Raw genomic sequence first — 56072 nt, 5'->3', positions numbered from 1 at the left:
ACCGGGCTGTTCGAGCTGCTACGGGTCGACAGCGCGCTACGCCAGCGCATCACCCCAGGCGCCGACCTGGAAGTGCTGCGCCAGCAGGCGATCGCTGATGGCCTGCACGACCTGCGCCGCAGCGGAAGCCGCCTGGCCGAGCAACGGCTGACCTCCATCGAGGAGGTGCTACGGGTCTGTGGATAAGTAAGAAATCTCCCGTGTGGTCGGGAACTTGGCCGCGGTAAAACGGATCAAACCGGCATTCCGACAGCCCTCATCGACCGAGGTGATTCATCATGCGTTTCAAAACAGCCATCGCAGCCACCGTCCTCTGTTCGCTGCCCCTCGGCTCGGCCATGGCCGACACGTTCTGGCGCAACATCATCTCCTCCGGTGCCACCACTGCCTCGACCTACCTGACCTTCAAGGACCACAAACTGATCGTCGCCGCCCAGGACGACGCCGGCAGCTTCGTCGCCAGTGAGGGCGCCATCCGCGGTCCGTTCCTGGAAGCCGCGATTCGCCAGGTACGCGCGGACAACCCGGGCGTCCAGGCCAGCGACATGGAACTGGCCAACGCGATCCTGGCCAAGAACGCCGTGGCCGAGTAAGTCCCGGGCTGCTTTGCAGCCCATCGCAGGCAAGCCGGCGATGGGCCGCACAGCGGCCCCAATGCAAGACAGTTTCCCCTCCCACGCCAGACGCTAGCGATACGCCTCCACCGGCACGCACGCACAGAACAGGTTCCTGTCTCCATACACGTTGTCGACCCGGTTCACCGCCGGCCAGTACTTGTGCTGGCGCGCGTGAGCGCTGGGGGCGATGCCCTGCTCGATGCTGTACGGCCGGTCCCAGGGCGCGAGCACGTCGGCCAGGGTGTGCGGCGCATGCTTGAGCGGATTGTCCTCGGCCGGCCAGTTGCCCTCCTGCACTTGGGCAATTTCGGCCCTGATCGCCAGCATCGCCTCGACGAAACGGTCCAGTTCGGCTTTCGACTCGCTCTCGGTGGGCTCGACCATCAGCGTGCCCGGCACCGGGAAGGACATGGTCGGCGCATGGAAGCCGTAGTCCATCAGGCGCTTGGCCACATCTTCCTCGGTGATGCCGGTCAGCGCCTTGAGTGGCCGCAGGTCGAAGATGCATTCATGGGCAACCCGCTGGTTGCGCCCACGGTAGAGCACCGGGAAGGCATCACGCAGTTGGCTGGCCAGGTAGTTGGCGGACAGGATCGCCACCTCGCTGGCATCGGCCAGTTGCGGCCCCATCATGGCGATGTACATCCAACTGATCGGCAGGATGCTGGCACTGCCCCAGGGCGCCGCGCTCACCGCGCTGTTGGTCGGCTCCAACCCCGGCACCGGCACCACCGGATGGCTGGCGACGAACGGCTTGAGGTGGGCGCGAATGCCGATCGGCCCCATGCCCGGGCCACCACCGCCATGGGGGATGCAGAAGGTCTTGTGCAGGTTCATGTGCGAGACGTCGGCACCGATGTCCGCCGGTCGCGCCAGCCCGACCTGGGCATTGAGGTTGGCGCCGTCCATGTACACCTGCCCGCCATGCTGGTGCACCACCTCGCAGATCTCGCGGATCCCCTCCTCGTACACGCCGTGGGTGGAGGGGTAGGTCACCATCAGGCATGACAGCCGCTCGCCGGCGGCCCGGGCCTTGGCCTTGAGGTCGTCGAGATCGACGTTGCCGTCTTCGTCGCACTCCACGATCACCACCTCCATGCCGGCCATCTGCGCCGATGCCGGGTTGGTGCCATGGGCCGAGGACGGAATCAGGCACAAGGTGCGCCCGGGCTGGTGGCGGCTGCGGTGGTAACGGGTGATGGCCATGAGCCCGGCATATTCGCCCTGGGCACCGGAGTTGGGCTGCATGCAGATGGCGTCAAAGCCGGTGATCGCGCACAACCAGCTTTCCAGCTCGTCGATCATCGCCTTGTAGCCTTGCACCTGGGCGGCCGGGGCGAAGGGATGCGGCAGGGCGAACTCCGGCCAGGTGATGGGGATCATCTCGCTGCTGGCATTGAGCTTCATGGTGCACGAGCCCAGCGGAATCATCGACTGGTTCAGCGCCAGGTCCTTGTTCTCCAGCTGCTTGAGGTAGCGCAGCATCTCGGTTTCGCTGTGGTGCAGGTTGAACACCGGATGCCCGAGGATTGGCGTACGGCGCATCAGCGCCCCAGGGATGCCCTCGGGCAGCGCCTGCTGGTCGAGCGTGGCGATGTCCAGGCCATGGTCGACGCCGAGGAAGATATCCAGCAGCTTGAGCACCGTGGCTTCGTTACAGGTTTCGTCCAGGCTCACGCCCAGGTGCCCGCGTCCGAGGATGCGCAGGTTGATGCGGGCGGCCTCGGCGCTCTCGATGATCGCCGCCTGGGCACCGCCGACATCCAGGGTCAGGGTGTCGAAAAAGTGCTGGTTGAGGCGCTTGATGCCCTTGGCCTCGAGACCGGCGGCAAGGATGAAGGTCAGCCGGTGTACCCGCTGGGCGATGCGCTGCAGGCCCTCGGGGCCGTGGTAGACGGCGTAGAAGCCGGCGATGTTGGCCAGCAGCACCTGGGCTGTGCAGATATTGGAATTGGCCTTCTCCCGGCGAATGTGCTGCTCGCGAGTCTGCAGGGCCATGCGCAGCGCGGTATTGCCGCGGGCATCGCGGGACACCCCGATGATGCGCCCGGGCATGGCCCGCTTGTAGTCGTCGCGGCAGGCAAAATAGGCCGCGTGCGGCCCGCCGTAGCCCATCGGCACGCCAAAGCGCTGGGTCGAGCCGAGCACCACGTCGGCCCCCAGTTCGCCCGGCGGCGTGAGCACCACCAGGCTGAGGATATCGGCGGCGACGCAGGCCAGGGCCTGCTGGGCGTGCAGCTGGTCGATCAGCGGGCGCAGGTCGCGCACCTCGCCATGGGTGTCCGGGTACTGCAGCAACGCCCCGAACACCTTGTGCTTGGCCAGGTTATCCACAGAATCGATGATCAGATCGAAACCGAAGCCCTCGGCCCGGGTCTTGAGCACCGACAGGGTCTGCGGGTGGCAGTGCTCGTCGGCGAAGAAGGCGTTGCTCTTGCTGCGCGCCACGCGCCTGGCCATGGCCATGGCCTCGGCGGCGGCGGTGGCCTCGTCGAGCAACGAGGCATTGGCCAGGGCCAGGCCGGTGAGGTCGATGACCATCTGCTGGTAGTTCAGCAGCGCCTCCAGGCGCCCCTGGGCGATCTCCGGCTGATAGGGCGTGTAGGCGGTGTACCAGCCGGGATTCTCCAGCACGTTGCGCAGGATGACGGTGGGGGTGATGGTCGCGTGGTAGCCCATGCCGATCAGGCTTGTCCACAGCTGGTTCTGCGCGGCATGGCCCGCCAGCCTGGCCAGCGCGGCCTGCTCATCGAGAGCCGGCGGCAGGTCCAGCGGGCGGTTGAAGCGGATGCCGGGCGGCACCGTCTGCTCGATCAGCTCGCTGCGGCTGGCGACGCCGAGGGCATCGAGCATGGCCTGCTGCTCCTGGGCATCGGGCCCCAGGTGGCGGCGCAGGAAGGGGTTGGGCTCTTGCAGTTGATGCAGGGATGGCGACTGGGACATGGCGACGATCTCTTCCTGGACCAGTTCTCATGGGAGACTTACAAGTCTAGGAAGGATTGCCGGATGTGCGGGGATTATTGCATTGGCCGTGCAGGCCTCATCGCGGGGCAAGCCCTCCCCCACGATGAGGCCAGTCCTGTCACTCGCCGATCAGGGCTGCGTAACCAGCGGCATCCAGCAGCTTGCCCAGCTCAGCCGGGTTGCTTGGCTTGAGCTTGAAGATCCACGACTCGTAGGGTTCTTCGTTGAGTAGCTCCGGGCTATCGGCCAGTTCTTCGTTGACCGCGATCACCTCGCCGCTTACCGGTGCGTAGATGTCCGACGCAGCCTTGACCGACTCGACCACGCCAGCGGCGTCGCCAGCAGCGAACACCTTGCCGACTTCGGCCAGCTCGACGAACACCACGTCACCCAGGGCTTCCTGGGCGTGGTCGCTGATACCCACGGTCACTGTGCCATCGGCTTCCAGGCGGGCCCATTCATGGCTTTCGGCAAAACGCAGGTCGGCGGGGATATTGCTCATGTCTTGTCTTCCTCGATTGGGTCAGCGGTCGGCCCGCCATTTGAGTGTTCAGATCAGGATCTTGCCATGGCGCACGAAGGTCGGCTTGACCACCCGCACCGGGTACCACTTGCCGCGGATCTCCACTTCGGCACGGTCGCCGGTGGCCATGGGCACGCGGGCCAAGGCAATGGATTTGCTCAGCGTAGGCGAGAAACTACCACTGGTGATCTCTCCTTCGCCAATCCCGGATACACGGACCACCTGGTGGGCACGCAGTACTCCGCGCTCCTCGAGCACCAGGCCGACCAGTTTTTCCTTCACGCCCTGCTCGATTTCCGCCAGCAGGCCGGCACGGCCGATGAACTCGCGGCTTGCCGGCTCCCAGGCGACGCTCCAGCCCAGGTTGGAGGTCAGCGGGGTATGGGCTTCGTCGATGTCCTGGCCATATAGGTTCATGCCGGCTTCCAGGCGCAGGGTGTCACGCGCGCCCAGGCCGCTCGGGGCAATACCGGCGCCGACCAGGTCGTTGAAGAATGCCGGGGCCTGCTCGCCGGGAAGGATGATCTCCAGGCCGTCCTCGCCGGTGTAACCGGTGCGGGCGATGAACCAGTCACCGTCGGCGAGGCCTTCGAAGGGGCGCAGTTCGCGGATCAGCGCGGCACGCGAGGCGCTGAGCAGGGCGGCGACCTTTTCCCGGGCATGGGGGCCCTGGATGGCGAGGATGGCCAGTTCGGGGCGGACTTTGAAGCCAACCTTGAATCCTTCGCTCTGCGCTTGCAGCCAAGCCAGTACCTTGTCGCGGGTAGCGGCGTTGGCCACCAGGCGATAGCCGTCCTCGGTGCGGTAGGCGATCAGGTCGTCGATCACCCCGCCATCGGCGTTGAGCAAAGGGCTGTAGAGGGCCTTGCCGGGGCTTTCCAGACGCGTCACGTCATTGGCCAGCAGGTGTTGCAGCCAGGGCGTGGCGGCGCAACCTTCGATATCGATGACGGTCATATGGGAGACATCGAAGACCCCGCAGTCGCTGCGCACCTGGTGGTGCTCCTCGACTTGCGAGCCGTAATGCAGGGGCATGTCCCATCCGCCGAAATCGACCGTCTTGGCGCCGAGCGCCAGGTGCAGGTCATACAGAGGCGTACGCTGTCCCATGGGTTTCTCCTTCCGGGCGTGGCGAGGCGGCGGCGGTCGGCGATGTTCAGGCATCACCTGTTCTTGTAGGACCCGTCGCTGCGAATGCCGCGCATTGTAGCCGCAAGGAAGCGGCGTGACACCCTCAGCGCGGGTGTCCCGGACGATGGGCCGAGCGACGGATCAGGCCGATCACCGGCAGCAGACCGACCAGCACCAGAGTCAGGGCCGGCAGCGAGGCCCGTGCCCATTCGCCCTCGCTGGTCATCTCGAACACCCGCACGGCCAGGGTGTCCCAGCCGAACGGGCGCATCAGCAAGGTCGCCGGCATCTCCTTCAACACGTCGACGAACACCAGCAGGGCGGCGCTGAGCGCACCGGGCACCAGCAGCGGCAGATACACCTTGAAAAACAATCCCGGCCCGGCGACCCCGAGGCTGCGTGACGCCTCCGGCAACGACGGGCGGATCCGCTCCAGGCTGCTCTCCAGCGGGCCATAGGCCACGGCGATAAACCGCACCAGGTAGGCCAGCAGCAGGGCCGACAGGCTGCCCAGCAACAATGGCTTGCCCGCCCCGCCCAACCATTGCGACAGCGGCACCACCAGCTGGTTGTCCAGGTAGCTGAACGCCAGCATGATCGAAACCGCCAGCACCGAACCCGGCAAGGCATAGCCGAGATTGGCCAGGCCGACCCCGGCGCGGATGGCCGTGGTCGGTGCCTGGCGCCGGGCGAAGGCCATCAGCATGGCCACGCTGACCGTGATCAGCGCCGCCATGGCGCCGAGATACAGGGTGTGCATGACCAGGCCGAGGTAGCGCTCGTCCAGATCATGCCGGCCCCGCTGCCAGAACCACGCCAGCAACTGCAGCATCGGGATGACGAAGGCGCAGGCGAACACCAACAGGCACCAGCCGCTGGCGGCCAGGGCCTTGATGCCCCGCAAGTGATACAGCGCCTGACCCCGTGGTCGCTCGTTGCCACTGCGGCTGGCGCCCCGGGCACGGCGCTCGCCATACAGCACCAGCATCACCGCCAGCAGCAGCAGGCTGGCCAGCTGCGCCGCGCTGGACAGGCTGAAGAAGCCGTACCAGGTCTTGTAGATGGCGGTGGTGAAGGTGTCGAAGTTGAACACCGCCACCGCGCCGAAGTCGGCCAGGGTCTCCATCAGTGCCAGGGCGATGCCGGCGCCGATGGCCGGGCGCGCCATGGGCAGGGCCACCCGCCAGAACGCCTGCAACGGCGACAGCCCGAGCACCCGCGCGGCCTCCATCAGGCCCTTGCCCTGGGCCAGGAACGCGGTGCGCGCCAGCAGGTAAACGTAGGGATAGAACACCAGCACCAATACTGTGATCACCCCGCCGGTGGAACGTACCCGCGGCAGGCGCATGGGCCCGAACACCTCGCGCAGCGCCGTCTGCACGGGGCCTGCGAAGTCCAGCAGGCCGACGAAGACAAACGCCAGGACATAGGCCGGAATCGCGAACGGCAGCATCAACGCCCAGTCCAGCCAGCGCCGACCGGGGAATTCACAGAGGCTGGTCAGCCAGGCCAGGCTCACCCCCAGCACGGTCACGCCAGCGCCAACGCCGACCACCAGCGTGAAGGTGTTACCCAGCAGGCGGCCCATCTGGGTGTCGAGCAGGTGCGACCAGATCTGCATATCGACCGATTGCCAGGACAGCAGCAGGACACTCAGCGGGAGCAGGACCAGGGCGGCGGTCAGGGAGACCGGCAGGTACCAGCGGCGTTGGGGGGTGTGAGGCAAATCGAAGGTCTCGATGACTGGGCGATAGCATCGCGGGGCAAGCCCGCCCCCACGTCTGCATGGTTCGTGGGAGCGGGCTTGCCCCGCGATTGGTTCTCAAGGATAAGGCGACAGGCTCAGTTCCAGCCAGCCCGGTCCATCAAACGAATGGCTTCGGCCTGGCGCTTGCCGGCGACTTCCACCGGAATGCTGTCGGCCTTGAAGCTGCCCCAGGCCGCGACTTCCGCAGAAGGCTTGACCTTCGAATTGGCCGGGAACTCCTGGTTGATGTCGGCGAACAGCTTCTGCGCCTCTTCGCCGGTCATCCACTCCACCAGTTTCTTCGCCGCTTCCGGATGCGGTGCGTGCTTGGTCAGGCCGATGCCCGACAGGTTGACGTGCACGCCGCGATCAGCCTGGTTGGGCCAGAACAGCTTCACCGGCAGGTCGGGCTTCTCCTTGTGCAGGCGCCCGTAGTAGTAGGTGTTGACGATGCCCACGTCGCACTGGCCGGCGGCAATGGCCTGGAGCACCGCGGTGTCGTCGGAGAACACATCGGTGGACAGGTTGTTGACCCAGCCCTTGATCAGCTTCTCGGTCTCGGCCTCGCCGTGGTTTTCGATCAGCGTGGCGGTCAGCGACTGGTTGTAGACCTTCTTCGCTGTGCGCAGGCACAGGCGGCCCTCCCAGTGCTTGTCGGCCAGAGCCTCGTAGGTGGTCAGCTCCGCCGGTTTGACCCGGTCGGTGGAGTAGGCGATGGTCCGCGCGCGCAGGCTCAGGCCAGTCCAGTCATGGGACGAGGCACGGTACTGCGGCGGGATATTCTGGTCGATGACCGCCGACTTGATCGGCTGCAGGATGCCCATCTGTTCGGCCTGCCAGAGGTTGCCGGCATCGACGGTGAGCAGCAGGTCGGCCACGCCGTTCTCGCCCTCGGCCTTGATGCGCTGCATCAACGGAGCTTCCTTGTCGGTGATGAACTTGATCTTGACGCCGGTCTTGGCGGTATAGGCGTCGAACACCGGTTTGATCAGCTCGTCGATGCGCGAGGAGTACACCACCACTTCATCGGCCGCCTGGGCGGTGCCGCCGAAGAGAGTGAGGGCCAGGGCGGCCATTAGGGGCTTGCGGGGCAACATCGGGGGACTCCTCGCTGGGTTGAGAGGTGTAAATGGTAGTGAATCCCATTTTCCTGCTCATCTGCTTAGCCGTTACCGGATGTTGCAAAGGGCCGCTGCGCAGTCCTTTCGCCGGCAAGCCGGCTCCCACAATGTCAGCGGCCCAGCGATATCAGGCCCTGGCCAGCGCCGGCAGATCTCCGGACAACCCCAGCGCCTGGCGCACGAACAGCGCCTTGGCCTCGGGCATCTGCTCAACCAGCTTCAAGCCGCTGTTGCGCAACCAGCGCAAGGGCAGCGGATTGGCCTGGAACAACCGCTCGAAGCCTTCCATCGCCGCCATCAACGCCAGGTTGTGCGGCATGCGTCGCCGCTCGAAACGGCTCAGCACCTTCACATCGGCCAGGCGCTCGCCACGCTCGCAGGCGCGGACCAGTTCCTCGGCCAGCACCGCGGCATCGAGAAAGCCCAGGTTGACCCCCTGCCCGGCCAACGGGTGAATGGTGTGGGCGGCATCGCCGATCAGCGCCAGCCCCTCCTCCACGTAGCGCTTGGCATGGCGCTGGCGCAGCGGCACGCAGACCCGCGGATCCGCCTCCAGCACATCGCCCAGACGCCCCTCGAACGCCCGTTCCAGTGCCTGGCGGAAGCTCGCGTCGTCCATCGCCATGGCCTGCTCGGCCTGCTCCGGGGTGGTCGACCAGACGATCGAGCACCAGTCCTGGCGACCATCGCGGCTGAGCGGCAGGAATGCCAGCGGGCCTTCGTCGGTGAAACGCTGCCAGGCCGTGGCCCGGTGCGCCTCGCTGCAGCGCACGCTGGTGACGATGGCGTGGTGCAGGTAATCCCATTCACGGGTCGCGCAGCCGGCCAGGCGGCGTACCGCCGAGTTGGCGCCATCGGCTGCGATCACCAGCGGCGCGCGCAGCTTGCGGCCATCGGCCAGGGTCAGCAGCCACTCATCGCCGGAGCGGCGCAGCTGCTCCAGGCGGGCGTTGGCCAGCAGCCCGACATCGCTGTCGTGCAGGCGCTCCAGCAGGCCGTCCTGGACCACGCGGTTCTCGACGATGTGACCCAGCACCTCGGCATGCACGCTGGCCGCGGAGAAATGGATCTCGCCAGTGCCGCTACCGTCCCAGACGTGCATGTCCGAATACGGCGAGACACGGCGACGGGCGATGCCGTCCCAGGCCCCGAGGCGCTCGAGAATGCGCTGGCTGGCCGCCGACAGGGCGCTGACCCGCGGCTCGAAAGGTGCCTCGCCGTCAAACGGCTTGACCGTCATCGGCCCGCCGTCGAGCAGGAGCACCTCCAGGCCACTGTGGCGCAAGGCCAAGGCCAGGGCACTGCCGACCATACCGGCACCGACAATCAACAGATCTGCGCGCATTTCCATGCCTTACGCCTGCCTCGCTTGCGGCTTGAGCCGCACGTATAGGGTTTTGTCGACCCGCGCCACCAGCTCGCCGGCACCGTCACGGATCTCCACCTGCAGCCGGGGCAGGTACTTCTTGCCGCTGGCGGTCTGCTGGCGGATCTCGTCCAGCAGCGCGTCGTCGACGTGGAACTCGGCATACACCGGGCCCTTGCCCGGCGAGATGAAATCGATGCTGGCGGCCTTGTCCCAGACGATGTACTCGCGCCCCAGTTGCTCGATCAGCAGCAGCATGTAGAACGGGTCGACCATCGCGTACAGGCTGCCGCCGAACTGGGTGCCGACGTAGTTGCGATTCCACCGCGTCAGCTTCATGCGCACCTTGACGCTGCGCATGTCCGGGCTGATTTGCTGGATATGGATGCCGGCGCCCAGGTAGGGCGGGTAGAAGTTCAACAGCCAGCGCAGCATCCGCGCCCGCCGTGCGAGCCTGCGCGCCGCGCTCATGGGCGACCTCGCGGGTCGGGGCGCGTGCCCAGGCCCATGGCCTGGCGGGCGAACCAGCTTTTCGCCGGCGGCAGCAGGTCCAGGCCGAGCAGGCCGAGGTTGCGCCCGGCAGCCAGCAATGGCTGGCTGCTGCCGAACAGGCGGGTGACCTGGTCGGAGAAGCCGATGGTCAGGGCCTGGTCGAGGCGCTGGCGCTGGTGGTATGCCTGCAGCGTGGCCAGGTCGCCCGGCAACGCCGGGCCGGCCAGCAGGGCGTCCGCCAGCGACTGCACGTCGCGCAGCGACAGGTTGAAGCCCTGGCCGGCGATCGGGTGCAGGCTGTGGGCGGCGTTGCCCAGCACCACCAGGTGCGGGCGTACCTGCTCCTCGGCCTCGACCAGCGACAGCGGATAGAGATGGCGGGCACCGACCTGGCGCAAGGCGCCGAGGCGGTAACCGAAGGCCTTCTGCAGCTCGCGCAGGAAGCTGCGCTCGTCGAGCTCGGCCAGCCGCCTGGCGTCCATCCCCTGGCGGGTCCAGACCAGCGCGCAGCGGTTGTCCGCCAGCGGCAGCAAGGCCATCGGCCCTTGTTCGGTGAAGCGCTCGAACGCCTGGCCGGCGTGGGCTTCGCCCGGGGTGATGTTGGCGATCAGCGCGCTCTGGTCATAGGGCGTGTTGCGCACATGGATGCCCAGTTGCTCGCGCAGGCCCGAACGACCACCGTCGGCCAGCACCGCCAGGTCGCATTCCAGCGACGTGTCGTCATCCAGCTGCAAGCGATAGCCGCCGGCAATAGCCTGCATCGCCTGCACCTGCGCCGGGCAACGCCAGCTGATCACTTCGTCGTCGATGGCCTGCCACAGGCACTGGCCAAGCCAGGCGTTCTCCACCACGTAGCCGAGAGCCGGCACGCCTTCTTCCAGGGCGTCCAGGCGGGTGGCGCCGAAGCGGCCGCGGTCGGACACCTGGATCTGCCGGATCGGCTCGGCGCGGCGGCTGATGGTCTGCCACAACCCCAGGCGCTCGTAGATCTGCCGGGTGCCGTAGGACAGCGCCGAGGAACGTGCGTCATAGCTGGGCTGGAAACTGTCGCCGGGAGCGAACGGCTCGATCAGCAGGATCTTCCAGCCACGGGCCTTGGCCGCGCCCTGCAGCGTCAGGGCCAGGCTCGCGCCGACCAGGCCGCCACCGATGATCGCCAGGTTGACTCGGTTCATGCGGCGTCCTTGCGGGCGTCTCGCATCAGCGCCTCGATCTCGGCGACCGTGCGTGGCACGCCTGAAGTCAGGATTTCACAGCCTTGTCTGGTCACCACCACGTCGTCCTCGATCCTTACCCCGATGCCGCGCCATTTCTTCGCCACCGCCTGGTTGTCGGCAGCGATGTAAATGCCAGGCTCGACGGTCAGCGCCATGCCCGGCTCGAGCACGCGCCACTGGCCACCGACCTTGTATTCGCCCACGTCGTGCACATCCATGCCCAGCCAGTGTCCGGCGCGGTGCATGTAGAAGGCGCGGTAGGCCTCGCTGTCGATCAATGCCTGCACCTCGCCCTTGAGCAGCCCCAGCGACACCAACCCTTCGGTAATCACCCGCACGGTCGCCTCGTGGGCGTGGTTCCAGTGCTTGCCCGGGGCGATCTCGGCGAATGCCGCGGCCTGGGCCGCGAGCACCAGCTCATAGATGGCTTTCTGTTCCGGCGAGAACCGCCCGCTGACCGGGAAGGTGCGGGTGATGTCGCTGGCGTAGCAATCGATCTCGCAACCGGCGTCGATCAGGACCAGGTCGCCGTCCTTGAGCGGCGCGTCGTTCTGCTGGTAGTGCAGGATGCAGCCATTGCGCCCGGCGGCGACGATCGAGCCGTAGGCCGGCATCTTCGCCCCGCCCTTGCGGAACTCGTAGTCCAGTTCGGCTTCCAGGCTGTACTCGTGCAGTCCGGGGCGGCAGGCCTGCATGGCGCGCACGTGGGCCCGGGCGGAAATCGCCGCGGCCTCGCGCATGACCTTCACTTCCGCCGCCGATTTATACAGGCGCATGTCGTGCAGCAGATGATCCAGGGCAACGAACTCGTTCGGCGGCTGGGCGCCGAGGCGGGCCTTGGAACGGATCACGTTGATCCACTCCATCAGCCGGCGGTCGAACTCGGGGTTGCTGCCCATGTTGCTGTAGACCCGCTCGCGCCCTTCGATCAGGCCCGGCAGGATCTCGTCGATATCGCTGATGGGGAAGGCGTCGTCGGCGCCGAAATCGCGCACCGCGCCTTCCTGGCCGGCGCGCAGGCCGTCCCATTGCTCGCGTTCGGGATTGCGCTCGCGGCAGAACAATACGTACTCGCCATGCTCGCGTCCCGGAATCAGGGCGATCACCGCCTCGGGTTCAGGAAAGCCGCTCAGGTACTGGAAATCGCTGTCCTGGCGGTAGACATGCTCGACATCGCGGTTGCGGATGGCAACCGCGGCCGCCGGCAGGATGGCGATACTGTTGGGGACCATCTGCGCCATCAGCGCCTTGCGCCGACGGGCGTACTCCGCCTTGGGTATGTGGCTCATGGGCAAACGACCCCGTTCAGATCAGTGCAGCGATGGCTTTGGCGCGGGCGCTTGCGGCTTGGCCAGCTCCGTGTACAGCAGCAGCGGGGCGACGCGCAGGTACTCCATGACTTCCATGTAGTCGCTCTCGCCGTCCTCGGACTCTTCCAGCGCTTCCTGGACCTGGGAAATGGCCACCAGGTCCTGGAGCACTTCCTTGGCATCGGTGGACAGGTCCTTGCCGCCGGCGTTCAGGCCGAAACCGGTGATGAAGCCCTGGCACCACTGCCCCAGCGCGGTGGCACGGTCGGCCAGCGCGGCGTCGTCGGAAGGCAGCAGCAGGACGATGGCGACGTCCTCGCCGGTCAGCTCGGCCTTGACCATCTCTTGTAAGCCGACCAGGGCGTTGCGCACCGAGTCACCGGGCTCGGTCTCGAGCAGTTGGGCGGCGTCGGCCAGCCAGGCATCGGCATCGAAGCCGGCGCCGGCGCAGCTGCGGCCGATCAGCAGGCCATGCAGCTCGGCGGGAGTGACAGGGTGGCCATTGCTCGAAAGCAACATGGCGAAGGCGATGTAGGGCGATTGGGTATTGGGCATGGGCAGCTAGGCGCCAGACGGCGCAATGACTAGAATGGAGACCTTGTATCCTAGCACCGGCAGGCGCGCCAAGACCATCGGCACTGGCCGTCGCGCCCTTGGGGCAGGCATGATCGTCAGGCGAGTCAAGGAATCGAGTGCAATCCATGCAAGAGAACGACCTGCAAGCGCTGATGGGCCGGTTCGAGTTGCTGATCGAACGGGTCGAGCAACTAAAGCGGCAAAATGCACTCTTAGTAGCTCAGGAACGAACCTGGCGCGAGGAGCGCGCCCACCTGATCGAAAAGAACGAGATCGCCAAACGCAAGATCGAATCGATGATCCTGCGCCTCAAGGCCCTGGAGCAAGACTCATGAGTTCAAGCAATAGCGTCACCGTCCAGATCCTCGACAAGGAATACTCGATCATCTGCCCGCCCGAGGAGCGCAACAACCTGGTCGGCGCCGCCCGTTACCTGGACGGCAAGATGCGCGAGATCCGCAGCAGCGGCAAGGTGATCGGTGCCGACCGCATCGCCGTGATGGCCGCGCTGAATATCACCCACGAGCTGCTGCACCGCCAGGAACGCCCCGAAGTGACCAGCGGTGGCACCACCCGCGAGCAGGTGCGCGACCTGCTGGAGCGGGTCGACCAGGCCCTGTCCGACGATCCGGTTAGCAAAAACGACTGAGATTGGTATACTGGCGCCACTCCCTGGGGGATGCGCCAGTCGGTTATGTCCCTGAGCCGATACGCACAACCACGGGGGTTGCACGCTGGGGCAGGTGTGCATGTCCGCCCGACGGAAAGCCTTAACGCCCCCTGCAATCTCCACCTTGAACTTTCGGGTTCAAGGGCTACACCGATAGCGGTCTTGTCGGGGAGCCTGCATTCAGAACTGCCCGCCTCCAACGGCGGGCTTTTCGTTTCTTCTGGGATCGCCCGTGCCATGACCGACACCGCGCCGCTTACCCGCCCCCAGCTTCGCCGTCTCCTGCGCAACGCTCGCCGCGCCCTCACACCCGCCCAGCAACGCCAGGCCGCCGAAGGCCTGTATCGCCAACTGGCGCAGGATCCGCTGTTCCGCCGCGCCCGGCATATCGCCCTGTACCTGCCCAACGACGGCGAGATCGACCCGCGCCTGCTGCTGCGCGAGGCGCACAAGCGCGGCAAGCGCGTCTACCTGCCGGTGCTGCACGCCTGGCCGCGCACGCGCATGGTGTTCCAGCGCTTCGAGGCCGGCGAGGCACTGCGCCCGAACCGGTTTCGCATCCTGGAGCCATTGATCGAACGCAAGCGGCAACGGCCGATCTGGGCGCTGGACCTGATCCTGCTGCCGCTGGTCGGTTTCGACGAGGTGGGGGGACGCCTGGGCATGGGCGGAGGCTTCTATGACCGCAGCCTGGCCTACCAGGGCCGGCGCAAGGCGTGGAAAAAACCACTGCTGCTGGGGCTGGCGCACGAATGCCAGAAAGTGGAGCGACTCAACCAGGCGAGCTGGGATGTACCGTTGCAAGGCACGGTCTCGGACCGTGGCTGGTACCTGGCGCCCAAGTGAGGCGCGCGAAGGGGAATCAGCGGTGCTGTTGCTGCGCCGGATCGACAGGCGCCTGCTGATAGGCGGCATCCAGCTTGCGTTCCCACAAACCTTGCGCGTAACCGGTGGTGACCACGCCCAGCCCGAAGATGAACGCCAGGATCCAGAGCAGGTCCGGTTTACGTTGTTTCATTGATTGCCCCCCAAGAACAACTGTCCAGGCTCGGCGGCTTTCTTGATGGCTGCCGGAGCGTATAGCTTAAAATCGGCGCATTTTCCGACAACATGAGCCGCCAGGCAAACGTTGACGCCAACCGACTGTCGGTTTCATGCAACGAGTTATTTCAAACTTTTTCAGGAGCAGCCTCCATGGCCTACTGGCTGATGAAATCCGAGCCCGACGAGCTTTCCATCGAAGCCCTGGCACGCCTGGGCAGCGCCCGCTGGGACGGGGTGCGCAACTACCAGGCGCGCAACTTCCTGCGGGCCATGAGCGTAGGCGACGAGTTCTTCTTCTACCACTCCAGTTGCCCGCAACCGGGTATCGCCGGTATCGCCCGAATCAGCACCGCCGCCTACCCGGACCCGACCGCCCTGGATCCGCGCAGCCACTACCACGACGCCAAGGCCAGCGCCGAGAAAAACCCATGGAGCGCAGTGGATGTCGAGCATGTGCGGACGTTCCGCCAGGTACTCGGCCTGGGCCTGCTCAAGCAGCAGGCGGCGCTCGAGGAACTGCCCCTGGTGCACAAAGGCAGCCGCCTGTCGGTGATGCCGGTGAGCGCCGAGCAATGGGCCGCGATTCTCGCGCTGAGCTGATTGTGCGGCTATTGTCAGGGGTTTGACCAATATCAACGCGCAAGGAAGCGCGTCGCGCCAGGATAAGGCGTGCCAGCCGCAGGATGCAGACCGATGAATCGAAAAGCCCCCAGAATCTTCGCCTCCGCCTTGGTATTGCTGTTGCTGGCGGCAGGCGGGCTGGGCTACTGGAAGTCCCTTCACGACCGCCTGCCCGAAGGCCTGAGCATGGGCAACGGGCGCCTCGAGTCCACCGAGGTGCAGATCGCCAGCAAGATCCCCGGACGCCTGGCCGAGGTGCTGGTCGACGAAGGCGACAAGGTCACCCGCGGCCAGTTGCTGGCGCGCATCGACACCCGCACGATGGAAGCCCAGCGCAGCCAGGCCGAGGCCGAAGTGCTGCGCGCCCGGGAGAACTACGCCGCTGCACAAGCCAGCGTGCAGTTGCGCCAGAGCGAGCTGTTGCTGGCCAGCCAGGAGCTTAAGCGGATTCGCGAGATCTACCAGCGCAAGTTCGCCAGCCAGCAGTTGCTCGACCAGCAGCAGGCCCGCTACGACACCGCCACCGCGGCCTTGGTCGCGGCCCGGGCCCAGCTGGCGGCGATCAAGGCCGCCATCGGCGCCGCCGAGGCCCAGGTCGCCCAGCTCACCAGCGAAATCGACGACAGCAGCCTGCGCGCGCCCATCGACGGCATCATCCAACTGCGCCTGGCAGAGCCCGGCGAAGTACTCGGCGCAGGCGGCCGGGTGCTGATGCTGATCGACCCCAGCGACCAGTACATGAACCTCTACCTGCCCGCCGCCACCACCGGCCGGTTGACCGTCGGCGACCAGGCGCGGATCGTGCTCGACGCCCTGCCGGACAAGGCCCTGCCGGCCAAGGTGGCGTTCGTCGCGGCCAAGGCGCAGTTCACCCCGAAGCAGGTCGAGACCCGCGATGAGCGGCAAAAACTGGTGTTCCGGGTCAAGCTGCGCCTGACCGAACCGAGCGCCGTGCCCCAGGCCAAGCCGGGCATGCCCGGCGCCGGGTACGTGCGCACCGCCGACGTGGGCTGGCCGGCCAACCTGCAATGAACGCGGCGATCGCCCTGCGGGCCGAAGGGGTCAGCCACCGCTATGGCGACCTGCAGGCCCTGCACAGCCTCGCGTTCAGCCTGCCGGCCGGGACCCGCTGCGGCCTGATCGGCCCGGATGGCGCCGGCAAGTCGACCCTGCTCGGGCTGATCGCCGGGGTCAAGCGCCTGCAACAGGGCGAGTTGCAGGTACTCGGCGGCTCGATCCGCCAACGCCGCCACCGCACCGCGCTGTATCCCAAGGTCGCCTTCATGCCCCAGGGCCTGGGCAACAACCTGTACCCGGAGTTGTCGATCCGCGAAAACATCCGTTTCTTCGCCACTCTGTTCGGCCTGGGCCGCGCCGAATGCGAGCAGCGCATGACCAGCCTGCTGCGCGCCACCGACCTGGAGCGCTTCGCCGAACGCCCGGCAGGCAAGCTCTCGGGCGGCATGAAGCAGAAACTGGGGTTGTGCTGCGCGCTGATCCACGAACCGGACCTGCTTATCCTCGACGAGCCGACCACCGGCGTCGATCCACTGTCACGGCGGCGCTTCTGGGAGCTGGTCGAGCAGGTGCGCGCCCAGCGCCCGCAACTGACCCTGCTGGTGGCCACCGCCTACATGGAGGAGGCCGAGCAGTTCGAGCATTGCCTGATGCTCGACGCTGGCCGCCTGCTGGCCGCCGGCCTCAGCCGCGAACTGGCGGCGATTACGCCCAGCGGCAAGCTGGACGACGCCTTCACCCACTTCCAGGGCGCCGGACGACCACAGCCCGAGCCCTTGCGCATCCCGCCACGCCAGGCCGACGGCGGGCCGATTGCCATCGAGGCCCACGACCTGACCCTGCGTTTCGGCGACTTCACCGCGGTGAACAAGGTCAGCTTCGCCATCGGCCGCGGCGAGATCTTCGGTTTCCTCGGCTCCAACGGCTGCGGCAAGACCACCACCATGAAGGTGCTCACCGGCCTGATGCCGGCCAGCGAGGGCAGCGCCAGTCTGCTTGGCCGCCCGGTGGATGCTGGCGACCTGGCCACGCGCAAGCGGGTCGGCTTCATGTCCCAGAGCTATTCGCTGTATGGCGAGTTGAGCGCCCGGCAGAACCTCGAACTGCACGCTCGCCTGTTCGACCTGGCCAAGGCCGACAGCGCGCCGCGCATCGCCGAGCTCATCGAACGCTTCGACTTAGGCGCCATCGCCGACCAGCCGTCCGGCGCCCTGCCCCTGGGCCTGCGCCAGCGCCTGTCGCTGGCCGTGGCGGTATTGCACCGCCCGGAAGTGCTGATCCTCGACGAGCCGACCTCGGGTGTCGACCCGGCGGCCCGCGACGACTTCTGGCGCCTGCTGGTGGAGTTGTCCCGCGAGCAGGGCGTGACCATCTTCCTGTCCACCCATTTCATGAACGAAGCCCTGCGCTGCGACCGCATCTCGCTGATGCACGCCGGCCGGGTGCTGGCCTGCGACACCCCACGGGCCCTGCAAGTCAGGTTCGGTGGCGACACCCTGGAAGACGCGTTCGTGCGTTGTCTCGAACAGGCCCAGGAGGCGCCCCCCCAGACACAAGCCGACACCACGCTGGATCAGGCCGCTGCCCCAGCGCCCGCCCTGCGCCAGGCCTTCAGTCTGCGTCGCCTGCTGGCCGTAGCCAGCCGCGAAGGCAAAGAGCTGCTGCGCGACAAGGTGCGTCTGGCCTTCGCCCTGGCAGGGGCGTTGTTCATGATGGTGATCTTCGGCTATGGCATTTCGCTGGATGTGGAGAACCTCGCCTTCGCCGTGTACGACCAGGACCAGAGCCCGCAGAGCCGCGCCTACCTCGAGGCCTTCCGGGGCTCGCGCTATTTCGCCGAACAGGCGCCGATCCGCGATGCCCGCCAGTTGCACCAGCGCCTGCAACGCTCGGAGATCAAGCTGGCCCTGGAGATCCCGCCGGGCTTTGGTCGCGACCTGCATGCCGGGCGCCAGCCGGTGGTGGCCGCGTGGCTCGATGGCGGCATGCCGTTCCGTGCCGAGACCAGCCGCAACTACGTCGAGGCCGTGCACCAGGCCAACCTGGAGCAGCTGGCCGCCCTCGGCCCGCACCCGGTGGCGCGCCAGCAGCCGGTACGCCTGGAGACACGCTTTCGCTACAACCAGGACGTGGTCAGCGTGAACGCCATCGGCCCCGGCGTCATGGCGCTGATCCTGGCCTTCATCCCGGCCATGCTCACCGCGCTGGGCATCGTGCGGGAAAAGGAACTGGGCTCGATCACCAATTTCTACGCCACCCCGCTGACCCGCCTGGAGTTCCTGCTCGGCAAGCAGGCGCCCTACCTTGCGGTGAGCCTGGTCAACCTGGCGCTGCTGGTGGCGATGAACCGCTGGCTGTTCGGCGTGCCGCTCAAGGGCAGCCCGCTGGCCCTGGCCTGCGGCGGCCTGGCCTACCTGCTGGCGACCACCAGCCTGGGCCTGCTGATCTCGGCATTCACCCGCACGCAGATCGCGGCGATCCTCGGCACCATGATCATCACCAGCCTGCCTACCATCCAGTTCTCCGGCCTGATCGTGCCACGCTCGTCGCTGGACGGCGCGGCGGCGCTGATGGGCCAGTTGTTCCCGGCCGGCTACTTCCTCGACATCGCCGTCGGCACCTTCACCAAGGCCTTGGGCCTGCGCGAGCTGTGGCCGCAGTGCCTGGCACTGCTGGGCTTCTTCGCCGCCTTCACCGGGCTGAGCCTGGCCATGCTGAAAAAACAGGAGGCCTGAGATGAGCCGCCTCTCCCACACCCTGCGCCTGGGCCTGAAGGAACTCACCAGCCTGCGCCACGACAGCGTGTTGCTGCTGTTCCTGCTGTACGCCTTCAGCGTGGCGATCTACATGCCCGCCGCCGGCTCCGTGATCGGCGTGCACAACGCCAGTGTCGCGGTGGTCGATGAAGATCACAGCGCCGTCTCGCGCAAGCTCGCCGAGTCGCTGCAGCCGCCCGAATTCCAGCCCGCCGTAGCACTACCGGCAAATCGGCTGGACCAGGCCATGGACAGCGGGCAATACACCTTCGTGATCAATGTGCCGGTGAACTTCCAGGCCGACCTGCTGGCCGGGCGCTCACCAGAGCTGCAGGTCGACGTCGATGCCACGGCCATGAGCCAGGCCTTCATGGGGGCCGGCTACATCGGCCGGATCTTCGAACGCGAGCTGCTTGAATACGCAGGGCGCAGCACCAGCAGCCCGGCCCTGCTCAACCCGAAGGCGCTGTTCAACCCCAACCTCGAAGGCGGCTGGTTCCTGGCGGTGATCCAGATCGTCAACAACATCACCATCCTGGCCATCATCCTCACCGGCACCGCGTTGCTGCGCGAACGCGAGCACGGCACCCTCGACCACCTGCTGGTGCTGCCGTTGACGGCGCTCGAGATCATGCTGGCGAAGATCGCCAGCAACGCCCTGGTGGTGGTGGCCTGTACCTGGATTTCGCTGGAAGTGGTGGTCAAGGGCGCCCTGGGCGTGCCGCTGGCGGGCTCGATGGGGCTGTTTTTGGGGGTGACCGCGCTGTATCTGTTCGCCAGCACGGCACTGGGCATCTTCCTCGCCACCCTGGCGCGCTCGACGCCGCAGTTCGGCCTGCTGGCGATTCCGGTGATCATCCCGATGCTGCTGCTGTCGGGGGGCAGCACGCCGCTGGACAGCATGCCGCAGTGGCTGCAGTGGGTCATGCAGGGCTCGCCCTCGACCCACTTCGTCAGCCTCGGCGCGGCGATCCTGTTCCGCGACGCCGGGCTGAGCGTGGTGTGGCCGGATGTGGCGGCCCTGGCCGCGATCGGCCTGGTATTCTTCGGCGTGGCTTTGGCGCGCTTTCGCCGCAGCCTCGCCGCCTGATCACTGCACGATCAGGTTGTTGAACAGCAGGTCCTCGACGATCGGCTTGCCCTCTTCGGACTCCATCACCTGCTGCACCTGCTTCAGGGCTTCCTGGCGCAGTTTTTCCTTGGCCTCGACGTTGCTCATGTTGTCCACGCCCTGCTGGGTGAACAGCGCCACCAGCTGGTTGCGGATCAGTGGCTCGTGGTGCTTGACCGCAGCGGCGGCGGCATCGCCGGTCACGCGCAGGGCGACATCGGCCTTGTACACGCGCAGCTTGGGGCCGCCGTCGAGGGCGTAGTTGCCGACGAAGGGCGGGCTGAGGCTGATGTAGGCGACCTTGGGCTCGCCTTCCTTTTCCTCGGCCATCGCCGCCACTGGCAGCATCAAGGCCAGCACCATCAAGATCCACGCTTTCACGAATTCGCTCCTCAATACAGTTGGCGCCAGCTTACCCAGCGCGCCGGCCAAACCCAAGCCCGGGCTTATGCCGGCTCATCAGGGCCGGCCATGCTCGTTGACCCTCGGGACGGCCCTCCTACACTTATCGGCCACCACACGCAAAGGAATAGCCCTGATGAAAGCCTTGTTGTGCAAAGCCCTGGGCCCGGCGCGGGACCTGGTCCTGGAAGAGGTCGCCAGCCCCACGCCCAAGAAGAACGAGATCCTCCTCGACGTGCACGCCGCAGGGGTCAACTTCCCCGACACCCTGATCATCGAGGGCAAGTACCAGTTCCAGCCGCCGCTGCCGTTCGCCCCAGGTGGCGAGGCGGCCGGCGTGGTGGCCGCGGTCGGCGAGAAGGCCGGCGCGTTCAAGGTCGGCGACCGGGTCATGGCCCTGACCGGCTGGGGCGCCTTCGCCGAGCAGGTGGCGGTGCCGTTCTACAACGTGCTGCCGATCCCGGCGGGCATGGACTTCACCACCGCCGCCGCGTTCGGCATGACCTACGGCACCTCGATGCACGCGCTGACCCAACGCGGCCAGCTCAAGGCCGGCGAAACCCTGCTGGTGCTCGGCGCCTCGGGCGGCGTGGGGCTGGCGGCGGTGGAGATCGGCAAGGCCCTGGGCGCGCGGGTGATCGCCGCGGCCAGCAGCGCCGAGAAACTGGCGATCGCCCAGGCCGCCGGGGCCGACGAACTGATCGACTACAGCCAGGCCAGCCTCAAGGACGAGATCAAGCGCCTGACCGGCGGCCAGGGCGTGGATGTGATCTACGACCCGGTCGGCGGCGCGCTGTTCGACCAGGCCGTACGCGGGCTGGCGTGGAACGGGCGGTTGCTGGTGGTGGGCTTTGCCAGCGGCACGATCCCGCAACTGCCGGTAAACCTGACCCTGCTCAAGGGCGCGGCGGTGCTCGGTGTGTTCTGGGGCGCCTTCGCCCAGCGCCAGCCGGAAGACAACGCGGCCAACTTCCGCCAGCTGTTCGCCTGGCACGCCGAAGGCAAGTTGAAGCCGCTGGTGTCGCAGACCTTTGCACTGGCCGAGGGTGGCGCGGCGATCGAACGCCTGGCGCAGCGCCAGGCGGTGGGCAAGCTGGTGGTGATGATCCCGCGCTGACCGCTCAGGTCTCATCGCCTGCAAGCCGGCTCCCACAGTTTTACGCCGCGGTCATGGGAGCCGGCTTGCCGGCGACAGGGCCGACCCTGCAGTTCTTCTATTCATATTCCTAAACGGTAGTTCATAAACTTTTTCTAAACGAATAGGGTATATCGACCGGACCACCGGACCAGCAAACGTCTGTCGCCATCAGCTGAGGCGACGCTTTCAACTTTGTGAGGTTAGGAATGGTCAGGATCACAATCACCCCAGTGCATAACGCCAGGGCATTGAGTGCAGCCAAGGAGCGGTACTGATGTCCAGCCAACCAACTACCCGATTCCACAGCGATCTCGACAGCTCGCCGCTGCTGCTGCCGGCCACGGTGTTGCGCAACGACGAAGAGGCCCTGCAGGCTGCCCGTGAGCTGGCCGAGGTGGCCCGCCAGCAGGCCGCCAAGCGTGACCAGCAGCGCAAGCTGCCTTGGGCCGAGATCGAACAGTTCACCCGCAGCGGCCTGGGCAGCATCAGCGTGCCCAAGGCCTTCGGCGGCCCCGAGGTGTCCTTCGCCACCATCGCCGAAGTGTTCCGCCTGATCAGTGCCGCCGACCCGGCGCTGGGGCAGATTCCGCAGAACCAGTTCGGCATCCTGCAACTGGTCCGCCTGACCGCCACCCAGGCCCAGCAGGCAGTGATCTTCCGCTCGGTGCTTGACGGCTGGCGCATCGGCAATGCCGGCCCCGAGCGCGGGACCAAGGACACCCTGACGCTCAAGGCGCGCCTCACCCGTGACGGCGACGGCTATCGCATCAGCGGCGAGAAGTTCTATTCCACCGGTGCCTTGTACGCCCATTGGGTGGCGGTCAAGGCGCTGGACGACGATGGCCGCCAGCGCCTGGCGTTCGTCCGTCGCGGCAGTCCGGGGCTGCGTATCGTCGACGACTGGTCCGGCTTCGGCCAGCGCACCACAGCCAGCGGTACCGTGCTGCTCGACCAGGTACCGGTGGACACCGACCTGGTGGTGGACAACTGGCGCCTGCGTGAGGAGCCCAGCATCCAGGGCGCCGCCTCGCAGCTGATCCAGGCAGCCATCGACGCCGGCATCGCCGAAGCGGCCATCGAGGACACGATCCAGTTCGTTCGGGAGAAGTCCCGGCCGTGGATCGAAGCCAAGGTCGAACGCAACAGCGACGACCCCTATGTGATCGCCGACATCGGTCGCCTGAAGCTCGAGCTGCACGCCGCCGAGGCCCTGCTGCGCAAGGCCGCCAAGGTGCTCGACGAAGTGAACGCCGGCGTGATCGATGCCGCCGCCGCGGCCCGTGCCTCGATTGCCGTGGCCGAAGCAAAGGTGCTCACCACCGAGATCTCGCTGCAGGCCAGCGAGAAGCTGTTCGAGCTGGCCGGCAGCCGCGCCAGCCTGGCCGAGTTCAATCTCGACCGGCATTGGCGCAACGCCCGGGTCCACACCCTGCACGACCCGGTGCGCTGGAAGTACCACGCCGTCGGCGCCTACCACCTCAACGGCACCCTGCCTGCCCGCCATTCCTGGATCTGATTCAAGGCCCAGGGGCTGCGGTGCAGCCCTTTCGCCGGCAAGCCGGCTCCCACTAGGACGTCAGTGAACGCTCACTGTGGGAGCCGGCTTGCCGGCGAAAGAGCCGCACAGCGGCTCCAAGTGCCCGGAGAGCAAAATGACTGCATCCATCATCACCACCGACGCCCAGGCCATGGCCGTCGCCGACGAACTCGCCCAACACCTGCGCCAGGACAGCGCCCTGCGCGACCGCGAGCGCCGCTTGCCCCATGCCGAACTCGAACGTTTCGTGCAGTCCGGCCTTTGGGGCATCAGCGTGCCCAAGGCCTTCGGCGGCGCCGGGGTGTCCAATGTCACCCTGGCCAAGGTCATCGCCCGCATCGCCCAGGCCGACGCCTCGCTCGGGCAGATCCCGCAGAACCACTTCTACGCCCTGGAAGTGCTGCGGGTGAATGGCAGCCCCGAACAACAGCGACGTCTCTACGCCGAAGTGCTCGCCGGCCGCCGTTTCGGCAACGCCCTGGCCGAGCTCGGCACCAAGAACGCCCACGAGCGCACCACCCGCCTGAGCCGCGATGGCGACCATTTCCGTATCGACGGCCGCAAGTTCTACTGCACCGGCGCGATCTACGCCCAGCGCATCCCGACCCTGGTGATCGACGACCAGGATGTGTCGCACCTGGCCTTCGTGCCCGCCGACAGCCAGGGCATCGAGGTGATCGACGACTGGAGCGGCTTCGGCCAGCGCACCACCGGCAGCGGCTCGGTGGTGTTCAACCACGTGGCGGTCCGCGCCGAGGACGTGGTGCCGTTCCAGAGCGCCTTCGAACGCCCGACCACGGTCGGCCCGCTGGCGCAGATCCTCCATGCCGCCATCGACACCGGCATCGCCCGCGCCGCCTACGAGGATGCCCTGCACTTCGTGCGCACCCGCAGCCGACCATGGATCGACTCCGGCCTCGACAAGGCCAGCGACGACCCGCTGACCCTGAAGAGCTTCGGCCACCTGGCGATCCGCCTTCACGCCACCGAGGCGCTGCTCGAGCGCGCCGGCGAAATCCTCGACATCGCCCAGGCCGACAGCAACGCCGAGACCCTGGCCGCCGCCTCCATCGCCGTGGCCGAGGCCCGGGCGATCAGCACCGAGATCTCCCTGGCCGCCGGCACCACGCTGTTCGAGCTGGCCGGCAGCCAGGCCACCCTGGCCGAGCACAACCTCGACCGCCACTGGCGCAACGCCCGGGTGCACACCCTGCATGACCCGGTGCGCTGGAAGTACCACGCCATCGGCAACTACTACCTCAACGACGAGAAGCCGCCGCGCCGGGGGACCATCTGATGGCGAAGCAGATCCTGCTCAATGCCTTCAACATGAACTGCATCGGGCACATCAACCACGGTTTGTGGACCCACCCACGGGACACTTCGACCCAGTACAAGACCCTCGACTACTGGACCGACCTGGCTCGCCTGCTGGAGCGGGGACTGTTCGACGGGCTGTTCATTGCCGATATCGTCGGCACCTACGATGTCTATGGCCAGTCGCTGGACGTGACGCTCAAGGAGTCGATCCAGCTGCCGGTCAACGACCCGCTGCTGCTGGTCTCGGCCATGGCGGCGGTGACCAGGCACCTGGGCTTCGGCCTCACCGCCAACCTGACCTACGAGGCGCCGTACCTGTTCGCCCGACGCCTTTCCACCCTCGACCACCTGAGCAATGGCCGGGTCGGCTGGAACATCGTCACCGGCTACCTCGACAGCGCCGCCCGGGCCATGGGCCTGGAGCAGCAACCCGAGCACGACCGCCGCTACGATCAGGCCGACGAGTACCTGCAGGTGCTGTACAAGCTGCTCGAAGGCAGCTGGGCCGACGATGCCGTGGTCGCCGACCGCGAGCAGCGGGTCTATGCCCGCCCTGACAGGGTGCGCAAGGTCGAGCACCACGGCGAGTTCTACAAGGTCGAGGGCTACCACCTGTGCGAACCCTCGCCGCAGCGCACGCCGGTGCTGTTCCAGGCCGGCAGCTCGCCGCGCGGGCTGGCCTTCGCCGGCAACCATGCCGAGTGCGTGTTCATCAGCGGCCAGGACAAGGCCGCCACCCGCGCCCAGGTCGACAAGGTGCGCGCCGCGGCCAAGGCGGCCGGGCGCGATCCGCAGGCGGTCAAGGTGTTCATGGGCATCACCGTGATCGTCGCGCCGACCGAGGCGCAGGCGCAGGCCAAGCACGCCGAGTACCTGCGCTACGCCAGCGCCGAGGCCGGGGTCGCGCACTTTGCCAGTTCCACCGGTATCGACTTCTCGCGCTACGAACTGGACGAGCCCATCGGCTTCGCCAAGGGCAACGCCATCCAGTCCGCCACCCGCCAGTTGCAGGAAAGCGCCTGGACCCGCCGCCGCCTGCTCGAGCAGCACGCCCTGGGCGGTCGCTACGTGACCCTGGTCGGCGACGCCGAGCAGGTGGCCGAGCAACTGATCGCCTGGATCGACGAGACCGGCCTGGACGGTTTCAACCTGACCCGCACCGTCACCCCGGAAAGCTACGAGGACTTCATCGAACTGGTGGTCCCCGCCCTGCAACACCGCGGTCGCTACAAGACCGCCTACGCCGAGGGCACCCTGCGCGAGAAGCTGTTCGCCAGCAGCCAGCCGCATCTGCCCGCCGGACACCCCGGCGCCCGCTACCGCAACACCCCCGACCCTGCCCCGACTGGAGCCCTGCACCATGCTTGAGAAACTGTTCCGGCCCATCGCGGCCATTGCCCTGGGCCTCGGCCTGTCCGCCGCCGCCTTGGCCGCCGAACCGCTGAAGATCGGCACCACCGCCGCCTTCGCCATCCCCCTGGAGGCAGCGGTGGAAGAGGCCCAGAAACAGGGCCTGGAAGTGAAGCTGATCGAGTTCAGCGACTGGATCGCGCCCAATGTCAGCCTCAACAGCGGCGATATCGACGTGAACTACTTCCAGCACATCCCGTTCCTGGAAAACGCCAAGGCCGCCGCCGGCTTCGACCTGGTCCCGTACGCGCCGGGGATCATCAACAACGTTGGCCTGTACTCGAAAAAGTACAAAAGCTTCACCGAGCTGCCCGAAGGCGCCAGCGTGGCCATCGCCAACGACCCGATCAACAGTGGCCGTGGCCTGCAATTGCTGGCCAAGGCCGGGCTGATCACCCTCAAGCCGGGCGTGGGCTACAAGGCCACCGAGGACGACATCGTCGCCAACCCGAAGAAGATCCGGATTCTCCAGGTCGAAGCCGTGCAACTGGTACGCGCCTATGACGACGCCGACCTGGTCCAGGGCTACCCGGCCTACATCCGCCTGGCCAACAGCTTCGACGCCACCTCGGCGCTGCTGTTCGACGGCCTGGAGAACAAGGAGTACGTGATCCAGTTCGTCATCCGCCCGCAGGAGAAGAACGACCCGCGCCTGGCCAAGTTCGTCGATATCTACCAACACTCGCCGGTCGTGCGCGCCGCCCTGGACAAGGCCCATGGCAAGCTCTACCAGGCCGGCTGGGAAGGCTGACATGGCCCAGGCCAGCGCCCTCAGGGCGCCCGTCCCGCCCGCCGAACCGTTCAAGGCCGAGGAAACCGCCCTGCGCCCGGAGGTGAACCAGGCGCACATCCGCTTCATCGGCCTGGGCAAGACCTATCCGGGCCAGGGCCAGCCGGCGCTGCAAGACATCGACCTGAACATTCGCCGGGGCGAGATCTTCGGCATCATCGGCCGCAGTGGCGCCGGCAAGTCCTCGCTGCTGCGCACCATCAATCGCCTTGAACAGCCCAGCCAGGGCCGGGTGCTGATCGACCAGGTGGATATCGCGCCGTTCGACGAGGACCGTCTGGTGGCGCTGCGCCGGCGCATCGGCATGATCTTCCAGCACTTCAACCTGATGTCGGCCAAGACCGTATGGCAGAACGTCGAGCTGCCGCTGAAGGTGGCCGGGTGGACAAGGCCGAGCGCCAGCGCAAGGTGCGCGAGCTGCTGGCACTGGTCGGCCTGGAGGAAAAGCATCATGTCTATCCGGCGCAATTGTCCGGCGGGCAGAAGCAGCGCGTCGGCATCGCCCGGGCGCTGGTGCATGACCCCGAGATCCTGCTGTGCGACGAGGCCACCTCGGCGCTGGACCCGGAAACCACCGCCTCGATCCTCGAACTGCTGCGCGACATCAACCGGCGCCTGGGCCTGACCGTGGTGCTGATCACCCACGAGATGGCGGTGATCCGCGACATCTGCCAGCACGTGGTGGTGCTCGAACGGGGCGAGATCGTCGAGCAGGGCGAGGTCTGGCAGGTGTTCGGCGCGCCACGCCACGACGTCACCCGCACCCTGCTCGCACCGCTGCAGACCAAGCTGCCGGCAGCCTTGCAGGCCAGCCTGCGCGCCCAGCCGGTCAGCCGCGACGCGGCCGTGGTGCTCAAGCTCGACCTGCTCGGCGAGCCGGAACTGAGCGCCCTGTTCAACGACCTGGGCGGACGCGTGCGGCTGCTCCAGGGCGGCGTCGAGACCATCGGCGAGCAGGCCCTGGGGCAGTTGATCCTGTCCGTGCGCGGCTCGTCGCTGGACACCCATCAATTGCTCGAACGCGCCCGCCGCTGGGCCGCGGATGTGGAGGTACTCGGCCATGTGGATTGATCGCCTGCTGCAAGGCCTGTTCGACACCCTGCTGATGGTCGGCGTGTCCTCGCTGGTCGCGCTGCTGGTCGGGGTGCCGATGGCGGTGCTGCTGGTCACCAGCGACAAGGGCGGGATCTTCGAGGCCCCGGCGCTGAACCGGGTGCTGGGCGCCATCGTCAACCTGTTCCGCTCGATTCCGTTCCTGATCCTGATGGTCGCGCTGATCCCCTTCACCCGCCTGGTGGTCGGCACCACCTATGGCGTGTGGGCGGCCGTGGTGCCGCTGACCATCGCCGCCACGCCGTTCTTCGCGCGGATCGCCGAGGTCAGCCTGCGCGAGGTCGACCACGGCCTGATCGAAGCCGCCCAGGCCATGGGCTGCCGGCGCTGGCACATCGTCTGGCACGTGCTGTTGCCCGAGGCCCTGCCGGGCATCGTCGGCGGCTTCACCATCACCCTGGTGACGCTGATCAACTCGTCGGCCATGGCCGGAGCGATCGGCGCCGGTGGCCTGGGGGATATTGCCTACAGGTATGGATACCAACGCTTCGACAGCCAGATCATGCTGACCGTGATCGTGATGCTTGTGGCATTGGTGGCGCTGATCCAGCTGGGCGGGGACCGTCTGGCCAAAGGGTTGAACAAACGTTGAAATATTATTGGTGTAGGAGCGGCCTTGTGTCGCGAAAGGGCCGCGAAGCGGCCCCAGGATTTCAGCGTTGATGCAAAGATCGCCGGGGCCGCATTGCGGCCCTTTCGCGACACAAGGCCGCTCCTACAACGGTATGCACATGGCTCAGCCCCAGTGCAGCTCCGCCGCCGGCACCGGCCGCCCGAACCAGTACCCCTGCCCCAGCTGGCATTGCTGCTCCAGCAGGAACCGCGCCTGCTCCGCCTGCTCTACCCCCTCGGCGTGCACCTGCATGCCCATGCTCCGCGCCAGGGCGATGATCACCCGCACGATGGCGATGTCGTCCTCGTCATGGGGCAGGCCCGCGACGAAGCCCTGGTCGATCTTGAGCTTCTGCACGGGCATTCGCTTGAGCCGCAGCAATGACGAGTACCCCGTGCCGAAGTCGTCGATGGCCAGTGTCACGCCCAGCTCGCGCAGGCGGTAAAGCTGCTCCAGGGCAACCTCGGGGTCTTCCATCACCGCGCTCTCGGTCACTTCGAGCTCGAGCAGCGCTGGGTCCAGCCCGGTGTCGTGCAATGCATCGGCCACCTGCCGGTACAGGTCGCGTTGGCTGAACAGGCGGCTGGAAATGTTCACCGCAACGAATGCCAACTGCCGTCCCTCGGTCTGCCACTGCACCATCTGCCGGCAGGCCTGGTGCAACATCCAGGCGTCGATCTCGGCGATCAGCCCGGTGCGTTCGGCGATAGGGATGAACTCACCGGGTGGGACCAGACCACGCTGCGGATGCTGCCAGCGCACCAGTGCCTCGACGCCTATCATCCGCGCGGTGAACAGGTCATGCACCGGTTGGAAGAACACCCGCAGCTCCTGCTGCTCCAGCGCTCGGCGCAACTCGCCGGCGGTTTCGACCCGCTGCTGGGCATGGGCGGTGAGCTCCTCGGTGTACAGCGCATAGCAGGCTCGGCCGTTGCTCTTGGCCTTGAACAGCGCCGAGTCGGCGTTGCGCAACAACTGCTCGGCACTCAGCGCGTCGCTGGGGAACAGGCTGATGCCGATGCTGGCACTGATGAACAGGCGATTGCCTTCGAAGCAGAACGGTTCCTTCAATCGCTCGATGATCGATTGCGCCAGCTTGCCGGCCTGGCCGACCTGCTGGCAGTTCTCGGCCAGCACGCCGAACTCGTCGCCGCCCAGCCGGGCCAGGGTCACGCCGCTGCCCAGCACCTCCCGCAGGCGCTCGCCGACCAGCTTGAGCAGTTGGTCGCCGATGGTGTGGCCAAGGCCATCGTTGATGCTCTGGAAATGGTCGAGGTCGAGCAGCAGCAGGGCACAGCCGCGCTTGTTGGCCTGGGCCGCGGCCATGGCCTGCATGGCGCGGTCGTTGAACAGCAGACGGTTGGGCAGGCCGGTCAGCGGGTCGTGATGGACGAGATAGGCCAGTTCTTCCTCGGTGTGCTTGATCGCGCTGATGTCGCTGAAGACCGCGACGTAATGGCTGAGCGCGCCACTGTCATCGCGAATGGCGCAGATCGTCTGCCATTGCGGGTAGATCTCCCCGCTTTTACGGCGGTTCCAGATCTCCCCGCTCCACTCGCCCTGCTCCGCCAGGGCGGCGTAGATCTGCTGGTAGAACGGCGCGCCATGCCGACCGGACTTGAACTTGCTCGGGCGCTGGCCGATGACTTCGTCCTGCTGGTAGCCGGTGATGCGCATGAAGGCCCGGTTGACGTGCACGATCAGGCCATTGCGGTCGGTCACCAGCACACCCTCCAGGGTGCTGTCGAACACCGCCGCAGCCATGCGCAGGCGCTCGCGGTCTTCACTGCGCAAGCGGGCGCCGATGCCGATGAAGTTCAGCAGGCGGGCACGGGAGACAAAGATCAGCAAGGCACTGAGCAGCACCCAGACCACCACGTTGATCTGCCGGCCCACGGTCAGCGCCAGCGGGTCGTCGGTCATGCCCTGCAGGACCAGCTCGGACAGCACCAGCCAGAGGATCGAAAGCACCACGTAGAGCCCGGCCATGCGCAAGGCGTCGCGAACGGAAACAGACATGTCGGGTGGATGAGCCCATGAAAAATGAAGGGGCATTATAAGGGCTGAAACACCCTGTGACCTCCTATCTAAAAGGGTGACTGGTTTTATTTCCCCGCCCAGGGATAATGCGAGCGCTGTTCCCCTGAGTTTTCGAGGGTCTTTCCCGTTATGTGGTACTACGGTCTACTCGACTTGTCGGCCTGGCAACTGGTCGCCGTCACCCTGCTGATGACCCACCTGACCATCGTCAGCGTCACCATCTACCTGCACCGCTACTCGGCGCACCGCGCCCTGGAGCTGAACGCGGGGCTCAAGCATTTCTTCCGTTTCTGGCTGTGGCTCACCACCGCGCAGAACACCCGCGAATGGACCGCCATCCACCGCAAGCACCACGCCAAGTGCGAAACCCCGGACGACCCGCACAGCCCCGTGCACAAGGGCCTGGGCACCGTGCTGCGCAAGGGTGCCGAGCTGTACCGTGAAGAGGCGCGTAACGAGGAAACGCTGCGCATCTACGGCAAGAACTGCCCGGACGACTGGATCGAGCGCAACCTCTACACCCGCTTCAAGCTCGGCGGCATCGCCCTGATGGCGGTCATCGACCTGCTGCTGTTCGGCACCATCGGCATCACCATCTGGGCGATCCAGATGATGTGGATCCCGTTCTGGGCCGCCGGCGTGGTCAACGGCCTGGGCCATGCCGTGGGCTACCGCAACTTCGAGTGCCGCGACGCCGCCACCAACCTGGTGCCGTGGGGCATCATCATTGGTGGGGAGGAGCTGCACAACAACCACCACACCTACCCCAACTCGGCGAAGCTGTCGGTGCGGCGCTGGGAATTCGACATGGGCTGGATGTGGATCCGTCTGCTGAGCCTGCTGCGCCTGGCCAAGGTCCAGCGTGTCGCGCCCATCGCCCATCGCGTGGAGGGCAAGGCGTCGCTGGACATGGACACCGCCATGGCCATCCTCAACAACCGCTTCCAGATCATGGCCCAGTACCGCAAGCTGGTGATCGGCCCGCTGGTCAAGCAAGAGCTGGACAAGGTCGACGCCTCGCTGCGCCACCGTTTCCGCCGTGCCAAGCGCCTGCTCTCGCGGGAAACCAGCCTGCTGCAGGACCGCCACCACGTGCGCATCGAGTCGATGCTGGCCCACAGCCAGGCTCTCAAGACCATCTACGAAAAGCGCCTGGCCCTGCAGCAGATCTGGGCGCGCACCAGCGCCAACGGCCACGATATGCTCGCCGCGATGAAGGATTGGGTACACGAGGCCGAGGCCAGTGGCATCCACTCGCTGCGTGACTTCGCCGCCCAGCTCAAGACCTACTCGCTGCGCCCCAATGGCGCCTGAGCACCGTTGATCGGCATGCCCCGCAACGGGGCGTGCCGACCGGAACTTCCCCCCCGCAAATCGACTCAAATCCGGCATATCGCCCGCGTGGCGGGCCGGACCGTGGCCGCACGCCCATCGTCGAGAAACGTTCCGTGCTCATGGCCAAAGACCTCCCACCCACACCTGCCGGCACTCCCCGCCCAGAAGCCGCCCAGACCCTGCTGGCCCTGCTCCATGCCCAAGGCGAAGTGGCTCGCCTAAGCGAACGCGAGCAGCTGTACAGCTCGCTGCTCGACAGCGTCAACGCCGTGCTCTGGGCCTTCGACTGGGAAACCCGTCAGGTGCTCTACGTCAGCCCCGCCTACGAGCGCATCTTTGGCCGCCCGGCCAGCCTGGTACTGGCCGACTACAACGAATGGCGCGACGCCATCTACCCGGACGACCTGGAGTACGCCGAACGCAGCCTTGCCCAGGTGCTGGTCAAGGGCACCGTCGAGGACCGCGAATACCGCATCCTCAATGCCGCCGGCGAGGTGCGCTGGCTCAGCGACAAGTGCTACATCAACCAGCAGCGCGAGGGCGACCAGCGGGTGATCATCGTCGGCATCGCCGAGGACATCACCGAAAAAAAACAGCTCGAAGGCGAGCTGCAACGCCTGGCCACCACCGATGTGCTGACCCAGAGCAGCAACCGCCGGCACTTCTTCGAGTGCGCCCAGCAGGCCTTCGACAGCGCACGCGAGGACGGCGCGCCGATGGCCTTCCTGCTGCTGGACATCGACGATTTCAAGCATATCAACGACACCTACGGCCACCAGGAAGGCGACCAGGTGCTACAGCGCATCGCCGACAGCGGCAAGGCCGTGCTGCGCCGTGGCGATCAGTTCGGACGAATCGGTGGCGAGGAGTTTGCGGCCGTGTTCCCCGGCTGCACCGCACAAGTGGCCGAGCAGATTGCCGAGCGTCTGCAGCGGGAGATCCAGCGGTTGAGCTTCAGCCATGGCGAGCACACCTACGGGGTTACCGTAAGCCAAGGGCTGACCGGGTTGCAGGATGAGGATGAAACGCTCGACAGCCTGTTCGCCCGGGCGGACGCCGCCATGTACCGTGCCAAGCGCCAGGGCAAGAACCAGATCGTTAAAGGCTGAAACGGATCACTTCGCGGCTGCGGCACTCCACTCGTAATCGATCAGCCCGCTACGTCTCAGGCCTGCTCCTCATCCCCCGCGGGATCAGCATCAATAGTCAGGGCAGCGATGGGAGCAACCTGCAGCTTGCTCTCGGCCGCTTCCGCCGCCAGACGCTCGGCCTCCTCCCGCGCCAGCGCTTCCGGGTCCACCTTGCGCAGCCGCGACAGCTCCGGCAATCCAAGTTTTAGCAGGCGCGCCGTCTTGCTGCTGGCGACCTTCTCCAGCCCTTCGCTGGGCTTGAGCCGCGACAGCTGCCCGGCCAGGTTCATCGCCAGGATCTCCCGGGAGTAGACGCCGCCGCCCAGCTGGTACACCGCGGCGATCAGCTCGCGCAGGTCCAACGGCAGACGCCAGCGGGTGCGCAGTGCCGAGCCGAACGGCGCGCCGAACTCGTTGAGCGACAGCTCCACCTGGTCCTCGTCCAGCTCGCCACCGGCCAGGCGCCACTCCTGCAAGGTGCGCAGCACCGCCAGGTCACCCAGGCAGTGCAGCAGCCCCGCGCAGTAACAACGCGCTTCGTCCACCTCGAGCATGCGCGCCAATGTGCGGCCGTACTCGGCGGTGTGCAGCGACAGGTTCCAGTAATGGGTGGCGTGCCGCTCCAGCAGCGGGTCGGTCAAACGGGCGCTGCGCTTGAGCGTGAGGCCGAGGATGAGGTTCATGCTCTGGGTGCTGCCGAGCTTGTTCAGCGCCTGCAGCAGGGTCTGTACCGGCGCTTCACGGTGCAGGGCGGCACTGTTGGCGGCGGCGATGAGCACGCCGGTGATCTGTGGGTCGTTGCGCACCTCTTCCTCGAGCACCTTGAGGTTGAGGCCATGGGGGTTGAGGGCCCGCTTGACCGCCACCTGCACATCGGCAAACAGCGGGCCGCCGTCGGCGGTGGCCCGGCGCTGTTCCAGGTAGGCCGGCAGTCGCGCGCCGGGCTGCAACGGCGGTACCGGGCAGGCGATCTGCTCACCTACTGCCAGCAGCAGGTTCTCCAGGCGCTTGCGCAGGTTGTCCAGGTCAAGCGGCTTGCTCAGGTAGGCGGTCGGGTGCAACGGCAGCGCCTCGCGCACACTGGCGCTGTCGGTGCGGTCACTCATGAGGATGAACGGCAAACCGGGCTTGTCGCCCTTGGCGCGCACCTTGCGCAGCAGATCGAGGCCGTCGAACCCTGAGAGTTCACGGGCAGCGATGATCAGGTCGGGTTTGGCCGCCAGCGCACTCAGCGCCTCGGAACCATCGGCACAAACCTGCAGGCGGGCATCGCAGCGCACGCTAAGCAGCATTTCGCTGAGCATGTCGCGCACCCAGGGATCGCCTTCGGCAATCAGCACGCAGGGGGGGACGGGGTCGACAGCGCTCATGGGCTATTCTCCAGGCTATGACGCGCGATCCATCGCAGCTTCCACGGAATCCTCGTACAACCTTAGCGCCTGATACCGGCGAACGGCACAAAAAAAACCCGCCGAGGCGGGTTTTTTTCTAAAGCATGTCACATTCTTCAGGCCAGTTCGGCGAAGCACTCTTCGATGATGGCCAGGCCTTTGTCCAGCAGCGCGTCTTCGGCGGTCAGCGGAACCAGAATCCGCAGGACGTTGCCGTAAGTGCCGCAGGACAGCAGGATCAGGCCTTTGTCGCGCGCCTTGGCGACCACCTGGGCAACAGCGGCGGCGTTCGGGGTGTGGGTGCCTTTCTCAAAGACTTCCACCGCGATCATCGAGCCAAGACCACGGATATCGCCGATGATCGGGTGCTTCTTCTGGATTTCACGCAGGCCGGCGGTCAGGCGCTCGCCGACAGCCTTGCTGCGATCCAGCAGTTTCTCTTCCTCGAACACTTCGATTACGGCCAGGGCCGCGGCGCAGGCGATCGGCGAGCCGGCATAGGTGCCGCCAAGGCCGCCCGGGGCGATGGCGTCCATGTACTCGGCCTTGCCGCACACACCGGCCAGCGGGAAGCCGCCGGCGATCGACTTGGCGAAGGTGGTCAGGTCAGGCGCGACGCCCATCTGCTCCATGGCGAAGAAGGTGCCGGTGCGGCCAGCGCCGGTCTGTACTTCGTCGGCGATCAGCAGGATGCCGTGCTGGTCGCACAGGGCGCGCAGGCGCTTCATCAGCTCTTTCGGCGCCGGCAGGAAACCGCCTTCGCCTTGTACCGGCTCGAGGATGATCGCGGCGATGTCGCGTGGCTCGGCGTCGTTCTTGAAGATGCGCTCGACCGAGGCAATGGCGTCATCGACGCTGATGCCGTGCAGTTCGCTCGGGAACAGGGCGCGGAAGATGCCGCCTGGCATCAGGCCCATGCCGGCGGAGTACGGCACGACCTTGCCGGTCAGGCCCAGGGTCATCATGGTGCGGCCGTGGTAGCCGCCGGTGAAGGCGATCACGCCGGCACGGCCGGTGGCGGCACGGGCGATCTTCACGGCGTTTTCAACGGCTTCGGAGCCGGTGGTGACCAGCAGGGTCTTCTTGTCGAAGTTGCCTGGGACCAGCTTGTTGATCTTCTCGCACAGCTCGACGTAGGGCTCGTAGGCCAGCACCTGGAAGCAGGTGTGGCTGACCTTGGTCAGCTGCTCTTGCACGGCCGCGACCACTTTCGGATGCAGGTGGCCGGTGTTCAACACCGCGATGCCGCCGGCGAAGTCGATCAGTTCGCGGCCTTCGACGTCGATCACTGTCGAGTTCTTCGCGGTATCGACGAAGATCGGGTGAATCTGGCCAACGCCACGTGGGACGGCGGCGACACGGCGTTGCATCAGGGATTCGTTGGTCTTGCTCATAGTGCCCTCAATTGCGCCGGTTCTGCGGCGCTTTTATTCGGGGGTGGCTGGATGCAGGCGTGCACAGTATTCGTTGATCGACTGCCACACATGCCCTGGCCACCAGGTACCGCTATGTCAAAAAGGCCAGCGAGACGTCGCTCTCGCGCCCCGCTGGCAGAGGTAAAAGCGTTTACCTGGCAATCAGACGCTGATGCACAGGTATTTGATCTCGAGGTAGTCCTCGATACCGTACTTGGAACCTTCACGGCCCAGGCCCGAAGCCTTGATGCCGCCGAACGGCGCCACTTCGTTGGAGATCAGGCCGGTGTTGATACCCACCATGCCGTATTCCAGGGCCTCGGCGACGCGGAACACGCGGCTCATGTCGCGGGCGTAGAAGTACGAGGCCAGGCCGAACTCGGTGTCGTTGGACATGGCGATGACTTCGGCCTCGTCCTTGAAGCGGAACAGCGGCGCCAGCGGGCCGAAGGTCTCTTCCTTGGCGACGGCAGCGGTCTTCGGCACGTCGACCAGAATGGTCGGCTCGAAGAAGTTGCCTTCGATGATCTTGCCGCCGGACAGTACCTTGGCGCCCTTGGCGACGGCGTCCTCGATGTGCTCCTGGACCTTGGCGACAGCCTTGCCGTCGATCAGCGGGCCAGTGGTGGTGCCTTCTTCCAGGCCGTTGCCGATCTTCAGCTTGGCCACGGCGGCTTTGAGCTTCTCGGCGAAGGCGTCGTAGACGCCGTCCTGCACGTAGATACGGTTGGCACAGACGCAGGTTTGGCCATTGTTACGGTACTTGGAGATGATCGCGCCCTCGACCGCCTTGTCCAGGTCGGCGTCGTCGAACACGATGAAAGGCGCGTTGCCGCCCAGTTCCAGGGAAACCTTCTTGATGTCCTTGGCGCACTCTTCCATCAGCTGGCGGCCGATCTCGGTCGAGCCGGTGAAGGACAGCTTGCGCACCAGCGAGTTGCCGGTCAGCTCGGAGCCAACCTCGCCGGCGCTGCCGGTGATCACGCTCAGCACGCCAGCCGGGATGCCGGCACGGGTGGCCAGCTCGACCAGGGCCAGGGCGGAGTACGGGGTCTGCGAAGCGGGCTTGAGCACCATGGTGCAACCGGCGGCCAGGGCCGGGCCGGCTTTGCGGGTGATCATCGCGGCCGGGAAGTTCCACGGAGTGATGGCGGCGGTGACACCGATCGGCTGCTTGATGACGATCAGGCGTTTGTCCGGCTGGTGGCCTGGGATGACGTCGCCGTACACGCGCTTGGCTTCCTCGGCGAACCACTCGATGAACGAGGCGGCATAGGCGATCTCGCCCTTGGCCTCGGCCAGTGGCTTGCCCTGCTCGGTGGTCATCAGGCGGGCCAGGTCGTCCTGGTGCTCGATCATCAGCTCGAACCAGCGACGCAGCTTGCCGGCACGCTCTTTGGCAGTCAGTGCGCGCCAGGCCGGCAGGGCCTTGTCGGCGGCCTCGATGGCGCGGCGGGTCTCGGCGGCGCCCATCTTCGGCACGGTACCGATCACCTCTCCGGTGGCCGGGTTGGTCACCTTGATGGTCTGACCGCTGTCCGCATCCAGCCATTCACCGTTGATGAAGGCTTGCTGGCGGAACAACTGAGCGTCTTTGAGCTGCATGTCGGCTTCCCTTTACTGCGAATTATTGATTGTTGAAAAGGCGCCCCGAGAAGGGGGCGGCCGTCACAAATTCGTGCACCAGGGTGTTCGACGCCTGGGTGCCGAGCGTTTGAAATCTCAAACGGAATGCTAAGCGGGGGTTGGGGTGTTGGACAATAGGCTGTTCGAAAAAAAGAACGAATGGTTGAACACCCCCCTGGCAAACGGCCCAATCGCGGGGCAAGCCCGCTCCCACAAGGAGCGCAGGGTTCCTGTGGGAGCGGGCTTGCCCCGCGATTGGGCCGTAAGGGGTTAGACCATCGGTCAGAAGGAAGGGTCAGAACGCCTTGTCGAGATCGATCACCAGCGCCCGGTAGCCCACGCTGCCCGGCTGGCGACTGTGCACTTTCAGCTCCACCACCACCTCCTGGGTGCCGCGACGCACTTCATTGAGCACGCTGGTCGTCAGCTTCTCCGGTGTCAGGAAACTCACCGAAGCCGAGTAGATGAACTGGGTATCGGTCTGCGCCTGGTACGCCACCACCGAGGTGATCGGGCTGTACCACTCGTCACCGCGCTCCTTGCCGTACTGCCATACCTGCTCGACCGTGCCCTTGGCCTCGTCGATGCGGTACTCCACCGCCCGGCTGTAGTTGCCAGTCAGCCTAGTCGGGCCGAAGTCGCGGCCCCAGCCGTTGTCGAACACAGTCAGCGTGCCGTGCCCGGTCAGCCAGGCGGTGTGCTGGGTCCAGGACCACTCGAAGCCCTCGCCCACCGGTTTGAGCACTTTGTCCTGCAAACGTGCCGGCCAACCTTGCGGCGCGGCGAGGATCCACTTCACCTGTTTGTCGCGGCCGATCTTCACCACGCCCTGGTGCCGTGCTGAAACGATGATGCTGTCGTCATCGGCGTCGTAGTCGATGGCATTGACATGGGCCCAGTTGCGCCCGGTACCGACACCGGGAACGTCGCCGAACGGCAGGTCGCCTTCAGCCAATTCGTTGGCCAGCCGCTCATCCTGTTTCTGCACACCGTCCGGCAGCTGGATCGCGGCCTTGCCCAGGGTTTCCAGCAGCTCGCCGCGGTACGGATCGAGGATCTGGTTCAGGTCCCAGAAATCCAGCACGTCGCCAGCCTCGTTGACCTCGATGATATGGTCGCGGATCGAGCGCACGCGCTTGCCGTCCGGGCGACGGTAGTCGCTGGTGCCGACCCGCAGCAGGTAGCTGCCGTTCACCGTCTCGCGGATCTCGTGGGAGAAGTCGGCGAACTTGTCCGGCAGGTTGCGCTGCCACACCTTGCGCCCCAGCAGGTCGTACTTGGAGTAGGTCTGGCCCTGGCCCCAGATCAGCTTGCCGTCGCGGGTCTGGTGGAAGCCCATGGTGCCGCCCAGGCCGTCGCGATGGTTGGAATCATGGATCTGCTCGATATCCAGGTACCAGCGCACGTCACCGTTGCTGTCGGCGATCCAGTTGTTGCCCACCGAGTCCCACTCGGCGGCGCCGCCCAGGCCGTTCCACTTGAAGGCGCGCCCACCCGGGATCTCGGCCAGCAGGTGATTGAACAGGTACAGGCGCTTTTCGAAACCGGGGGCGACCTTGACCGGCTCTACCTCGGGCAGCGCGGCAGTCTGCTTGGCCACCACCGGCAGGCGCACCGCCGGGGCGTAGATTTCGTAACGTTCGCGGATGCGTTCGCCATCAAGCTTGTAACTCACCTCGACCTGGTTGACGTGGTCGGGGTACAGGCCGAACACCGGGATGCCGCCGTAGGTCCACAGCGAGCGGTCGGACACGTCGTAGACGATATCGACACCGCGCTCGCCGCGGCCCAGCACCCGCACATGGGCGGCACTCAAGGTACGCCCGCCATCACGGATGATCGCGGTCAGCGGCGCCAGCCGGTACGGGTTGACCACCACGTCGCCGAGCAGGGCTTGGTCGCGGTCGGGCACCTTGGCGGTGAGGCAGGCGCCTTCGGGCAGGTCATGCGGTTGGGTCTTGGCATTCATGGCAAAGCTCCTTGTGCTCAGAAGTCGTAACGGGCGGTGGCGCCCACGGTGCGCGGGGTGCCCAGCACGCCGGCATAGCCGCCGTTGGCGGAGTTCCACAGGCTGGTGAAGTAGGTCTTGTCGCCGGCGTTCTTCACCCACAGCGACAGGTCGAGCACGCCGTCGCCCTGGTCCAGGCGCACGCCGGTGGACAGGTTGACGATGGCGTAGCTGGGGATCTGGCCGTAGTCGGAATCGTCGATGGTGCCGACGGCCTTGGAGCGGAACGCGTAGCTGGCGGTGACGTAGGGCTCGATGCGTTCGCTGAGCTGCCACTTGTACTGGCCGTTGAGGTTGGCGATGTACTTGGAGGCGCCGACCACCTGGTGGCCGGACAGGTCGCAGGTGGCGGCGGGGTTGGCCAGGCTTACCTCGGGCGGGCACGGCGCGTCCTTGTAGTCGGTGTAGCGCACGTCGTTCCATGAGCCGTTGAAGTTCAGCGTCAGACCTCGGATCGGCAGGGCCGTGGCTTCGAACTCCAGGCCGCGAGAACGCACGCTGCCGGCGTTGGACAGGTACTGCACACGGTTGGCTTCGTCGTAGACGTTGGCCTGGTAGCCGTGCACCTCAGTCCAGAACAGGTTGGTGTTCAGCTGCAGGCGGTTGTCGAACAGGGTGCTCTTGAGCCCGAGTTCGGCGTTGTTGGCCCGCTCGGTACCCACCAACAGCGAATCGGTGCCCAAGCGTGGGGCGGCACCGACAGTCAGGTTGACACCCCCGGACTTCTCGCCGTGGGACAGGCTGGCATAACCCAACAGGTCATCGGTGAATCGGTAGCTCAGGCTGAGCAGCCCGGAGGGGGCGAAGCTGTATTGGTTAAGGTCACCAGAGTCGTACGCGCCCACCCGGCCCTGGCGGGCGGCCGCGGCCGCACCGGTGACGGCCGCGCCGCCGGACGGCGCATCGCGGGTCACCCAGGCGCTTTTCTCCTCGTAGGTGCCGCGTACCCCGGCGGTGAAGTCCAGGCGCTCGGTCAGGTGCCAGGTGCCCTGGGCGAACAGGGCGTAGCTGTCGGTGTCGATGTGGCCATTGCCGATGGTGTTCACGTTGGCCAGGGCGCCGGCCGGGGTCAGGTTCCAGATATCGGCCTGCGGCCCGTAGTAAGTGAACGATTTATTGTCCAGGTCCTGCTTGAAGTAGTACGCGCCCAGTACGTAGTCGAAGAAGCCGCCGGTGGGTGAGGCCAGCCGAAGCTCCTGCGAGTACTGCTTGTCCCGCACCGAAACCCCGGCACTGTAGAACACCGGCACGTTGAGGCCGTCGTCGTTGCGCGGGGTGAAGTCCCACCAGCGGTAGGCGCTGATCGAGGTGAGGGTGAAGTCGTTGGGCAGGGTCCAGTTGGCCTCTACCGAAGTGCCGCCCTGGAACACCTTGACCATCTGGTCGGCATCGAAGTTGACCTTGCGGTCCTTGCCCGACACCAGGGTGGCGCCAGCCTGGGCGGCCAGGCTTTCGTAGCGGTTCACGCCATTGATGGTCGGGCCGGTGCTGTAGAGGCTGAGGATGCCGTTGTCGGAGTCTTCTTCGTTGTACTCGCCGATCCAGCGCAGGTTGAAGGTTTCGCTGGGCTTGAACAGCAACTGGGTACGAAAGCCCTGGCGCTTGCCGCCATTGAGGTCGTGGCCGTTGTAGATGTTCTTCACATAGCCGTCGTCCTCGGTGTGGTAGGCGCTGATGCGCCCGGCGAGGGTGTCGGTCAGGGGGCCGGAGAAGCTGCCCTGGGTCTGCCAGTAGCCATCCTCGCCCAACGACGACTGCACGCTGCCTTCCTGGTGGAAGGTCGGCTTGCGGGTGGTGATGTTGAGCACCCCGGCAGTGGTGTTCTTGCCGAACAGCGTGCCTTGCGGCCCGCGCAGCACCTCCAGCTGCTCGACATCGAGCAGGTCGAACACCGCCATGCCCGGGCGCCCCAGGTAGACGTTGTCCAGATACACGCCGACGCTGCCTTCCAGGCCATCACTGGCCGGGTTGTTGCCCAGGCCGCGAATGGAAATACTCGACTGGCGGGCGTGCACATAGGCGACGTTGGTGCTCGGCACCAGCTGTTGCAGATCCTGCACGCGATAGATGCGCTGGGTCTCCAGGGTTTCGCTGCCCAGCACGCTGATCGGCGTGGGCACGCTCTGGGCGGTCTCCTCACGGCGCCGGGCATTGACAGTGACGGTGCCGAGCTTGGCCTCCTGCTCGACAGCTGGCGCAGCCGAGCGCGGCTCTTCGGCGAAGCTGTTGCCGGCGGCGGCCAGCAGCACGCCAGCGGCCAAGGGTTGCAGGGCGAATACCGACGCGCGCGCCGGCCAACGGGAAAGTCGGGACATGCAGATGCTCCTTGGAGGCACAGGCCCTGGCGAGCATTTCCGTTGGCGGAACCGAATCGCGATCAGACGGGCTTTATTCTTTTAAGAGATATAAATATTTGTATTTCATATTTTGTGGAATAAGTGACTCCCTTTATAAGGTTCCCAACCCTTCCCAGCAATTGCATTCCACCGAAAGTTTCCATGTAGAAAATGCATATCGACCTGCGCCAGCTCCGCCACTTCATCGCCCTTGTCGAGCACCGCAGCTTTGTCGCCGCGGCGGCGGCGGTGAACCTCTCGCAATCGGCCTTCAGCCGCAGCATCCAGACGCTGGAACACAACGTCGGCTGCCGCCTGGTCGATCGCGCCAGCAAGGAACTGGCGCCGACCCGCCAGGGCCTGCTGGTGCTGGAGCATTCACGGCGGCTGGTGCACGGGGCGCACAACCTGGTCAACGAGATCAACCAGTTCAACGGCGCCACCACCGGCGTGGTGCGCTTCGGCTCGGGGCCGGCCCCCGCCGGCGGGCTGGTGCCAAGGGCGGTGGCGCGGTTCGTCGCCGAGTACCCAGCGGCCCGCACCTGCTTCCAGGTGGACAACTGGCAGGCGCTGAACCGGCGGCTGATCGCCGAGGAGATCGAGTTCTTCGTCGCCGACACCCGCCAGTTCGAGGCCGACCCGGACTACCAGGTGCACAAGCTCAGGCCACAGCGCTGGCACTTCTGCTGTCGCCGGGAACATCCATTGACCGAGCTGGCCGAAGTGCGGGCGCGGGACCTGTTCGATTACCCGCTGGCCACCACCTTTCGCCCGCCGAACATCCGCAAGATCCTCAGTGACTTGAGCGGGCGGCAGGACTTTCTGCCCAGCGTGGAATGCGAGCATGGTTATGCGCTGCTCAATGTCGTGCTGCATTCGGACACCATCGGTATCGCCTGCAGCGCGAACCTGCGGCCCTATGACGGCCTGGTGGCCCTCAAGCTGGTGGATCTGGCGCCGGAGCAGGAGGAGACGTTCTATACCCGCTATGGGGTGGTGAGCCGGGTGGGGTATGGGTTGTCGGCGCTGGCGCAGGGGTTGGTGAGGCAGTTGATTGCCTGTGATAGCGAGTTGTAGCCGTAAGGGGCTGCTGTGCAGCCCTTTGGGACTGCGCTGTCGCGCAGGGAACTGCCCTCCTGTGGGAGCGGCCTTGCGTCGCGAAAGGGCCGCAAAGCGGCCCCAACGATCTCAGCCCTTGCGCGTGGTCCGACTCAATTGCCCATCCACCCCCACCGGCACCTCGCCAGCCAGGGTAACCCGGCGCACGATGCGCGGTTGGGTGCCGTAGTCATCCACCGCATAGTGCTGCGTCGCGCGGTTGTCCCAGATCGCCACGTCCCCCGTCTGCCAGCGCCAGCGCACGGTGTTTTCCAGGCGTGTCACATGCCCCTGCAGCAGCGCGAACAGATGCTGCGAGTCCGCCAGCGAATAGCCCTTGATGCGCTTGACGAAGTGCCCTAGCTGCAACGCCCGCTCGCCACTGATCGGATGCACCCGCACCACCGGGTGCTCGGTCTCGTACACCGTCGAGGTGAACACCTTGCGATAGCGCTCAAGCTTCGCCGGATCGACATCCGGCTTCACGCTGGCATAGTCGTATTCGTTGCTGTGCACCGCCCACAGCTTGTCGGCCAGTTCGCGCAGCGGCTCGGGCAGCTCCTGATAGGCTGCGGCGGTGTTGGCCCACACCGTGTCGCCACCGGCAGCCGGGGCCACCACACTGCGCAGGATAGAGGCCTTGGGGTAGGCGTCTACGAAGGTCACGTCGGTGTGCCAGGAGTTGGCCCGCTGGCCTTCTGCGCCATCGAGCTGCAGCAGGTAGCTGGTGCCATCGACCACCGGCACCGTGGGATGGGCGATCGGCTCGCCGAGCAACTGGGCGAAGGCCTCCTGCCCCACGTCGTCCAGGTGCTCCTGGGCCCGGAAGAAGATCACCTTGTGGCGCACCAATGCCGCCTGGATGGCATCGATGGTGGCCGGATCGAGGTCGGCGGACAGCTTGATGCCACGGATCTCGGCGCCGATGCGCCCGGCAACGGGGTGGATGTCGAGTTCCAGGGTTTGCGGCGCGGTGGCCAGTGCGGCGTTGCTCATGGTCGTGCTCCTCACGGTTGTTGTCGGGTCAGCGGGCGGCCTGGACGGCCTGGTCCTGCCGCTGGGCGGCATCGATGAAACGGGGTTCGATCCAGTCGGCCACCTGGAAGCCACGGCGGATCAGGCGCTCCTTGACGGCCAGGTCCACGCCCTGTTGCAGCAGGCCGACGAAACCGGCATCCAGGCGTGGGTCGAAGTAGTCAGCGAGGTTCTCCTCGGCCAGGTCGTCGCGCAGGATCGCCTTTGGCCAGTTGGCGGTGTTCGCCACCAGGTCCACATAGGCCTCGCGGTTACGTTCGTCGCGCAGCCACTTCACCGCCTGCTCCTGGGCGTTGACCACCCGCTGTACCAGGTCGGGGTGCTGGCGGATGAACTCGCCGGTACCCAGCAGCACCGCCTGGGTGCTGCCGGCGCCTTTCAGGTCCCGGGAGTTGACCGGGAGCTCGACCAGCCCTCGCTCGCGCAGCGACAGCAGGCTGGACAGGCCCCAGGTGGCGTCGATCTGCTTGGCGGCCAGGGCGGCGTTGGCCGCGTTGAAATCGAGGTTGATGACTTTCAGCTCACGTTCGGACAGCCCCTGGCTGGCCAGGGCGCTGGCGAACGACAGCTGGTTGGCGGTGCCGCGGAACACCGCCACGCGCTTGCCCTTGAGGTCCTGCAGGCTGTGGATGCCCGAGCCCGGCACCACGCCGAGGTAGCTCTTCACCCCACGCACCCCGGCCGACAACACGCGGGTGTCGAGGCCGTTGGCCTTGCCGATGATCGCGGCCAGGTCGCCCAGGTAGGCGAAGTCCGCCTGGCCGTTGGCCAGGGCCTCGTTGACCACGGGGCCGGCGCCCTTGAAGAAGCGCCAGTCGATACGGATGCCGTCCTTGGCGAACTCTTTCTCCAGCAGTTGCTGGTCGCGCAGCACATCCACCACGCCGCCGGCGCTGGGCTTGCTGCCGGCGCTGAGGTCGGGCACGGCGATACGGATCACATCCGGCTGGGCGGCATGGGCTGCCACGGGCAGGGCGCTCAACAAGGCGGCGAGTAACGGGCTGAGCAGATGGCGGAAGGCGGTTTTCATGGCAAGGCTCCTTGGCAGGCTGCCACCGGCGATGGCCGGCGCTATGGGCCAGAAGCTAGGCAGGTCCGGTTAGAACCTACAAAGATCAAAACTTCATTTTTTAGTAACCAGAAGACATAAACGAGGCGCCATGCGGGACGCCGGGCGGCTTGCAGAGCACGCATGAAAAATATGAGGAAAACGCAATGCCTCGGGGGTTTCGCATGCAGCAGGCGCATGCTCTTATCTCCTGAATATCGCTTGTGAGAATTTTTAATTCCATAAACGAATAAACAAGGAATGGTTTGTTTGAGAGGTGCCTTGATGAGCGAAGTCTTGAGCGTAGGCCAGCGCCGTCGATGGAGGCCGCTACGTGGTCCTTTCGCGGCACAAGGCCGCTCCTACATACCGTGGGCCGTGCCGCTGGTGGTGGCGGCATTGTGGATTATCGCCAGCCGTGAACACTGGGTGAGCGAGCAGATCCTGCCTGCGCCGTCGCTGGTCTGGCAGAGCGCGCTGGAGTATGGCTCCGGTGAGCTCTGGGGCCACCTGTGGATAAGTCTGCAGCGCCTGGTCTGGGGACTGCTGGCGGGAATCGCCAGCGGCCTGCTGCTGGGTACCTGGCTGGGTGGATCGCGGCGAGCGCAGACCCTGGTGATGCCCACCTTCGTCGCCCTGGCACAGATCCCAACCCTGGCCTGGATCCCGCTGTTCATGCTGTTCTTCGGCATCGGCGAGCTGCTCAAGCTGGTGGTGCTGGTCAAGGCCGTGGTGGTGCCGGTCACGCTACATACCCTGGTCGGCGTGCGCGACGCCCAGCCCAAGCTGCGCGAGGCTGCCGCCGTCCTGCGCCTGCCCCCTCACCTGCTGTTCCTGCGCCTGCTGCTGCCCGCCGCGCTGCCGGCGTTTCTCGCCGGTGTGCGGCTGGCCCTGGCCACTGGCTGGACCTCGCTGCTGGCCGTGGAGCTGCTGGCGTCCAGCGAAGGCATCGGCTACCTGATGGTCTGGGGGCGGCAACTGTTCATGCTCGACCTGGTGTTCCTCTGCATCCTGGTGATCGGCCTGGTCGGCGCGCTGATGGATCGCGGCTTCACGCGCCTGGAGCGCGGCCTGTTGCACTGGCCGCAACCGGCCACGGGCGAACAGCTGCGCGGCCAGGTGCCACGCGGCTGGCAAAGCCTGCTGCTGCCTGCGGGGCTGTTGGTGCTGTGGCAGGCCGCCAACCGCCTTGGTTGGGTCGACGCCAACATCCTCACCTCGCCACTGGAGGTGCTGCGCAGCCTGTATGCGGGCCTGCTCGACGGCTCGTTGCCCGAGGCCCTGCGCTTGAGCCTGCAACGCACCCTGGCCGGGCTGCTGCTCGGCGGTGGCGCGGGGTTCGTGCTGGGCCTGCTGCTGGGCCTGTCAGCCAGCGCCGAGCGCCTGCTCGGCCCGAGCCTGTCGGCGCTGCGCCAAGTGGCGCTGTTCGCCTGGGTGCCGCTGCTGACCGCCTGGTTCGGCTTGGGTGAAGGCGCCAAGCTGGTGTTCGTCGCGCTGGCGGCGTTCTTCCCGTTGCTGATCGCCACCCAGCGCGGTATCGCCAGCCTCCCGCCACAGCTGGGCGAGGCGGCCCAGGCCCTGCGCCTTGACCTGCAGCACCGGCTGCGTCTGCTGGTGCTGCCTGGCGCCGCCCCGGCGATCTTCGCCGGGCTGCGCCTGGCGCTGATCTACGCCTGGCTCGGCACTATCGGTGCCGAGTACTTCATGCCCTCGGACGGCGGTATCGCCAGCCTGATGATCGGCGCCCAGCAATTGTTCCGCATGGACCAGGTGATGGCCGCCATGGTCCTGATCGGCCTGGTCGGCGCCCTGCTCGGCCACCTCGGCCAACGCCTCGAATCGCGCGCCACGCGCTGGAGATCCGCATGAACGCCTTCATCACCCCGGCCCTGCACGCGGCCAACCAACCCGACGCCACGCCGCCACTGGTCAGTTTCGAGGGGGTCGGCAAGACCTTCAGCGTCGATGGCCAGCCGTTCGAGGCGATCCGCAACTTCAACCTGTCGATCAACGAAGGCGAGTTCATCGCCATCGTCGGCTCCTCCGGCTGCGGCAAGTCCACCCTGCTGCGTCTGCTGGTGGGGCTGGACACCGACTACAGCGGCACGATCCGGGTCGACGGCCAGCCGGTCGACGGCATCGGCGGCGAACGCGGCATCGTATTCCAGGAGCATCGCCTGTTCCCATGGCTGACGGTGGCGCAGAACATCGGCCTGGGGCTGGTCAACGAGACACTCACCCAGGGCGAGCGCGCCCGGCGCGTACACGAGTACGTGCAACTGGTGGGCCTGGTCGGCTTCGAATCGGCCTATCCGCACCAGCTGTCCGGCGGCATGGCCCAGCGCGTGGCCATCGCCCGTGGCCTGGTGGCCAGCCCACGGATCCTGCTGCTGGACGAACCCTTCGGCGCCCTCGACGCCCTGACCCGCCAACAGCTGCAGGACGAACTGCTGGCGATTCGCGAACGCTCGGGGATCACCATCCTGCTGGTCACCCACGATGCCGAGGAGGCGACCTACCTGGCCGACCGGGTGGTGGTGCTGGAGCCGAGGCCGGGGCGGATCAAGGCGGTGGTGGAAATCGACCTGCCGCACCCGCGCCAGCGCACCGGCGTGGCATTGCATGGCTTGCGTGAAAAGGTCTTGCACCAGATCACCGGGGATGGCGGGTATCTGCGACCGGTGGTGCATAGGGTGGAAGGGTTGCGGCCGGAGTTGATTGCGCTCTAGGGATGGGTTGCCTGTACCGGCCATATCGCCGGGCAAGCCCGCTCCCACACAAGTGACTCCGTTGGAGCGGGCTTGCCCCCCGATCGATTTCAGCCCAGTTCGCGCAGGTAGTCCCAGGGATAAATCCCCCGCTCGTGCCCATCGCTGAACACCAACTGCACCCCATACCCCTGGACCTCGATCCGCGCCACCCGCACATTCTCGCCCACGAGCGAAATCGCACCCTTCAGCCGTGCTGCCCGGCACTGTGAGCATGGGCAGGCACCGCGCAGCCGAGCGTGGCTGATCACCTGCTCAGCCTCCCCCCACTGCACCAGCAGCTCACCGCGCTCGCGGCGGTTGCGCAAGGCGCTGGGCGCGTCCATCACACCACCTCCTGCAACTGCGCCAGGGCGATGCGCACCGCCTTGCGCACTTCCGGGTCGCTGTCAGCCTCGGCCGCCAGCAACGCCGGCAAAGCCCGGGCTTCACCCAGCTCGCCCAGCGCCAGTGCGGCTTCCTTGCGCAGGTTGGCGATGCCATGACCCAGCAATTGTGCCAGCCCATCCAACGCGGCCGCATGGCGCAGCCGGCCCAAGGCACGCGCCGCGCGCAAGCGGACCTGCCAGTAGCTGTCGCCCAGCGCCGCGATCAAGGCCTGGCCCGCTTCAGCCTGGCCGACCTTGCCCAGGGTGGTCGCCGCCTCTTCACGCACCTGCCAGGCCTCGTCGGCCAGGGCGCCGATCAGCGCCGGCAGCACACCGGCATCCCGGGCCAGGCCCAACGCGCCAATGGCGGCGCGGCGCACGTCGGTATCCGGCTCGTTGGCCGCCAGCTGCGCCAGCGCGGGCAAGGCCGGCGCATGCTTGAGCCAGCCGAGGATGCCAACCGCTTCGCGGCGCACACCGGCATCCACATCCGCCAACGCCTGCAACGCAGGCACAGCGGCGTCTTCCAGGCGCAGCTCGCGCAGGGCGCGCAGGGCGCTGGCGCGCACGAAGGCATCGGCATGGGTGGTCCACGGCAGGATCAGCTGCCCGGTCTCCTGGGTCTTGAGCTCGCTCAGGCTCTGGGCGGCCGCCAGGCGCACCGGCTCGGCGGGGTCGGCCAATGCGGCGCACAGGCCCTGCACCACTTCCGGCGCCTCCCAGGCTTCGAGCAGGCGCGCGGCTTCGGCGCGCACATCAGCATTGGCGTCGACCAACAGCGCATCGGTGAGCCAGGGCAGGCCGCCCGGGTCTTCCAGGTCGGCCAGTTCGATCAGGGCGATGCGTCGCACGCCGGCATCAAGGGCATTCAGGCGTGGCAGCATTTCGATGATGTCGGGGTTGTCCGTGATTCGTTCAGTCATAGCGCAATCCGCAGCGGAGGATGGTCGGTGTCGGGCAGGCCCAAGGGTGTCAGGCGCGGCAGTTCGCGGCCTTCTTCATGGCGCAGCAGGGCCAGGCAATGGCGTTTGAGGTGGATGAATGCAGGGCTGGTCAGCAGGCTCGCTCGCCGCGGGCGGGCGAAGTCCAGCCGCAGGTCTTCGATAAAGCGCCCAGGCCGGGAGCTCATCACCAGGAGGCGGTCGGCCAGGAACAGCGCCTCGTCGATGTCATGGGTAACGAACACCACCGTGGTGCGGATGCGCGCCCAGATATCCAGCAGCAGTTCCTGCATGCGCGCACGGGTCTGCGCATCGAGGGCGCCGAACGGTTCGTCCATCAGCAGCAGGCTCGGGCGGTTGATCAGCACCCGAGCGATCTCGGCGCGTTGCTGCATGCCGCCGGACAACTGGCTGGGCCAGCGTTGGGCGAAATCACCGAGGCCGACCAGTTGCAGCATCTCGGCGGCTTGATGCTGACGCTCGGGCTTACCCAGCCCCTGCATCTTCAAGCCGAACGCCACGTTGTCGAGCACGCGGAGCCAAGGCAGCAAAGTGTGATGCTGGAACACCATGCCGCGTTGCGGCGAAGGGCCGTCGACTGCTTGCCCGTCCACCAACAACTGGCCGCCGGCCGGCGTCAGGTGCCCGGCCAGTGCGCCGAGCAACGTGGACTTGCCGCAGCCGGACGGCCCGAGGATACACACGAACTCGCCCGGCGCGATGGCAAAGTCCAGCGCCTGCACCGCTTCGAACGTATCACGCCCATGGCCCAGGCGAATCGACAGCCCGCGGGCTTCGATACGCCCAGGCACCTGTTGATAACTGCTCATCACGCGCGTCTCCGTATCCAGGGCGTGGCCAGCGCGCCAAGGCGCTTGACCAGCGCGCTACTGCCCATGCCCAGCACGCCGATCAGCAGCATGCCGACGATGATGTCGGGGTAGTTCTGCAAGGTGTAGGACTCCCAGGTGTAGTAACCGATACCGAACTGCCCGGCGATCATCTCGGCAGTCACCAGGCAGAACCACGAGGTGCCCATGCCGATGGCCAGCCCCGTGACGATGCTCGGCAGCGCGCCCGGCAGCACCACTTCGCGCAGGATCGCCCTGCGCCCGGCGCCCAGGCTGCGCGCCGAGGCCACCAGGCGCGGATCGATCGCCTCGACGCCGTGCACGGTGTTGAGCAGGATCGGGAACAGCGCACCGGTGAAGGTGATGAACACCATCGACAGCTCCGAGGAGGGGAACATCAGGATCGCCAGCGGGATCCAGGCCACCGCCGGGATCGGCCGCAGCACTTCCAGCGGCGGCATCAGCGTGTCCTCCAGCCACTTCGAGCGGCCGATCAACAGGCCCAGGCTCACCCCCAGCAGCGCCGCCACGCCGTAGCCGGCGAACACCCGCGCCAGGCTGCTGCCCAGGTGCGCCAGCAGGGCGTTGGAGGTCAGCAGTTGCCAGGCGGCGTCGAGCACCGCGCCGGGTGTGGGCACGTAGGTGAAGGTGAGCAGCAGCAGGTCCAGCTTGTGGAGCGCGGCCAGCTGCCAGAACAGCAGGCAGGCCAGCAGCGAAGTCAGGCGCAGGGACCAGCGCGCAAGGTCACGGGTCATGGCGGCGGCTCCCGATCAGCGCTGGGCGAGCAGTTTCTGGTTGGCCTGAACGAAGTCCAGCGCCTCGCCACCATGAGCCTTGGCATACTGCTCGGCCTGGTCCTTGAGCAGGAAGGCCGCCAGCTGGCCCTGGCCGTTGCGCACGAACCAGGCCTGGTTGGCCAGCAGCTTGATGCCGCTGTCGGCGGACTGGGCGTAGATCGCGCGGATGTCCTTGCCCTCCTGCTCCAACTGGGCCAGGGCGGCGAGCGCGGCCTCTGGGGAGGCGTAGTGGCGCACCTTGTCCTCGCCGCGCACCCAGATCTGCGCCAGGCGGCTGAAGTCGGTGATGGCCTTGCCGGTCGCGGCATCAACGGCCTTGAGCGGCAGCGGGGCGTAGTTTTTCAGCGCTTTGTCGTAGTCCTGCCCGGCCTGATTGTAGGCGCTGCGGATGTATTGGTCGTCGATGAACTGCGCGGTGTCCAGGCCACGGTCGGTCTTCTTCAGCAGCTTGAGGGTGTCGATGGAGGTGGCCACGGCCTGGCGGTACTCGGGCTTCCAGGTGAGGTCGCGGGTCTGCAGGCCGAGCGGGCCGTGGAACAGGTAGCTGACCTCGGCCTCGATGCCGGTGACCTTTTCGATCAGCTCACTGTACTTCTCGGGCTCGGCGGCGAGCAGGCGGTCAGCTTCGAGGCTTGCACGCAGGTAGGCGGTGACTACTTCCGGGTACTTCTTCGCGTAGTCGGCGTCCACCAGCGCGCCATGAAAGGTCGGCGCGTTGGCCTGGGCGCCGTCGTAGATCTTGCGGGCGAAGCCGCGGTTGGGGAACAGCTCGGCGAAAGGCACGAAGTCGGCGTGGGCCTCGATGCGGTTGCTGCGCAGGGCGGAACCGGCGATCTCCGGGGCCTGGGCAATGATCTTGACGTCCTTCTGCGGGTCCCAGCCTTGGGCGGCGACCGCGCGCAGCAGCATGCCGTGGGCAGTGGAGGCGAAAGGCACGGAGATGGTCTTGCCCTTGAGCTCGGCCAGCGACTGCACGCTGGAGGCGGCCGGCACCACGATACCGTTGCCGCTGCCATGCACGCTGCCGGACAGCACGCTGATGAACAGGCTGCGCTTGCCGGCGTCGAGGTGGGCGACGCCGTTGAACGAGCCGGGGAAGTCGGCCATGGCGCCGAAGTCCAATTTGCCGGCGACCATCTCGTTGGTCAGCGGCGCGCCGCTGGTGAAGTTCTTCCACTCGACCTGGTACTGGGCGTTCTTGTACTTGCCATCATGGGGCAGGTATTTGTCGAGCAGGCCCAGCTCGCGGATCAACAGCCCGCCGGTGGCGCAGTTGATGGTGGTGTCCTGGGTGCCGATGGCGATACGGATGGTTTCGGCGCTGGCGCTCAGGCCGGTGATTGCCAGCGCAAGGCCGGCCACGGTTGCTACAAGGCGCATGGGTGTTTCCCCTCGAATCGTTTTGAGTATTGGAGTCGTCTCCGCCACCGGGCTGGGGTGGTGGGAAACGAGGGGCATTGCAGGTGGGCGTCCGGTGGTTCGGCCGGATGGCGGGGGTTCGGGTTCAGCGCAGCAGGTACGGGATCTCGACCTTCACGGCGCCGGTGGGGCAGTCTTTTTCACAGGGCATGCAGTACCAGCATTCGTCGAAGGCCATGTAAGCCTTCTGCGTGGCCGGGTTGATGGCCAGCAGGTCCATGGGGCAAACCTCGACGCAGACGGTGCAGCCTTTTTCGGCGATGCATTTGTCTTCGTCGATGGTTACCGGAGCGCTGCTGCGAAAAAAGATTTCCTGGGGTTGGTAGGCCATTTCACGGGGTCCTTGGGGCCTTTGGCCCTCGTTCTGTCATTGGCATTGCAATCACGGGGCAAGCCCGCTCCTACGATGACCCCGCGATCAGGCGGCATCGGCCTTTACACGCAGCCGGTCGTACGCCGTCTGTTCCTCGGCATCCAGCGGGATCAGGTACGGCTCCACCGCTTTCTTGAAACTGGTCATCTCACCGTCCTCGCCCTTCTTCAGATGGCAATGAACGAACCACTCGCCATCATTGCGCTCGGGGAAATCGACCCGGTGGTGGTACAGCCCCCAGCGGCTCTCCTTGCGAAAGAGTGAAGCGCGCGCGGCCATCTCGGCGCAGTCGCGGATTACCGAAACTTCCATGGCACGCATCAGCTCATGGGGGTTGTTGGCCTTCATCTGCTCAAGATCGCGTTCGATTTCGGCGAAGCGCGCCAGGCCGATTTCCATCTTCTTGGTCACCTTGGGCGGCTGCAGGTAGTCGTTGACCATGCGCCGCAGCTTGTATTCGACCTGGGCCGGCGGCAGGCCGTGCTCACGCTGCAAGGGTGCGAATACCCGCGCCTGCTCGCGTTCGACCTGCTGCATGTCGACCTCGGCGTACTCACGCCCGGCCACGTACTGCGCGGCATTCACCCCGGCAAACCAGCCATAGGTGAAAGCGCCGAGCATGTAGTTGTGCGGTACCGCGGCCATGTCGCCGGCGGCGTACAGGCCCTTGACGCTGGTCTCGGCCCTTTCGTTGACCCACACCCCCGAAGCCGAATGCCCGGAGCAGAAGCCGATTTCGGAGATGTGCATCTCGACCATGTGCTGGCGGTAGTCGGTGCCGCGCCCGGCGTGGAACTGGCCACGGCTGGGGCGCTCGTTGCTGTGCAGGATTTCCTCGATGTTCTGGATGGTTTCCTCGGCCAAGTGGTCGAGCTTGAGGAACACCGGGCCGTTGCCGCCTTCGAGTTCCTGGTGGAACTCCCACATCATCTGCCCGCTCCAGTAGTCACACTCGATGAAGCGCTCGCCCTTGCTGTTGGCGGTATAGCCGCCCAGAGGACCGGTGACGTAGGCGCAGGCCGGGCCGTTGTAGTCCTTTATCAGCGGGTTGATCTGGAAGCACTCCAGGTTGGCCAGCTCCGCTCCGGCATGGTAGGCCATGGCGTAGCCGTCGCCGGCATTGGTGGGGTTTTCGTAGGTGCCCATCAGGTAGCCCGACGAGGGCAGGCCCAGGCGCCCGGCGGCGCCGCAGGCGAGGACAACCGCCTTGGCGCGGATCACCCGGAACTCGCCCGAGCGGCAGTCAAAGCCCAGTACACCGGCGGCGGCGCCTTGGCCATCGAGTAGCACGCGGGTGCAGACCATGCGGTTGCTGATCTCCACCCGGGCGCGCTTGAGCTGGCGGTACAGCACCTTCTTGATGTCGTGGCCCTCGGGCATGGGCAGCACATAAGCGCCCATGTGGTGGACCTTCTTCACCGCGTAGTCGCCGGTTTCGTCCTTCTCGAACTTCACGCCCCAGCGGTCGAGCTGCTCGATAGTCTCGAAGCTCTTGGTGGCATAGGCATGCACCGCGGCCTGGTTGACTATGCCGTCATTGGCGACAGTGATTTCCTTGGTGTACTGCTCGGGCGTGGAATGCCCAGGGATGATGGCGTTGTTCAGGCCGTCCATGCCCATGCTGATGGCGCCGCTGCGCTTGACGTGGGCCTTGTCCAGCAACAGCACGCGCAGGCTCTTGTCCTGCTCCTTGGCCTTGATCGCGGCCATGGGCCCGGCGGTGCCGCCGCCGATGACGACGATGTCGTAGTCCTGGGTCTGGATGCTCATGCCTTGCCCCCCTTCTGGCGGTCGATACGCAGGCGGTACTGGAATGCGTCGCCACGGTAATAGAGGTGTTCGAAGTCCAGCGGTGCGCCGTCAGCGGTGTGGGTGAGGCGCTCGATACGCATGATCGGCGAGCCTTCTTCCACCTCCAGCGCCAGGGTCAGGTCGCTGTCGGCGAGCACCGCGTCGATGGCCAGGTCGGCATGGCCGAGGGCAAGGCCGCAGTCGTTCTCCAGCAGCAGGAAGATGTCACGGGTGACCAGGTCGGCCTTCTCCAGCTTCTCGCCGACGTTGTGCGGCAGCCAGGTGATTTCCAGCGACACCGGCTCGCGGTTGATCAGTCGCACCCGACGGATCTCGGTGACCAGGCTGCCCTCCTCGACCTGCAGCCTCTGCGCCACCAGCGCATTGGCCGGTACATGGCGGAAACTGCGCAGGCGATTGAGCACCTCGTAGCCCATCTGCGTCATCGACTCGGCCAGACCCTGCAGGGTGCTGACGTTCTGGAACGCCTTGGGCTTGGCGACGAAGGTGCCCTTGCCATGGATCTTGAAGATCAGACCTTCCTTCTGCAGGTCGCCCAGGGCCTGGCGCACGGTGATGCGGCTGACGTCGAAGGCCTTGCCCAGCTCGCTTTCCGAGGGCATGCGACTGTGCGGTGGGTAGCTGCCATCGAGGATGCGCTCGCGCAGCAGTTCCTTGAGCTGGGTATAGAGCGGTACGGGAGAAAGCGGGAGCAATTCGGCCATGGTCTTCTCTGTCGGCTGACTTGTTATAACAAGTTGTGACCAGAAGATAGCCGGTATAAGCCTGCCCTGGAAAATACCAATATCGAATATGGTTAGAGCGCTGTGAAGGACAAGCCCGCTGCCACGGGCCCGCGATCGCACAGCCAGGGAAAACACTCCTATATCAAGGCGATGGACGCCACCAACACAGATGGGTATCATGCGCCCCGTTGCACTCGTAGCTCAGCTGGATAGAGTACTGCCCTCCGAAGGCAGGGGTCGTGGGTTCGAATCCCGCCGAGTGCGCCATGAATTTCACGCTGTCAGCGGCACGCCTGTATCACTGACAGCGCCCAGAAAGCCCCGCCCGGTTCACACCGGCGGGGCTTTTTTGTGCCTGTTGATTTGCGACTGAGCGCACATTGCCACCTCTCCCCCGCGAGCGGTCATTAGTGTTAGCGTGGGCATCTTCCGTTTGCGTAAACGGTCACCCTCCACCCCTGCAAAGGAATGCGCACCCCCATGCCATATACCAAGCTATCCGCCGCATCGCTCCTGCTGGCCAGCGTGGCCATGTTCTCGATCCCGGCCCAGGCCAACCTCTCCCAGCAGCAGTCCGCCGCCATCATCAAGGCCTACGACGGCAGCGACCCGGCCGACTTCAAGCAGTTCCTCGGCAAGCTGGCCGGCAGCGACCTGGCCAAGGCCGACAAGCTGGACGACACCCTCAAGCTGTACCTGGCCGGCAAGCCGTTGAGCGCCGAACAGCAGGACGAGATCAGCCGCTTGCTGGGCCTGTACACCCGCATCAAGTACGGCAAGGCCGCCAAGGAAACCCTGCGCGAGCTGGTGGAGATCCCGACCGTTCGCAAGGACGGTGTACCGCAGCACGAGAATCCTGAGTTCATCAAGATCGCCGACAAGATCAAGGCCCTGGCCGAGGGCTTCGGCCTGACGTTCCGCAACATCGACAACCGCGTCTACGAGATCAC

49 protein-coding genes, 1 tRNA gene, 1 other RNA gene and 1 pseudogene (2 of these 52 cut by a window edge) are annotated in these 56072 nt (G+C 66.2%); 24 read left to right on the top strand and 28 right to left on the bottom strand.

Translation table 11 applies throughout. The annotated features are described in order from the left end of the window. Together AC25ND_RS06965 and AC25ND_RS06960 are read left to right on the top strand one after the other, a co-directional pair. Window positions 1-186, top strand: partial view of a GspE/PulE family protein gene (locus AC25ND_RS06965; RefSeq protein ID WP_062359872.1) — the 3' portion only. Its footprint begins 1497 nt before the window's first position; only the last 186 of its 1683 coding nucleotides appear in the window; its start codon lies beyond the left edge, outside the window; its stop codon occupies window positions 184-186. Window positions 187-278: 92 nt separating this feature from the next. Then, window positions 279-593 (top strand): DUF2388 domain-containing protein, encoded by a 315-nt coding sequence (locus AC25ND_RS06960; protein WP_028688550.1) that lies wholly within the window; start codon window positions 279-281, stop codon window positions 591-593. A gap of 93 nt (window positions 594-686) precedes the next feature. On the opposite strand, the gene gcvP is transcribed toward AC25ND_RS06960, so the two are convergent. The 10 genes from gcvP to AC25ND_RS06910 form a co-directional block, all read right to left on the bottom strand. Continuing rightward, entirely contained in the window at window positions 687-3560 is a 2874-nt protein-coding gene (gcvP, locus tag AC25ND_RS06955) for an aminomethyl-transferring glycine dehydrogenase (RefSeq protein ID WP_236247707.1), read from the bottom strand. Window positions 3561-3699: 139 nt separating this feature from the next. Further along, complete coding sequence (gene gcvH / locus AC25ND_RS06950; RefSeq protein WP_028688552.1) at window positions 3700-4083, bottom strand: glycine cleavage system protein GcvH; 384 nt, start codon at window positions 4081-4083, stop codon at window positions 3700-3702. A 48-nt stretch (window positions 4084-4131) separates the two neighbouring features. Further along, on the bottom strand, window positions 4132-5214 hold the full coding sequence (gene gcvT / locus AC25ND_RS06945; RefSeq protein WP_028688553.1) for a glycine cleavage system aminomethyltransferase GcvT: 1083 nt from the start codon (window positions 5212-5214) through the stop codon (window positions 4132-4134). 124 nt (window positions 5215-5338) lie between these two features. Then, window positions 5339-6961, bottom strand: a complete 1623-nt coding sequence (locus AC25ND_RS06940) for an ABC transporter permease (protein WP_028688554.1) — start codon at window positions 6959-6961, stop codon at window positions 5339-5341. Between the two features lie 116 nt (window positions 6962-7077). Beyond that, the gene (locus tag AC25ND_RS06935; RefSeq protein ID WP_028688555.1) at window positions 7078-8079 is read right to left on the bottom strand and encodes an extracellular solute-binding protein; all 1002 of its coding nucleotides are present in this window, start codon (window positions 8077-8079) and stop codon (window positions 7078-7080) included. A 151-nt stretch (window positions 8080-8230) separates the two neighbouring features. Beyond that, window positions 8231-9448 carry a 2-octaprenyl-3-methyl-6-methoxy-1,4-benzoquinol hydroxylase gene (locus AC25ND_RS06930; protein ID WP_175406149.1) on the bottom strand — a complete coding sequence of 406 codons (1218 nt, stop codon included), beginning with the start codon at window positions 9446-9448 and terminating at the stop codon, window positions 8231-8233. 9 nt (window positions 9449-9457) lie between these two features. Beyond that, window positions 9458-9940: a DUF4442 domain-containing protein gene (locus tag AC25ND_RS06925; protein WP_028688557.1), complete on the bottom strand. Its 483-nt coding sequence runs from the start codon at window positions 9938-9940 to the stop codon at window positions 9458-9460. Further along, window positions 9937-11136, bottom strand: coding sequence for a 2-octaprenyl-6-methoxyphenyl hydroxylase (gene ubiH, locus AC25ND_RS06920; RefSeq protein WP_186594549.1), 1200 nt, complete (start codon window positions 11134-11136; stop codon window positions 9937-9939). The genes AC25ND_RS06925 and ubiH overlap by 4 nt, the downstream gene beginning before the upstream one ends. Next, window positions 11133-12467 carry a Xaa-Pro aminopeptidase gene (gene pepP / locus AC25ND_RS06915; RefSeq protein WP_186594548.1) on the bottom strand — a complete coding sequence of 445 codons (1335 nt, stop codon included), beginning with the start codon at window positions 12465-12467 and terminating at the stop codon, window positions 11133-11135. Before pepP ends, ubiH begins: the two co-directional genes overlap by 4 nt. A gap of 21 nt (window positions 12468-12488) precedes the next feature. Continuing rightward, window positions 12489-13043 (bottom strand): YecA/YgfB family protein, encoded by a 555-nt coding sequence (locus AC25ND_RS06910; RefSeq protein ID WP_028688560.1) that lies wholly within the window; start codon window positions 13041-13043, stop codon window positions 12489-12491. Window positions 13044-13189: 146 nt separating this feature from the next. Between AC25ND_RS06910 and AC25ND_RS06905 the strand changes: the two genes are divergently transcribed. The 4 genes from AC25ND_RS06905 (at window position 13190) to AC25ND_RS06890 (ending at window position 14580) form a co-directional block, all read left to right on the top strand. Beyond that, window positions 13190-13399 carry a TIGR02449 family protein gene (locus AC25ND_RS06905; protein ID WP_028688561.1) on the top strand — a complete coding sequence of 70 codons (210 nt, stop codon included), beginning with the start codon at window positions 13190-13192 and terminating at the stop codon, window positions 13397-13399. Beyond that, a complete protein-coding gene (locus tag AC25ND_RS06900; RefSeq protein WP_028688562.1) occupies window positions 13396-13713 on the top strand; it encodes a cell division protein ZapA in 318 nt (105 codons plus the stop codon). Before AC25ND_RS06905 ends, AC25ND_RS06900 begins: the two co-directional genes overlap by 4 nt. Window positions 13714-13730: 17 nt before the next feature. Further along, window positions 13731-13910, top strand: a non-coding RNA gene (gene ssrS / locus AC25ND_RS06895) — 6S RNA. 61 nt (window positions 13911-13971) lie between these two features. Then, entirely contained in the window at window positions 13972-14580 is a 609-nt protein-coding gene (locus AC25ND_RS06890; protein ID WP_186594547.1) for a 5-formyltetrahydrofolate cyclo-ligase, read from the top strand. A 16-nt stretch (window positions 14581-14596) separates the two neighbouring features. Here AC25ND_RS06890 and AC25ND_RS06885 read toward each other — a convergent pair whose 3' ends face one another. After that, window positions 14597-14752, bottom strand: a complete 156-nt coding sequence (locus AC25ND_RS06885) for a hypothetical protein (protein WP_011536298.1) — start codon at window positions 14750-14752, stop codon at window positions 14597-14599. Between the two features lie 176 nt (window positions 14753-14928). Here AC25ND_RS06885 and AC25ND_RS06880 point away from each other — a divergent pair, with 176 nt between their 5' ends. From AC25ND_RS06880 to AC25ND_RS06865, 4 genes are all read left to right on the top strand, one after another. Further along, entirely contained in the window at window positions 14929-15378 is a 450-nt protein-coding gene (locus AC25ND_RS06880) for an EVE domain-containing protein (RefSeq protein ID WP_028688564.1), read from the top strand. 93 nt (window positions 15379-15471) lie between these two features. Beyond that, a complete protein-coding gene (locus AC25ND_RS06875) occupies window positions 15472-16431 on the top strand; it encodes an HlyD family secretion protein (protein ID WP_028688565.1) in 960 nt (319 codons plus the stop codon). Beyond that, window positions 16428-19151, top strand: coding sequence for a ribosome-associated ATPase/putative transporter RbbA (gene rbbA, locus AC25ND_RS06870; protein ID WP_182321941.1), 2724 nt, complete (start codon window positions 16428-16430; stop codon window positions 19149-19151). Before AC25ND_RS06875 ends, rbbA begins: the two co-directional genes overlap by 4 nt. 1 nt (window position 19152) lies before the next feature. Beyond that, window positions 19153-20262, top strand: a complete 1110-nt coding sequence (locus tag AC25ND_RS06865; protein ID WP_486976190.1) for an ABC transporter permease — start codon at window positions 19153-19155, stop codon at window positions 20260-20262. Here the strand turns inward: AC25ND_RS06865 and AC25ND_RS06860 are convergent, their stop codons facing one another. Continuing rightward, window positions 20263-20664, bottom strand: coding sequence for a flagellar basal body-associated protein FliL (locus AC25ND_RS06860; protein ID WP_028688568.1), 402 nt, complete (start codon window positions 20662-20664; stop codon window positions 20263-20265). It lies immediately after the preceding gene. Between the two features lie 157 nt (window positions 20665-20821). Here AC25ND_RS06860 and AC25ND_RS06855 point away from each other — a divergent pair, with 157 nt between their 5' ends. The 7 genes and pseudogenes from AC25ND_RS06855 (at window position 20822) to AC25ND_RS06825 (ending at window position 28585) form a co-directional block, all read left to right on the top strand. Beyond that, the gene (locus AC25ND_RS06855; RefSeq protein ID WP_486976189.1) at window positions 20822-21802 is read left to right on the top strand and encodes an NADPH:quinone oxidoreductase family protein; all 981 of its coding nucleotides are present in this window, start codon (window positions 20822-20824) and stop codon (window positions 21800-21802) included. 295 nt (window positions 21803-22097) lie between these two features. Further along, window positions 22098-23339 carry an SfnB family sulfur acquisition oxidoreductase gene (locus tag AC25ND_RS06850; RefSeq protein ID WP_486976188.1) on the top strand — a complete coding sequence of 414 codons (1242 nt, stop codon included), beginning with the start codon at window positions 22098-22100 and terminating at the stop codon, window positions 23337-23339. 136 nt (window positions 23340-23475) lie between these two features. Further along, a complete protein-coding gene (locus AC25ND_RS06845) occupies window positions 23476-24657 on the top strand; it encodes an SfnB family sulfur acquisition oxidoreductase (protein WP_486976187.1) in 1182 nt (393 codons plus the stop codon). Next, window positions 24657-26048: an LLM class flavin-dependent oxidoreductase gene (locus AC25ND_RS06840; protein ID WP_486976186.1), complete on the top strand. Its 1392-nt coding sequence runs from the start codon at window positions 24657-24659 to the stop codon at window positions 26046-26048. The genes AC25ND_RS06845 and AC25ND_RS06840 overlap by 1 nt, the downstream gene beginning before the upstream one ends. Then, window positions 26041-26841: a MetQ/NlpA family ABC transporter substrate-binding protein gene (locus tag AC25ND_RS06835; RefSeq protein ID WP_028688573.1), complete on the top strand. Its 801-nt coding sequence runs from the start codon at window positions 26041-26043 to the stop codon at window positions 26839-26841. Before AC25ND_RS06840 ends, AC25ND_RS06835 begins: the two co-directional genes overlap by 8 nt. A 1-nt stretch (window position 26842) precedes the next feature. Beyond that, window positions 26843-27951, top strand: a pseudogene (locus AC25ND_RS06830) (methionine ABC transporter ATP-binding protein). Beyond that, window positions 27941-28585, top strand: coding sequence for a methionine ABC transporter permease (locus AC25ND_RS06825; protein WP_028688575.1), 645 nt, complete (start codon window positions 27941-27943; stop codon window positions 28583-28585). The pseudogene AC25ND_RS06830 and the gene AC25ND_RS06825 overlap by 11 nt, the downstream one beginning before the upstream one ends. 144 nt (window positions 28586-28729) lie before the next feature. Here AC25ND_RS06825 and dibA read toward each other — a convergent pair whose 3' ends face one another. Continuing rightward, window positions 28730-30625 (bottom strand): phosphodiesterase DibA, encoded by a 1896-nt coding sequence (gene dibA, locus AC25ND_RS06820; protein WP_182321946.1) that lies wholly within the window; start codon window positions 30623-30625, stop codon window positions 28730-28732. 150 nt (window positions 30626-30775) lie between these two features. Here dibA and desA point away from each other — a divergent pair, with 150 nt between their 5' ends. Then, window positions 30776-31960 (top strand): delta-9 fatty acid desaturase DesA, encoded by a 1185-nt coding sequence (desA, locus tag AC25ND_RS06815; RefSeq protein ID WP_028688577.1) that lies wholly within the window; start codon window positions 30776-30778, stop codon window positions 31958-31960. 140 nt (window positions 31961-32100) lie between these two features. Next, entirely contained in the window at window positions 32101-33090 is a 990-nt protein-coding gene (locus AC25ND_RS06810) for a GGDEF domain-containing protein (RefSeq protein ID WP_051555600.1), read from the top strand. A 56-nt stretch (window positions 33091-33146) separates the two neighbouring features. Here AC25ND_RS06810 and AC25ND_RS06805 read toward each other — a convergent pair whose 3' ends face one another. The 5 genes from AC25ND_RS06805 to AC25ND_RS06785 all read right to left on the bottom strand — a co-directional run bounded on the left by AC25ND_RS06805 (window position 33147) and on the right by AC25ND_RS06785 (window position 41866). Then, complete coding sequence (locus tag AC25ND_RS06805; protein ID WP_238348067.1) at window positions 33147-34481, bottom strand: response regulator; 1335 nt, start codon at window positions 34479-34481, stop codon at window positions 33147-33149. Between the two features lie 137 nt (window positions 34482-34618). Beyond that, window positions 34619-35896: a 4-aminobutyrate--2-oxoglutarate transaminase gene (gabT, locus tag AC25ND_RS06800; protein WP_028688579.1), complete on the bottom strand. Its 1278-nt coding sequence runs from the start codon at window positions 35894-35896 to the stop codon at window positions 34619-34621. A 183-nt stretch (window positions 35897-36079) separates the two neighbouring features. After that, a complete protein-coding gene (gene gabD, locus AC25ND_RS06795; RefSeq protein ID WP_028688580.1) occupies window positions 36080-37522 on the bottom strand; it encodes an NADP-dependent succinate-semialdehyde dehydrogenase in 1443 nt (480 codons plus the stop codon). A 316-nt stretch (window positions 37523-37838) separates the two neighbouring features. Next, the gene (locus tag AC25ND_RS06790) at window positions 37839-39512 is read right to left on the bottom strand and encodes an aryl-sulfate sulfotransferase (protein ID WP_069015916.1); all 1674 of its coding nucleotides are present in this window, start codon (window positions 39510-39512) and stop codon (window positions 37839-37841) included. A gap of 17 nt (window positions 39513-39529) precedes the next feature. Next, window positions 39530-41866: a TonB-dependent receptor gene (locus AC25ND_RS06785; RefSeq protein WP_486976185.1), complete on the bottom strand. Its 2337-nt coding sequence runs from the start codon at window positions 41864-41866 to the stop codon at window positions 39530-39532. A gap of 192 nt (window positions 41867-42058) precedes the next feature. On the opposite strand from AC25ND_RS06785, the gene AC25ND_RS06780 reads away from it, so the two are divergent. Next, window positions 42059-42964, top strand: coding sequence for a LysR family transcriptional regulator (locus AC25ND_RS06780; protein WP_241411336.1), 906 nt, complete (start codon window positions 42059-42061; stop codon window positions 42962-42964). A gap of 111 nt (window positions 42965-43075) precedes the next feature. On the opposite strand, the gene AC25ND_RS06775 is transcribed toward AC25ND_RS06780, so the two are convergent. Together AC25ND_RS06775 and AC25ND_RS06770 are read right to left on the bottom strand one after the other, a co-directional pair. Continuing rightward, entirely contained in the window at window positions 43076-43981 is a 906-nt protein-coding gene (locus AC25ND_RS06775) for a TauD/TfdA dioxygenase family protein (protein ID WP_486976184.1), read from the bottom strand. A 28-nt stretch (window positions 43982-44009) separates the two neighbouring features. Next, window positions 44010-45050, bottom strand: a complete 1041-nt coding sequence (locus AC25ND_RS06770) for an ABC transporter substrate-binding protein (RefSeq protein ID WP_028688585.1) — start codon at window positions 45048-45050, stop codon at window positions 44010-44012. Window positions 45051-45353: 303 nt separating this feature from the next. Between AC25ND_RS06770 and AC25ND_RS06765 the strand changes: the two genes are divergently transcribed. Next, on the top strand, window positions 45354-46937 hold the full coding sequence (locus AC25ND_RS06765; protein WP_486976183.1) for an ABC transporter permease: 1584 nt from the start codon (window positions 45354-45356) through the stop codon (window positions 46935-46937). Next, window positions 46934-47797, top strand: a complete 864-nt coding sequence (locus AC25ND_RS06760; protein ID WP_486976182.1) for an ABC transporter ATP-binding protein — start codon at window positions 46934-46936, stop codon at window positions 47795-47797. The genes AC25ND_RS06765 and AC25ND_RS06760 overlap by 4 nt, the downstream gene beginning before the upstream one ends. Window positions 47798-47886: 89 nt before the next feature. Here the strand turns inward: AC25ND_RS06760 and AC25ND_RS06755 are convergent, their stop codons facing one another. From AC25ND_RS06755 to AC25ND_RS06720, 8 genes are all read right to left on the bottom strand, one after another. Next, window positions 47887-48162, bottom strand: a complete 276-nt coding sequence (locus AC25ND_RS06755; RefSeq protein WP_207851127.1) for a DUF971 domain-containing protein — start codon at window positions 48160-48162, stop codon at window positions 47887-47889. After that, a complete protein-coding gene (locus tag AC25ND_RS06750) occupies window positions 48162-49127 on the bottom strand; it encodes a HEAT repeat domain-containing protein (protein ID WP_207851126.1) in 966 nt (321 codons plus the stop codon). Before AC25ND_RS06750 ends, AC25ND_RS06755 begins: the two co-directional genes overlap by 1 nt. Continuing rightward, window positions 49124-49975 (bottom strand): ABC transporter ATP-binding protein, encoded by an 852-nt coding sequence (locus AC25ND_RS06745; RefSeq protein WP_207851125.1) that lies wholly within the window; start codon window positions 49973-49975, stop codon window positions 49124-49126. Before AC25ND_RS06745 ends, AC25ND_RS06750 begins: the two co-directional genes overlap by 4 nt. After that, window positions 49975-50751 carry an ABC transporter permease gene (locus AC25ND_RS06740; RefSeq protein ID WP_349738559.1) on the bottom strand — a complete coding sequence of 259 codons (777 nt, stop codon included), beginning with the start codon at window positions 50749-50751 and terminating at the stop codon, window positions 49975-49977. Before AC25ND_RS06740 ends, AC25ND_RS06745 begins: the two co-directional genes overlap by 1 nt. A gap of 15 nt (window positions 50752-50766) precedes the next feature. Beyond that, window positions 50767-52173 carry an ABC transporter substrate-binding protein gene (locus tag AC25ND_RS06735; RefSeq protein ID WP_486976181.1) on the bottom strand — a complete coding sequence of 469 codons (1407 nt, stop codon included), beginning with the start codon at window positions 52171-52173 and terminating at the stop codon, window positions 50767-50769. 124 nt (window positions 52174-52297) lie between these two features. Further along, window positions 52298-52543: a 4Fe-4S dicluster domain-containing protein gene (locus AC25ND_RS06730; RefSeq protein WP_096048974.1), complete on the bottom strand. Its 246-nt coding sequence runs from the start codon at window positions 52541-52543 to the stop codon at window positions 52298-52300. An 87-nt stretch (window positions 52544-52630) separates the two neighbouring features. Next, window positions 52631-54355, bottom strand: a complete 1725-nt coding sequence (locus AC25ND_RS06725; RefSeq protein WP_349738557.1) for a fumarate reductase/succinate dehydrogenase flavoprotein subunit — start codon at window positions 54353-54355, stop codon at window positions 52631-52633. Further along, window positions 54352-55101: a GntR family transcriptional regulator gene (locus tag AC25ND_RS06720; protein ID WP_096048976.1), complete on the bottom strand. Its 750-nt coding sequence runs from the start codon at window positions 55099-55101 to the stop codon at window positions 54352-54354. The genes AC25ND_RS06725 and AC25ND_RS06720 overlap by 4 nt, the downstream gene beginning before the upstream one ends. 211 nt (window positions 55102-55312) lie before the next feature. On the opposite strand from AC25ND_RS06720, the gene AC25ND_RS06715 reads away from it, so the two are divergent. Further along, a tRNA-Arg gene (locus AC25ND_RS06715) sits at window positions 55313-55389 on the top strand. Window positions 55390-55602: 213 nt separating this feature from the next. Continuing rightward, window positions 55603-56072: the beginning of a dipeptidase gene (locus AC25ND_RS06710; RefSeq protein ID WP_486976180.1), read on the top strand. 1261 nt of this gene lie beyond the right edge of the window; 470 of the gene's 1731 nt are visible here — the first part of the coding sequence; it begins with the start codon at window positions 55603-55605; its stop codon lies beyond the right edge, outside the window.

The sequence above is a fragment of the Pseudomonas sp. P110(2024) genome, from assembly GCF_057480795.1.
The sequence above is the reverse complement of the archived record's forward strand: the minus strand, read 5'-3'. Positions and strand labels throughout refer to the sequence as shown.

Bases quoted from the DNA above. Each gene is read 5' to 3' on its own strand.
- AC25ND_RS06960 (WP_028688550.1), top strand. From the start codon at position 279: ATGCGTTTCAAAACAGCCATCGCAGCCACCGTCCTCTGTTCGCTGCCC.
- gcvP (WP_236247707.1), bottom strand. From the start codon at position 3,560: ATGTCCCAGTCGCCATCCCTGCATCAACTGCAAGAGCCCAACCCCTTC.
- gcvH (WP_028688552.1), bottom strand. From the start codon at position 4,083: ATGAGCAATATCCCCGCCGACCTGCGTTTTGCCGAAAGCCATGAATGG.
- gcvT (WP_028688553.1), bottom strand. From the start codon at position 5,214: ATGGGACAGCGTACGCCTCTGTATGACCTGCACCTGGCGCTCGGCGCC.
- AC25ND_RS06935 (WP_028688555.1), bottom strand. From the start codon at position 8,079: ATGTTGCCCCGCAAGCCCCTAATGGCCGCCCTGGCCCTCACTCTCTTC.
- AC25ND_RS06930 (WP_175406149.1), bottom strand. From the start codon at position 9,448: ATGCGCGCAGATCTGTTGATTGTCGGTGCCGGTATGGTCGGCAGTGCC.
- AC25ND_RS06925 (WP_028688557.1), bottom strand. From the start codon at position 9,940: ATGAGCGCGGCGCGCAGGCTCGCACGGCGGGCGCGGATGCTGCGCTGG.
- ubiH (WP_186594549.1), bottom strand. From the start codon at position 11,136: ATGAACCGAGTCAACCTGGCGATCATCGGTGGCGGCCTGGTCGGCGCG.
- pepP (WP_186594548.1), bottom strand. From the start codon at position 12,467: ATGAGCCACATACCCAAGGCGGAGTACGCCCGTCGGCGCAAGGCGCTG.
- AC25ND_RS06910 (WP_028688560.1), bottom strand. From the start codon at position 13,043: ATGCCCAATACCCAATCGCCCTACATCGCCTTCGCCATGTTGCTTTCG.
- AC25ND_RS06905 (WP_028688561.1), top strand. From the start codon at position 13,190: ATGCAAGAGAACGACCTGCAAGCGCTGATGGGCCGGTTCGAGTTGCTG.
- AC25ND_RS06900 (WP_028688562.1), top strand. From the start codon at position 13,396: ATGAGTTCAAGCAATAGCGTCACCGTCCAGATCCTCGACAAGGAATAC.
- AC25ND_RS06890 (WP_186594547.1), top strand. From the start codon at position 13,972: ATGACCGACACCGCGCCGCTTACCCGCCCCCAGCTTCGCCGTCTCCTG.
- AC25ND_RS06885 (WP_011536298.1), bottom strand. From the start codon at position 14,752: ATGAAACAACGTAAACCGGACCTGCTCTGGATCCTGGCGTTCATCTTC.
- AC25ND_RS06880 (WP_028688564.1), top strand. From the start codon at position 14,929: ATGGCCTACTGGCTGATGAAATCCGAGCCCGACGAGCTTTCCATCGAA.
- AC25ND_RS06875 (WP_028688565.1), top strand. From the start codon at position 15,472: ATGAATCGAAAAGCCCCCAGAATCTTCGCCTCCGCCTTGGTATTGCTG.
- rbbA (WP_182321941.1), top strand. From the start codon at position 16,428: ATGAACGCGGCGATCGCCCTGCGGGCCGAAGGGGTCAGCCACCGCTAT.
- AC25ND_RS06865 (WP_486976190.1), top strand. From the start codon at position 19,153: ATGAGCCGCCTCTCCCACACCCTGCGCCTGGGCCTGAAGGAACTCACC.
- AC25ND_RS06855 (WP_486976189.1), top strand. From the start codon at position 20,822: ATGAAAGCCTTGTTGTGCAAAGCCCTGGGCCCGGCGCGGGACCTGGTC.
- AC25ND_RS06850 (WP_486976188.1), top strand. From the start codon at position 22,098: ATGTCCAGCCAACCAACTACCCGATTCCACAGCGATCTCGACAGCTCG.
- AC25ND_RS06845 (WP_486976187.1), top strand. From the start codon at position 23,476: ATGACTGCATCCATCATCACCACCGACGCCCAGGCCATGGCCGTCGCC.
- AC25ND_RS06840 (WP_486976186.1), top strand. From the start codon at position 24,657: ATGGCGAAGCAGATCCTGCTCAATGCCTTCAACATGAACTGCATCGGG.
- AC25ND_RS06835 (WP_028688573.1), top strand. From the start codon at position 26,041: ATGCTTGAGAAACTGTTCCGGCCCATCGCGGCCATTGCCCTGGGCCTC.
- AC25ND_RS06825 (WP_028688575.1), top strand. From the start codon at position 27,941: ATGTGGATTGATCGCCTGCTGCAAGGCCTGTTCGACACCCTGCTGATG.
- dibA (WP_182321946.1), bottom strand. From the start codon at position 30,625: ATGTCTGTTTCCGTTCGCGACGCCTTGCGCATGGCCGGGCTCTACGTG.
- desA (WP_028688577.1), top strand. From the start codon at position 30,776: ATGTGGTACTACGGTCTACTCGACTTGTCGGCCTGGCAACTGGTCGCC.
- AC25ND_RS06810 (WP_051555600.1), top strand. From the start codon at position 32,101: ATGGCCAAAGACCTCCCACCCACACCTGCCGGCACTCCCCGCCCAGAA.
- AC25ND_RS06805 (WP_238348067.1), bottom strand. From the start codon at position 34,481: ATGAGCGCTGTCGACCCCGTCCCCCCCTGCGTGCTGATTGCCGAAGGC.
- gabT (WP_028688579.1), bottom strand. From the start codon at position 35,896: ATGAGCAAGACCAACGAATCCCTGATGCAACGCCGTGTCGCCGCCGTC.
- gabD (WP_028688580.1), bottom strand. From the start codon at position 37,522: ATGCAGCTCAAAGACGCTCAGTTGTTCCGCCAGCAAGCCTTCATCAAC.
- AC25ND_RS06790 (WP_069015916.1), bottom strand. From the start codon at position 39,512: ATGAATGCCAAGACCCAACCGCATGACCTGCCCGAAGGCGCCTGCCTC.
- AC25ND_RS06785 (WP_486976185.1), bottom strand. From the start codon at position 41,866: ATGTCCCGACTTTCCCGTTGGCCGGCGCGCGCGTCGGTATTCGCCCTG.
- AC25ND_RS06780 (WP_241411336.1), top strand. From the start codon at position 42,059: ATGCATATCGACCTGCGCCAGCTCCGCCACTTCATCGCCCTTGTCGAG.
- AC25ND_RS06775 (WP_486976184.1), bottom strand. From the start codon at position 43,981: ATGAGCAACGCCGCACTGGCCACCGCGCCGCAAACCCTGGAACTCGAC.
- AC25ND_RS06770 (WP_028688585.1), bottom strand. From the start codon at position 45,050: ATGAAAACCGCCTTCCGCCATCTGCTCAGCCCGTTACTCGCCGCCTTG.
- AC25ND_RS06765 (WP_486976183.1), top strand. From the start codon at position 45,354: ATGAGCGAAGTCTTGAGCGTAGGCCAGCGCCGTCGATGGAGGCCGCTA.
- AC25ND_RS06760 (WP_486976182.1), top strand. From the start codon at position 46,934: ATGAACGCCTTCATCACCCCGGCCCTGCACGCGGCCAACCAACCCGAC.
- AC25ND_RS06755 (WP_207851127.1), bottom strand. From the start codon at position 48,162: ATGGACGCGCCCAGCGCCTTGCGCAACCGCCGCGAGCGCGGTGAGCTG.
- AC25ND_RS06750 (WP_207851126.1), bottom strand. From the start codon at position 49,127: ATGACTGAACGAATCACGGACAACCCCGACATCATCGAAATGCTGCCA.
- AC25ND_RS06745 (WP_207851125.1), bottom strand. From the start codon at position 49,975: ATGAGCAGTTATCAACAGGTGCCTGGGCGTATCGAAGCCCGCGGGCTG.
- AC25ND_RS06740 (WP_349738559.1), bottom strand. From the start codon at position 50,751: ATGACCCGTGACCTTGCGCGCTGGTCCCTGCGCCTGACTTCGCTGCTG.
- AC25ND_RS06735 (WP_486976181.1), bottom strand. From the start codon at position 52,173: ATGCGCCTTGTAGCAACCGTGGCCGGCCTTGCGCTGGCAATCACCGGC.
- AC25ND_RS06730 (WP_096048974.1), bottom strand. From the start codon at position 52,543: ATGGCCTACCAACCCCAGGAAATCTTTTTTCGCAGCAGCGCTCCGGTA.
- AC25ND_RS06725 (WP_349738557.1), bottom strand. From the start codon at position 54,355: ATGAGCATCCAGACCCAGGACTACGACATCGTCGTCATCGGCGGCGGC.
- AC25ND_RS06720 (WP_096048976.1), bottom strand. From the start codon at position 55,101: ATGGCCGAATTGCTCCCGCTTTCTCCCGTACCGCTCTATACCCAGCTC.